The organism is Flavobacterium sp. W21_SRS_FM3, assembly GCF_052113625.1.
Classification (GTDB): domain Bacteria; phylum Bacteroidota; class Bacteroidia; order Flavobacteriales; family Flavobacteriaceae; genus Flavobacterium.
In genome coordinates, this window is record NZ_JBGQOD010000002.1 from 519044 (window position 1) to 575382 (window position 56339).

Annotated in this window: 63 protein-coding genes, 2 tRNA genes and 1 riboswitch (2 of these 66 running past the window's edge); of the genes, 33 read left to right on the plus strand and 32 right to left on the minus strand. The window is 33.7% G+C overall.

From position 1 onward, the window contains the following. Together ACEN2K_RS05750 and ACEN2K_RS05755 are read right to left on the minus strand one after the other, a co-directional pair. A protein-coding gene (locus ACEN2K_RS05750; RefSeq protein ID WP_441758372.1) for a hypothetical protein crosses the window boundary here: on the minus strand, positions 1-455 show its 5' portion. 61 nt of this gene lie to the left of the window's left edge; the window shows 455 of its 516 coding nt (coding positions 1-455); the start codon lies at positions 453-455; its stop codon lies beyond the left edge, outside the window. An 89-nt stretch (positions 456-544) separates the two neighbouring features. Then, the gene (locus tag ACEN2K_RS05755) at positions 545-1150 is read right to left on the minus strand and encodes a Crp/Fnr family transcriptional regulator (RefSeq protein WP_441758373.1); all 606 of its coding nucleotides are present in this window, start codon (positions 1148-1150) and stop codon (positions 545-547) included. Between the two features lie 186 nt (positions 1151-1336). On the opposite strand from ACEN2K_RS05755, the gene ACEN2K_RS05760 reads away from it, so the two are divergent. Together ACEN2K_RS05760 and ACEN2K_RS05765 are read left to right on the plus strand one after the other, a co-directional pair. Continuing rightward, positions 1337-2191 (plus strand): transketolase, encoded by an 855-nt coding sequence (locus tag ACEN2K_RS05760; RefSeq protein ID WP_441758374.1) that lies wholly within the window; start codon positions 1337-1339, stop codon positions 2189-2191. A gap of 75 nt (positions 2192-2266) precedes the next feature. Beyond that, complete coding sequence (locus ACEN2K_RS05765; RefSeq protein WP_441758375.1) at positions 2267-3220, plus strand: transketolase family protein; 954 nt, start codon at positions 2267-2269, stop codon at positions 3218-3220. A 235-nt stretch (positions 3221-3455) separates the two neighbouring features. Here ACEN2K_RS05765 and ACEN2K_RS05770 read toward each other — a convergent pair whose 3' ends face one another. Beyond that, entirely contained in the window at positions 3456-4463 is a 1008-nt protein-coding gene (locus ACEN2K_RS05770; protein WP_441758376.1) for an FKBP-type peptidyl-prolyl cis-trans isomerase, read from the minus strand. Between the two features lie 78 nt (positions 4464-4541). On the opposite strand from ACEN2K_RS05770, the gene ACEN2K_RS05775 reads away from it, so the two are divergent. Continuing rightward, positions 4542-4934 (plus strand): RNA-binding S4 domain-containing protein, encoded by a 393-nt coding sequence (locus ACEN2K_RS05775; protein WP_441758377.1) that lies wholly within the window; start codon positions 4542-4544, stop codon positions 4932-4934. Positions 4935-4965: 31 nt separating this feature from the next. Then, positions 4966-5466, plus strand: coding sequence for a phosphoribosyltransferase family protein (locus ACEN2K_RS05780; RefSeq protein ID WP_441758378.1), 501 nt, complete (start codon positions 4966-4968; stop codon positions 5464-5466). Here the strand turns inward: ACEN2K_RS05780 and ACEN2K_RS05785 are convergent. Continuing rightward, on the minus strand, positions 5458-5976 hold the full coding sequence (locus ACEN2K_RS05785; protein ID WP_441758379.1) for a shikimate kinase: 519 nt from the start codon (positions 5974-5976) through the stop codon (positions 5458-5460). The genes ACEN2K_RS05780 and ACEN2K_RS05785 overlap by 9 nt on opposite strands. A 128-nt stretch (positions 5977-6104) precedes the next feature. Between ACEN2K_RS05785 and ACEN2K_RS05790 the strand changes: the two genes are divergently transcribed. Together ACEN2K_RS05790 and ACEN2K_RS05795 are read left to right on the plus strand one after the other, a co-directional pair. Continuing rightward, a tRNA-Lys gene (locus ACEN2K_RS05790) sits at positions 6105-6177 on the plus strand. 42 nt (positions 6178-6219) lie between these two features. Continuing rightward, a tRNA-Leu gene (locus tag ACEN2K_RS05795) sits at positions 6220-6302 on the plus strand. Positions 6303-6496: 194 nt separating this feature from the next. Here the strand turns inward: ACEN2K_RS05795 and ACEN2K_RS05800 are convergent. From ACEN2K_RS05800 to ACEN2K_RS05850, 11 genes are all read right to left on the minus strand, one after another. Beyond that, the gene (locus ACEN2K_RS05800) at positions 6497-7084 is read right to left on the minus strand and encodes a hypothetical protein (RefSeq protein WP_441758380.1); all 588 of its coding nucleotides are present in this window, start codon (positions 7082-7084) and stop codon (positions 6497-6499) included. A 170-nt stretch (positions 7085-7254) separates the two neighbouring features. Next, positions 7255-7593: a hypothetical protein gene (locus ACEN2K_RS05805; RefSeq protein ID WP_441758381.1), complete on the minus strand. Its 339-nt coding sequence runs from the start codon at positions 7591-7593 to the stop codon at positions 7255-7257. A gap of 343 nt (positions 7594-7936) precedes the next feature. Next, positions 7937-10339 (minus strand): hypothetical protein, encoded by a 2403-nt coding sequence (locus tag ACEN2K_RS05810; protein ID WP_441758382.1) that lies wholly within the window; start codon positions 10337-10339, stop codon positions 7937-7939. A gap of 3 nt (positions 10340-10342) precedes the next feature. Further along, positions 10343-10639, minus strand: coding sequence for a hypothetical protein (locus tag ACEN2K_RS05815; protein WP_441758383.1), 297 nt, complete (start codon positions 10637-10639; stop codon positions 10343-10345). 4 nt (positions 10640-10643) lie between these two features. Beyond that, positions 10644-10907 (minus strand): helix-turn-helix domain-containing protein, encoded by a 264-nt coding sequence (locus ACEN2K_RS05820; RefSeq protein WP_441758384.1) that lies wholly within the window; start codon positions 10905-10907, stop codon positions 10644-10646. A gap of 110 nt (positions 10908-11017) precedes the next feature. After that, positions 11018-12490, minus strand: coding sequence for a hypothetical protein (locus ACEN2K_RS05825; RefSeq protein WP_441758385.1), 1473 nt, complete (start codon positions 12488-12490; stop codon positions 11018-11020). A gap of 16 nt (positions 12491-12506) precedes the next feature. Continuing rightward, positions 12507-13817 (minus strand): phage integrase SAM-like domain-containing protein, encoded by a 1311-nt coding sequence (locus tag ACEN2K_RS05830; RefSeq protein WP_441758386.1) that lies wholly within the window; start codon positions 13815-13817, stop codon positions 12507-12509. 341 nt (positions 13818-14158) lie between these two features. Then, a complete protein-coding gene (locus tag ACEN2K_RS05835) occupies positions 14159-14692 on the minus strand; it encodes a DUF4252 domain-containing protein (protein WP_441758387.1) in 534 nt (177 codons plus the stop codon). Position 14693: 1 nt separating this feature from the next. Continuing rightward, on the minus strand, positions 14694-15224 hold the full coding sequence (locus tag ACEN2K_RS05840) for a DUF4252 domain-containing protein (protein ID WP_441758388.1): 531 nt from the start codon (positions 15222-15224) through the stop codon (positions 14694-14696). 13 nt (positions 15225-15237) lie between these two features. After that, complete coding sequence (locus tag ACEN2K_RS05845; protein ID WP_441758389.1) at positions 15238-15681, minus strand: hypothetical protein; 444 nt, start codon at positions 15679-15681, stop codon at positions 15238-15240. Further along, positions 15668-16177 (minus strand): RNA polymerase sigma factor, encoded by a 510-nt coding sequence (locus ACEN2K_RS05850; RefSeq protein WP_441758390.1) that lies wholly within the window; start codon positions 16175-16177, stop codon positions 15668-15670. Before ACEN2K_RS05850 ends, ACEN2K_RS05845 begins: the two co-directional genes overlap by 14 nt. A 127-nt stretch (positions 16178-16304) precedes the next feature. On the opposite strand from ACEN2K_RS05850, the gene ACEN2K_RS05855 reads away from it, so the two are divergent. Continuing rightward, entirely contained in the window at positions 16305-17753 is a 1449-nt protein-coding gene (locus tag ACEN2K_RS05855; RefSeq protein WP_441758391.1) for a S41 family peptidase, read from the plus strand. A gap of 73 nt (positions 17754-17826) precedes the next feature. Here ACEN2K_RS05855 and ACEN2K_RS05860 read toward each other — a convergent pair whose 3' ends face one another. Then, positions 17827-18900 carry a YncE family protein gene (locus ACEN2K_RS05860; RefSeq protein ID WP_441758392.1) on the minus strand — a complete coding sequence of 358 codons (1074 nt, stop codon included), beginning with the start codon at positions 18898-18900 and terminating at the stop codon, positions 17827-17829. A 4-nt stretch (positions 18901-18904) separates the two neighbouring features. Beyond that, the gene (locus ACEN2K_RS05865) at positions 18905-20731 is read right to left on the minus strand and encodes a TonB-dependent receptor plug domain-containing protein (protein ID WP_441758393.1); all 1827 of its coding nucleotides are present in this window, start codon (positions 20729-20731) and stop codon (positions 18905-18907) included. A gap of 31 nt (positions 20732-20762) precedes the next feature. After that, positions 20763-20972, minus strand: a riboswitch (cobalamin riboswitch). Positions 20973-21055: 83 nt separating this feature from the next. Between ACEN2K_RS05865 and ACEN2K_RS05870 the strand changes: the two genes are divergently transcribed. The 3 genes from ACEN2K_RS05870 (at position 21056) to ACEN2K_RS05880 (ending at position 24083) form a co-directional block, all read left to right on the plus strand. After that, the gene (locus ACEN2K_RS05870; protein ID WP_441758394.1) at positions 21056-22198 is read left to right on the plus strand and encodes an ABC transporter substrate-binding protein; all 1143 of its coding nucleotides are present in this window, start codon (positions 21056-21058) and stop codon (positions 22196-22198) included. Position 22199: 1 nt separating this feature from the next. Continuing rightward, positions 22200-23231, plus strand: a complete 1032-nt coding sequence (locus tag ACEN2K_RS05875) for an iron chelate uptake ABC transporter family permease subunit (protein WP_441758395.1) — start codon at positions 22200-22202, stop codon at positions 23229-23231. Between the two features lie 66 nt (positions 23232-23297). Then, on the plus strand, positions 23298-24083 hold the full coding sequence (locus ACEN2K_RS05880) for an ABC transporter ATP-binding protein (protein ID WP_441758396.1): 786 nt from the start codon (positions 23298-23300) through the stop codon (positions 24081-24083). Positions 24084-24216: 133 nt separating this feature from the next. Here ACEN2K_RS05880 and ACEN2K_RS05885 read toward each other — a convergent pair whose 3' ends face one another. Both ACEN2K_RS05885 and ACEN2K_RS05890 read right to left on the minus strand, forming a co-directional pair. Next, on the minus strand, positions 24217-24669 hold the full coding sequence (locus tag ACEN2K_RS05885) for a tRNA (cytidine(34)-2'-O)-methyltransferase (protein ID WP_441758397.1): 453 nt from the start codon (positions 24667-24669) through the stop codon (positions 24217-24219). Positions 24670-24693: 24 nt separating this feature from the next. Further along, positions 24694-25269, minus strand: a complete 576-nt coding sequence (locus ACEN2K_RS05890) for a pseudouridine synthase (protein WP_441758398.1) — start codon at positions 25267-25269, stop codon at positions 24694-24696. A 238-nt stretch (positions 25270-25507) separates the two neighbouring features. Between ACEN2K_RS05890 and ACEN2K_RS05895 the strand changes: the two genes are divergently transcribed. From ACEN2K_RS05895 to ACEN2K_RS05915, 5 genes are all read left to right on the plus strand, one after another. Next, positions 25508-25867 (plus strand): hypothetical protein, encoded by a 360-nt coding sequence (locus ACEN2K_RS05895; protein WP_441758399.1) that lies wholly within the window; start codon positions 25508-25510, stop codon positions 25865-25867. Between the two features lie 125 nt (positions 25868-25992). Further along, positions 25993-27357 carry a DNA recombination protein RmuC gene (rmuC, locus tag ACEN2K_RS05900; RefSeq protein WP_441758400.1) on the plus strand — a complete coding sequence of 455 codons (1365 nt, stop codon included), beginning with the start codon at positions 25993-25995 and terminating at the stop codon, positions 27355-27357. A gap of 11 nt (positions 27358-27368) precedes the next feature. After that, positions 27369-27734, plus strand: a complete 366-nt coding sequence (locus ACEN2K_RS05905) for a 6-phosphogluconate dehydrogenase (protein ID WP_441758401.1) — start codon at positions 27369-27371, stop codon at positions 27732-27734. Between the two features lie 4 nt (positions 27735-27738). Then, on the plus strand, positions 27739-28287 hold the full coding sequence (locus ACEN2K_RS05910; protein ID WP_441758402.1) for an acyl-CoA thioesterase: 549 nt from the start codon (positions 27739-27741) through the stop codon (positions 28285-28287). Between the two features lie 138 nt (positions 28288-28425). Further along, positions 28426-28965, plus strand: coding sequence for a YceI family protein (locus ACEN2K_RS05915; protein ID WP_441758403.1), 540 nt, complete (start codon positions 28426-28428; stop codon positions 28963-28965). Between the two features lie 7 nt (positions 28966-28972). Here ACEN2K_RS05915 and ACEN2K_RS05920 read toward each other — a convergent pair whose 3' ends face one another. Then, complete coding sequence (locus ACEN2K_RS05920; RefSeq protein WP_441758404.1) at positions 28973-29881, minus strand: TIGR01777 family oxidoreductase; 909 nt, start codon at positions 29879-29881, stop codon at positions 28973-28975. 108 nt (positions 29882-29989) lie between these two features. Here ACEN2K_RS05920 and ACEN2K_RS05925 point away from each other — a divergent pair, with 108 nt between their 5' ends. From ACEN2K_RS05925 to ACEN2K_RS05950, 6 genes are read left to right on the plus strand one after another with little or no spacing between them, the layout of a single operon-like run. Beyond that, a complete protein-coding gene (locus ACEN2K_RS05925; protein ID WP_441758405.1) occupies positions 29990-30649 on the plus strand; it encodes a TetR family transcriptional regulator C-terminal domain-containing protein in 660 nt (219 codons plus the stop codon). After that, a complete protein-coding gene (locus ACEN2K_RS05930; RefSeq protein ID WP_441758406.1) occupies positions 30649-31953 on the plus strand; it encodes an ABC1 kinase family protein in 1305 nt (434 codons plus the stop codon). The genes ACEN2K_RS05925 and ACEN2K_RS05930 overlap by 1 nt, the downstream gene beginning before the upstream one ends. After that, positions 31950-32228, plus strand: a complete 279-nt coding sequence (locus ACEN2K_RS05935) for a TIGR03643 family protein (RefSeq protein ID WP_441758407.1) — start codon at positions 31950-31952, stop codon at positions 32226-32228. The genes ACEN2K_RS05930 and ACEN2K_RS05935 overlap by 4 nt, the downstream gene beginning before the upstream one ends. A 19-nt stretch (positions 32229-32247) precedes the next feature. After that, the gene (locus ACEN2K_RS05940; protein ID WP_441758408.1) at positions 32248-32931 is read left to right on the plus strand and encodes an SDR family NAD(P)-dependent oxidoreductase; all 684 of its coding nucleotides are present in this window, start codon (positions 32248-32250) and stop codon (positions 32929-32931) included. Positions 32932-32961: 30 nt separating this feature from the next. After that, positions 32962-33573, plus strand: coding sequence for a GTP cyclohydrolase I FolE (folE, locus tag ACEN2K_RS05945; protein ID WP_441758409.1), 612 nt, complete (start codon positions 32962-32964; stop codon positions 33571-33573). A gap of 18 nt (positions 33574-33591) precedes the next feature. Continuing rightward, positions 33592-35010: an SDR family oxidoreductase gene (locus ACEN2K_RS05950; RefSeq protein ID WP_441758410.1), complete on the plus strand. Its 1419-nt coding sequence runs from the start codon at positions 33592-33594 to the stop codon at positions 35008-35010. A 131-nt stretch (positions 35011-35141) separates the two neighbouring features. Here the strand turns inward: ACEN2K_RS05950 and ACEN2K_RS05955 are convergent, their stop codons facing one another. The 7 genes from ACEN2K_RS05955 to ACEN2K_RS05985 form a co-directional block, all read right to left on the minus strand. Continuing rightward, positions 35142-36437, minus strand: a complete 1296-nt coding sequence (locus tag ACEN2K_RS05955; RefSeq protein WP_441758411.1) for a cryptochrome/photolyase family protein — start codon at positions 36435-36437, stop codon at positions 35142-35144. Then, positions 36437-36898, minus strand: coding sequence for an SRPBCC family protein (locus tag ACEN2K_RS05960; RefSeq protein ID WP_441758412.1), 462 nt, complete (start codon positions 36896-36898; stop codon positions 36437-36439). The genes ACEN2K_RS05955 and ACEN2K_RS05960 overlap by 1 nt, the downstream gene beginning before the upstream one ends. A gap of 157 nt (positions 36899-37055) precedes the next feature. Beyond that, positions 37056-37496 (minus strand): sterol desaturase family protein, encoded by a 441-nt coding sequence (locus ACEN2K_RS05965; RefSeq protein WP_441758413.1) that lies wholly within the window; start codon positions 37494-37496, stop codon positions 37056-37058. A gap of 50 nt (positions 37497-37546) precedes the next feature. Beyond that, positions 37547-38386 carry a phytoene/squalene synthase family protein gene (locus ACEN2K_RS05970; RefSeq protein WP_441758414.1) on the minus strand — a complete coding sequence of 280 codons (840 nt, stop codon included), beginning with the start codon at positions 38384-38386 and terminating at the stop codon, positions 37547-37549. Positions 38387-38388: 2 nt separating this feature from the next. After that, positions 38389-39858, minus strand: coding sequence for a phytoene desaturase family protein (locus ACEN2K_RS05975; RefSeq protein WP_441758415.1), 1470 nt, complete (start codon positions 39856-39858; stop codon positions 38389-38391). Between the two features lie 37 nt (positions 39859-39895). After that, a complete protein-coding gene (locus tag ACEN2K_RS05980) occupies positions 39896-40795 on the minus strand; it encodes a MerR family transcriptional regulator (RefSeq protein WP_441758416.1) in 900 nt (299 codons plus the stop codon). A 71-nt stretch (positions 40796-40866) separates the two neighbouring features. Then, positions 40867-41826: an ion channel gene (locus ACEN2K_RS05985; RefSeq protein ID WP_441758417.1), complete on the minus strand. Its 960-nt coding sequence runs from the start codon at positions 41824-41826 to the stop codon at positions 40867-40869. A gap of 259 nt (positions 41827-42085) precedes the next feature. Here ACEN2K_RS05985 and ACEN2K_RS05990 point away from each other — a divergent pair, with 259 nt between their 5' ends. From ACEN2K_RS05990 to ACEN2K_RS06040, 11 genes are all read left to right on the plus strand, one after another. Then, the gene (locus ACEN2K_RS05990; RefSeq protein WP_441758418.1) at positions 42086-42709 is read left to right on the plus strand and encodes a phosphoribosyltransferase; all 624 of its coding nucleotides are present in this window, start codon (positions 42086-42088) and stop codon (positions 42707-42709) included. A 58-nt stretch (positions 42710-42767) separates the two neighbouring features. After that, complete coding sequence (locus ACEN2K_RS05995; protein ID WP_441758419.1) at positions 42768-43409, plus strand: dienelactone hydrolase family protein; 642 nt, start codon at positions 42768-42770, stop codon at positions 43407-43409. Between the two features lie 191 nt (positions 43410-43600). Next, positions 43601-44179: a nitroreductase family protein gene (locus tag ACEN2K_RS06000; RefSeq protein ID WP_441758420.1), complete on the plus strand. Its 579-nt coding sequence runs from the start codon at positions 43601-43603 to the stop codon at positions 44177-44179. 19 nt (positions 44180-44198) lie between these two features. Then, on the plus strand, positions 44199-45092 hold the full coding sequence (locus tag ACEN2K_RS06005) for a dienelactone hydrolase family protein (protein WP_441758421.1): 894 nt from the start codon (positions 44199-44201) through the stop codon (positions 45090-45092). 185 nt (positions 45093-45277) lie between these two features. Continuing rightward, entirely contained in the window at positions 45278-46144 is an 867-nt protein-coding gene (locus ACEN2K_RS06010) for a DUF808 domain-containing protein (protein ID WP_441758422.1), read from the plus strand. A gap of 221 nt (positions 46145-46365) precedes the next feature. Continuing rightward, positions 46366-47706, plus strand: a complete 1341-nt coding sequence (locus tag ACEN2K_RS06015) for a GAF domain-containing sensor histidine kinase (protein ID WP_441758423.1) — start codon at positions 46366-46368, stop codon at positions 47704-47706. A gap of 149 nt (positions 47707-47855) precedes the next feature. Then, the gene (locus tag ACEN2K_RS06020; protein ID WP_441758424.1) at positions 47856-48308 is read left to right on the plus strand and encodes a DUF305 domain-containing protein; all 453 of its coding nucleotides are present in this window, start codon (positions 47856-47858) and stop codon (positions 48306-48308) included. A 27-nt stretch (positions 48309-48335) separates the two neighbouring features. Beyond that, entirely contained in the window at positions 48336-48776 is a 441-nt protein-coding gene (locus tag ACEN2K_RS06025) for a GNAT family N-acetyltransferase (protein ID WP_441758425.1), read from the plus strand. Between the two features lie 11 nt (positions 48777-48787). Beyond that, entirely contained in the window at positions 48788-49261 is a 474-nt protein-coding gene (locus ACEN2K_RS06030; RefSeq protein ID WP_441758426.1) for an SRPBCC family protein, read from the plus strand. 24 nt (positions 49262-49285) lie between these two features. Then, on the plus strand, positions 49286-49810 hold the full coding sequence (locus tag ACEN2K_RS06035; RefSeq protein WP_441758427.1) for a GNAT family N-acetyltransferase: 525 nt from the start codon (positions 49286-49288) through the stop codon (positions 49808-49810). Positions 49811-50149: 339 nt separating this feature from the next. Next, on the plus strand, positions 50150-50623 hold the full coding sequence (locus ACEN2K_RS06040) for a cupin domain-containing protein (RefSeq protein WP_441758428.1): 474 nt from the start codon (positions 50150-50152) through the stop codon (positions 50621-50623). A gap of 139 nt (positions 50624-50762) precedes the next feature. Here ACEN2K_RS06040 and carB read toward each other — a convergent pair whose 3' ends face one another. Together carB and rpmH are read right to left on the minus strand one after the other, a co-directional pair. Continuing rightward, positions 50763-53615 carry a carbamoyl-phosphate synthase large subunit gene (gene carB / locus ACEN2K_RS06045; RefSeq protein ID WP_441758429.1) on the minus strand — a complete coding sequence of 951 codons (2853 nt, stop codon included), beginning with the start codon at positions 53613-53615 and terminating at the stop codon, positions 50763-50765. A gap of 198 nt (positions 53616-53813) precedes the next feature. Beyond that, positions 53814-53975, minus strand: coding sequence for a 50S ribosomal protein L34 (gene rpmH, locus ACEN2K_RS06050; RefSeq protein WP_026706823.1), 162 nt, complete (start codon positions 53973-53975; stop codon positions 53814-53816). Between the two features lie 164 nt (positions 53976-54139). Here rpmH and ACEN2K_RS06055 point away from each other — a divergent pair, with 164 nt between their 5' ends. Then, positions 54140-54655 (plus strand): DUF2892 domain-containing protein, encoded by a 516-nt coding sequence (locus ACEN2K_RS06055; protein ID WP_441758430.1) that lies wholly within the window; start codon positions 54140-54142, stop codon positions 54653-54655. Between the two features lie 127 nt (positions 54656-54782). On the opposite strand, the gene ACEN2K_RS06060 is transcribed toward ACEN2K_RS06055, so the two are convergent. The 3 genes in view from ACEN2K_RS06060 to ACEN2K_RS06070 are tightly spaced (at most 22 nt apart) and all read right to left on the minus strand, a layout consistent with a single transcriptional unit that may run on beyond the window. After that, the gene (locus ACEN2K_RS06060; protein WP_441758431.1) at positions 54783-55148 is read right to left on the minus strand and encodes a sulfite exporter TauE/SafE family protein; all 366 of its coding nucleotides are present in this window, start codon (positions 55146-55148) and stop codon (positions 54783-54785) included. A 17-nt stretch (positions 55149-55165) separates the two neighbouring features. After that, a complete protein-coding gene (locus ACEN2K_RS06065; RefSeq protein WP_441758432.1) occupies positions 55166-56062 on the minus strand; it encodes a lytic transglycosylase domain-containing protein in 897 nt (298 codons plus the stop codon). Positions 56063-56084: 22 nt separating this feature from the next. Next, positions 56085-56339, minus strand: the 3' end of a protein-coding gene (locus ACEN2K_RS06070) for an alpha/beta hydrolase (RefSeq protein WP_441758433.1). 426 nt of this gene lie beyond the right edge of the window; the window shows 255 of its 681 coding nt (coding positions 427-681); its start codon lies beyond the right edge, outside the window; it ends in the stop codon at positions 56085-56087.

Below are 56339 nucleotides of genomic sequence, written 5' to 3' on the forward strand. Positions count from 1 at the left end.
TCCAAAGATTTAGAATTGTGACCTTCTAGTAAAAATTCCTTTTCAGGACTGTCTTCGGTGTTGAGATTGATAATTTCAACGATAGTTGAATGGGGAAAAACCAAGTCAAAACTAAGTTGATGATTTATTGACTTCGTAAATTCATCATCATTTTCCATAATGATGATCGTTTTTGCTGTAGCTACTTCTTTAATTTTCTGTACAATACTAGCATCATTGATACAAAATCCCGAAAGTATAATAATATCTGCTTCCCAACTCGCATTCACAGCACAGTCCATTTTTTCGACATAACTGTAACGGTTTTCAGCCAAAATACTATTATAAATATCAGATAAGGCTTTTTGATTTTTATCAAATAACAATAATTGGTAACGCTGTGACAATTCTTTAAGAACAGTAAAGTTTCTTTTTTCAGAAGCTCCTATAACGGCAATGGTTTTTACATTTTGCATTTTACTTGTTTTACTGTCGCAAAATTACAGCAACTAACCTCTTGCATTCATTGAGGTACAACAAGAAATGGCATTGATCTAAATCAATTTTATTTTCTTAGCGAAAGTTGTTTTCGCACTCTACTTAAGGTTTCTGGGGTAAGACCTAGGTAGGAAGCAATCATGTGTTGTGGTACTCGAGCTACTACTTCTGGGTATGCGATAGAAAGTTTAACATACTTTTCCTCCGCAGAATCATTCAAGGCGGCATTAATTCTTGTTTGCAAAGCAATATATGCATTTTGCAACAACAGTCTTTGGTAGCGTTCAAATTTTGGAAGCGTATCCATTAATTCCTCACGGGCAGAAGATGTTAATAACAGTAATTCAGAATCCTCTAATGCTTCAATAGTATAAGTAGAGGTTTGACCGAGCAGAAAACTAGATAAATCAGTGATCCACCAGCCCTCAAATGCAAATTGAACACTGTGTTCATTTCCTTTTTCATCTATAGTATAGGAACGCAAAATCCCTTTTTCAATAAAGGCATTGTAAGTACAAATATCGCCTTCGAGTAATAAGGTTTGTTTCTTGCGAATTTTTTTAGGAATAAAGAAGGTCTTACACAACTCAAATTCTGCTGCGGTAAGCGTAACTTTCTCACCGATACTTCTGGCTAATTGATCATACATCTTCGCAAGGTAATAATTACTCAAATCAATTAAAAAAAAGCATTTGAAAAAAAAGAGAAAAGTATACCCTTCCCTTCTTCCACTAGCACTTACTGAAGCTTATTTACACTCAGTTTAGTACATTAGAATGCGCCATAACAAAATCAAAAATCATTTGTCTTACGCCAAAATAAAAATTACATTTGCAACAGTTTAACTTTTACACACAAAATGAAGCCTAACACACAACAATTAAACGATTTAACTATCCAAGTAAGAAGAGATATTCTTCGAATGGTACATGCCGTAAATTCAGGACATCCTGGAGGATCATTAGGCTGTACTGAATTTTTAGTAACCTTGTACCAAAACCTAATGGAACGCAAAGAAGGTTTTGATATGGACGGTATAGGAGAAGATCTTTTCTTTTTATCAAACGGTCATATTTCTCCAGTATTCTATAGCGTTTTAGCAAGAAGTGGTTATTTTCCAGTTGCTGAATTAGCGACTTTCCGTTTAATCAATTCAAGATTACAAGGACATCCAACTACTCATGATGGTTTACCTGGAGTGCGCATTGCCTCTGGTTCGTTAGGACAAGGATTATCTGTTGGTATTGGTGCGGCACAAGCAAAAAAATTAAACAATGACAATCATTTAATTTACACACTTCACGGTGATGGTGAATTACAAGAAGGACAAAACTGGGAAGCAATTATGTATGCATCTGCTAAGAAAGTAGACAATCTTATTGCCACTATTGATCTTAATGGTAAGCAAATTGACGGTACTACTGATGAAGTATTAGCAATGGGAAGCATCCGTGCTAAATTTGAAGCTTTTGATTGGGATGTTTTAGAAATCAAAGAAGGTAACAGCATTGAAGCTATTATAGCAGGAATGAATGATGCTAAGTCTAGAACTGGAAAAGGAAAACCAGTTTGTGTATTATTACATACAGAGATGGGTAATGGTGTGGACTACATGATGCATACGCATGCTTGGCATGGTAAAGCACCTAATGACGCACAACTTGAAAATGCTTTAGGACAAAATTATAATGTTGGAGGGAACTCAGACTACTAGAATTAAGATTGTTATTAAAATTTCTAATCATAGAATTTTTTAATCTTTCAATTTTTTAATCTTTCAATAAAGAAAATGAAAAAATATACAAATACAGGAAGTAAAGATACTCGTTCAGGTTTTGGAGCGGGAATGACTGAACTAGGTCAAAAGAACGAAAATGTTGTTGCCCTTTGTGCTGATTTAATTGGTTCGCTAAAATTTGATGATTTCAAAAAAAATCATCCAGAGCGTTTTTTCCAAATTGGAATTGCAGAAGCAAATATGATCGGAATTGCAGCAGGTTTAACTATTGGAGGTAAAATTCCTTTCACGGGAACATTTGCAAACTTTTCTACAGGGAGAGTATACGACCAAATTCGTCAATCAGTTGCTTATTCCGAAAAAAATGTAAAAATCTGTGCATCACATGCAGGATTAACATTAGGAGAAGACGGTGCAACCCACCAAATTCTTGAAGACATAGGATTAATGAAAATGCTACCTGGAATGACTGTAATCAATACGTGTGATTACAATCAAACAAAAGCAGCTACATTAGCACTTGCTGATCATCATGGACCTGCTTACTTACGTTTTGGACGTCCAGTGGTGCCTAACTTTATGCCTGCTGACGAACCGTTCGTTATTGGTAAAGCAATTATGTTAAATGAAGGTACTGATGTAACTATTGTTGCTACAGGACATTTAGTATGGGAAGCACTTATCGCTGCTGAAGCATTAGAAGCAAAAGGAATCTCTGCGGAAGTAATCAACATTCATACGATCAAACCATTAGACGAAGAAGCAATTCTAAAATCATTGGCTAAAACGAAATGTGTTGTTACTGCTGAAGAGCACAACATCCTAGGCGGACTTGGAGAAAGTGTTTCTAGAGTATTAGCGCTAAACAATCCAGCTCCACAAGAGTTTGTTGCTGTTAATGATAGTTTTGGTGAATCTGGAACTCCTGCACAATTAATGGAAAAATACCAATTAAACAACGAAGCAATTGTTGCAGCTGTAGAAAAAGTTATCAAAAGAAAATAATATATTGTAAATACAAATTAAGCTCTAAAAGCTTATTGTATTAAATCTTGAAAGGCCGTTGATTATAGATAATATCTATAATCAACGGCTTTTTTTTTAGCAGTCAAATAAGCATTCCAACACTACAATTATAGTAGCACTTATATCATTGGAATAAACCTAATAGATTATGCTATTGGCAAAAAAAATCCCATTCGCGTTAACGAATGGGATGATATAATGAAATTTCTATTTACTAATGACAGTTTTTATCTAAATGCTTTTTTAATCGTGCTGGATCAGTAATATTACCGCTACAGTTAGGAATATCACCAAAGGCATAATAAGTTCCATCTGTTTTGGTTATTTCTAGTTTTGTTGTGTAGTTATCACCATCATCATCTACATCAAGGAAATTAGGAACGCCATCACCATCCGTGTCATCAGGATTTGAAGCTGGAGTAGTAGGATATAAAACTGTATTGGTAAAATTATACATATAACCGTCACCATTTAGATCCTCTAAGTATGATGGTATTCCATCACCATCTTGATCCAAACGTTGCACTTCATACAATTTAAAGCTAAAAACAAGTGGTGCATAACTTGGAATGGTACCACTTCCAGTATTAAAATAAGCTAAACCAGAAGGTATAAACATCACTCCCGCGCCAAAATCTTTATAAGAGACAGTGCCATCATTATTACTACTATAAGTACCTGATTTGAACTGTGGAAAAATTTCTCCCCAACCTAGAATGGTAGAATACAAACTTAATACTTGTTGTGGATACTTCACCTCTTCAAATGGAGTTGCTGTCAAAGTAGTTACTTTATCTGCGTCAATTACTTGTTCTAAATACTCCCCTTTATAAGATGCTAACACGCCATCAACATTTGTAGGCGAAGTCCCTGTTCCTTCTCTAAGAACTAAGTAGTATAACTTATACATAACATCATGAAACTTCACATCTCTACTTAACAGTTTAGGAAATGTAGTACTGTTTTTGTAAGACATGATTGAAGGCTGCTGACCACCTGTTGGAATCTTAGTAAAAACTACGTCCTGATCATCTGGCGCACCCGGGTTATTAGTAACGGTGATATAATAATTATTTAAATATTCTTCAATATCAGTAATATCAGTGGTAAACTGTTCACTATATTCTCTTGGAGGGGTAATTTCTGTAGTATCATTCTTTGAACATGAAAATAAAGACAGTGTTGTAATTGATAAAATAAAATAATACTTAAATTTGTTCATTATAGCTGATTTTTAAGTGCGCAAGATACAATATTGATTTATTTTTGTAAACTATTTAACTCTGATTTTAGAATTTTTATGAGAATCGATAAATTTTTATGGTGTGTCCGATATTACAAGACAAGAAATATGGTTACGGAGGCATGTAAAAAAAATCATGTAACTGTAAACGGCCAAGTTGCTAAGCCTTCAAAAGAAGTATTTCCTACGGATAAGATCACCTTTAGAAAAGACCAGATTACCCAAATTATAACCGTTCTTGATATTCCTGAAAGCCGCGTTGGTGCTAAGTTGGTGGATATTTATCGACGCAATGACACTCCTCCGGAAGTATATCAGCACTTAGAACTTCTGAAACTTTCTAAAGACCATTATCGAAAAACAGGAACAGGAAGACCTACAAAAAAGGACCGAAGAGACATTGATGAATTTGGAAACGAAATCGTCTCTGATGAAGATGACTTAGACTAAGCGGAAACATTAAATTTGTAACAAAACAATAATGAGTAAAAATATCATTTTAACGAATCAAGAGATTGAGCACAAAATCACCCGAATTGCCTATCAAATTTACGAAACCTTTGTAGATGAGCAGGAAGTTGTTCTTGCCGGTATTGCGACAAACGGTTTTGTTTTTGCACAAAAAATCGCTGAGCAACTGCAAAAGATTGCACCTTTAAAAATATTGCTTTGCGAGGTCGTAATAGACAAGCAACATCCGCAACAAAGTATTACCACCTCCTTATCAAAGGAAGAATATACTAATAAAGGATTAATACTTATCGATGATGTACTGAATTCTGGAACAACACTTATCTATGCGGTAAGACATTTTCTAGATGTTCCATTAAAAAAATTCAAAACGGCAGTACTGGTAGATCGAAACCACAAAAAGTATCCTGTTAAAGCCGATTTTAAAGGAATATCACTTTCAACCTCTCTTTTAGAACATGTTCAAGTGGTCTTTGAAGATAATGGTACTAGCTATGCTTATTTAAGCTAAAAAAGCCACGATCTCCGCTACGGTTTCTTCTACTGATTTATTATCTACAGAAACTACATACTGCGCTTGATTGTAAAAATAACTTCTTTCAAAAAGATGCATTGCAATGAACTCCTTCATCTCCTCATTATTTTTATTGGCGATAAGGGGTCTTTTGCTTTTATTGACAACCAACCTATTAAATAAAGTATCTATTGATGCTTTAAGATATATAGACGCTACGTCGTCTCTTTTTAAAAGCTCATGATTATTAGCATAGCAAGGTGTTCCCCCGCCTAACCCAATAATCATTGATTCATTAGCATGTATTAATTCGACCAAACCTTCATGCTCCATCTTTCTAAATTTGATTTCACCTAGCTGCTCAAAAATCGCGTTTACAGACAAATTGGCTTTTTCTTCAATATATTTATCTAAATCAACGAAAGGAATTCCAATTGCCGCAGCCATATTTTTGGCGATTGTCGACTTACCGCAACCCATGTAGCCTAATAATATAATTTTCTTCATATAATAAATCCTTATAAATTAAGGGGTTAAGATTAATCTTAAAAAAAAGACAAATTTAAAGTAAAAATCTTTGGAAAACATCAAATAAAGTCCTTATATTTGCACCCGCATTCAAGCAAAGAAATTATGACTCGATAGCTCAGTTGGTAGAGCACATCACTTTTAATGATGGGGTCCTGGGTTCGAGCCCCAGTCGGGTCACAAAAGGTCGAGTAATTTATTACTTGACCTTTTTTATTTTAGGGCCACGTGGAGAAACGGTAGACTTGCCATCTTGAGGGGGTGGTGCTCGCAAGGGCGTGTGGGTTCAAATCCCACCGTGGTCACTATTTAAGCCTGTTTATAGGCTTTAGCAAAGGTTATGTGCAACCAACGTGCAACATTGTTGTAATAGTTGAGGTTCACATAACCTTTTTTACTTCTAATAATTTGAAAATACTTGATTATTCAACTTTAAAAAGGAACACATTTAAAGTCTATTTTAATCTACTTTAGAATACTACCAAAAACTACTTTAGTATTACATCATCAATAAACTTTCAATTGTTCCCATCGGGAAACTATCAGCAATCAATATTTTATTATTCAATCTCTTGAAACGTTTTGTTTCATTACCATTGTAATGTGTTTTAAAATACTTTTTATACCGCTCCTCAAAAACCTCATCAGAAATGTGACAAGCTTCGAGTATTTTAAACAAACCTCTATTCTTCTTACTTTCTAATTGCTTAGAATACATTAAGCTTTTAAAAGCTTCCCTATGCAAGAAATAACCTCCATGTAAATATAATTTCCTGCAATGCTTTTTTGTAGTAGGACAAACAAAATAAAAAACTTCTCCTTTTCCTAAGTTAGAAGGCTTGCTAATAATCTGAACTTTATAATTTCTTGGCTCTCCATTTGATTTGTAATTTAAGACAATGAAAGTATCAAAGTCATTCTTTATAACAGATATACTAATGTTTGAATGTTCTTGCCCATTCCTAGTCCAACTTATAGTACCCGATTTAGTACCTAAATAATTTAAGTAATTCCATTCTTTTAACTTCTTAATCGATAAATACAAACAATCTTCTACTGTTGTTGGATAATTAGCATAACGTCCCATAGAGAATAACCTAAATTATTAAAGAATAATGAAGTATAAATATAGTGAATTTTAAGCTATAAAACCCTATATTTGTTACAGTTAACCGCTTGCCTGTGGTTGGATAAATTGAGTAAAAAAAGGCGAACCATAACGGAACGCCTTTTTTTTATTTTAAATTAAACCAACTATCATTGTTGCATCTGTAAATTAATCATCTCATTAATTTGTTTAATCCTGTAATCTTGTACAGATACAGAATCTTCTTTATTTAACTCAGAAAGCTTCAACTCAAATTTTTTCATCAATGGATTAATTTTATCATTTACTTTTGAAGTTGACAACTCTTTTTTAACCCCCTTTTTCATCCATCCATCAATCTCATTTAACAATTTGATAGCTTCTTTCTTTTTAATTAAACTTGAATCGATTTTAATTTCAGCTTTTACATTTTCAATGTGTTGATTTTCTGATTTCTTACAAGAAATTAAACCACAAGTTACTAACAGAACAAGCAATACTTTTTTCATTTTTCTAATTTTAATAGTCAATATATTCACTTTAGTCTTCCCAGCCACATAAACTGTAACCTTTACTTTTTGCATCAGCTAAACTTACTTTGGAAATAGTATGCGAACATCTACTTAAGCCTTTGCAATTTTCAGTATAGTGATACTTTGACGCAGTCTTACTTACACAGATATAAACACTATCCCCACCAACGGAAGTAAAGCTAAAAAAAGCACTCACACTTATAACCCCCAAAACGATCGTTAATTTTCTCATTTTTTTACTCATTTTAAATTATACTATTCAAAACTAGCGATTTATATTAAGATTAAATTACGGTTTCCCTCATTCCTATCACTAATTTTAAAAATCTAGCTCAGGAAACTTAAACTTTCCTTTCGTTTTCACCTGCTTACTTATGACTTCCTTTTTAAAATCAATTTGATGATACTCGCAATACTCTATAAAAAAAACCTCACCTCGGTTATAAGCTTCTTCTATTGAAATATGATTAAAAATACTTTTACTCATATCTGTATCAAAAACATTACTTAAATCTGAAATTGGCTTTAGCTCACGTATTAAAATTGTTTTGTATTTTTTATCAAATTCTTTTATTGCATCTTTCATACTTTCAAATTCTAAATAACTAACTGATTTTATCAACTCAAGTTTTAACCTCTCAATTACCTCATCATCTCGCTTAATTTCTAAATCCGTTTTTTGCCCCGAAATATCACACAAGATTAAAAACAGTTGTTTTGCAATAGTTCGATTATTAATTAATTCATTAAACTTCATTAATGATTTTTCATAAACCCTAATTTGCCTAGTGACAAAAGCATTTTGTTGTTGCTGTTTTAACGATAACGATTTAATAAGTATGCTCTTTATAGGAGTATTATAAAGAGGCTCATTCTTAACCGTACATTGTTTATTTCTAGCCTTACCAGTACACAAGAAATTAAATTTTTGCACTATTTTGTAAATCAATAAATGATTGCCTCTTTGCCCTTTAAACTTAATTTCATCTAAATAACTATAATCATCAATTGTGATACGTTCCTGTAAATAACAAAACAGCTCTCTAAAATTACATTGCATCGTTACAACCTTTAAAGCTTCGCTTCTAGCTTTCGCAAAATCGCCTCTCTTTTTACAAACTATATTTTCACTTAGTTTATAATCACGTTGCTTTCCTGCAATCAATAGCGAACTATATTTGAACCTTGAAACTCTCAAAAACATTGCTTTAACATTAAACACATATTGACTGTTTGCCCTGATATGTAATAAAATAGTATAAAGCAAATCGCTTGTTAAAGGCTTCTCATTTAAAAACTGTAACGTACTTAACGTTTTCTCCACTCTAGAGAGAAACTCTTGATAATCTACTCTATAATCGTTCAAATTAAAGCCTGAACTATAATAAGAAAACTTTTCTTTGTAAAAGATAAAACCGTTTGCCTCTCCTTTTATTTGAGGCCTGTCTGTTGGCTCTGTTCTATCAATTATACTCAACCCTTTAGGAATACTACTAATGTATTCATATTTTAACCGTGTATCTGAAAGGCTAAATGTTTCTCTATAAACAGGCTTATTTAATTCCTTATAACCAAAGTCGCAGTTTGGCTCAACTCTCAAAATAGCAGGCTTTACTTTATCATCAATAAACAAAATAGCATCGTGAAGCCTCGCACCTCTTTGTAAATTATTAACCTTAATCAATACATCAATAGCAAAACTTTCGTACTCAGCCATTGAAGAAAAAAACTTAATCTCTGTATTATGTGTCAATGTTATTATGTGATTGCATTGTTCATTTGTATAGCCACACTCTAAAAAAAACTTTATAGTTTCTTCCTTACTTTTATACTTTCCACTATTACAAACTTTATTAAACAGCACTTTCGCTTCACTTCTTGCAATTCCTTTTGCATCCATTAAATTTTGATAAACTCTATCTTTTAAAGTTGCATCTGTTTCAATATCTAAGAAAGTAGGAAACGCACTTTTTATATCACATTCGATCAATTTAAAGGGCGTTAGACATCTTAATTGTCTTGAGCTTTTTGGTAATGGATTGTACTCTCTATTATCAATAATACAGCACTTAAAATGCGTTAAAGACAAATTCAATTCCTTACAAACTAAAAACAAAATCAAATAATACCACTGATTAACTAAGGCAAAACCATTTATACATTCTTTATTTTTAGCTTTATCAACATCATTATACTTTTTAAGCAAATAATCTCTATCGTAATTATAATTTTCAACTGATAATTTTCTTCCCGTTTTTATGTAATTATTTATGTAGTCAATGTGTTGATGATGCCCGAAGTATTCAGAATTAAAAAACCATGCACATTGAATAATAAGCCAGCAATGTTTAAATAAATAAGCATCCTGTAATTTATAGTACTTAACATCAATTTCATGAATAGCAGTATATTGTGTTAAATTGCTCGCATCTAGAAAACCTTTTACCATATCAATCGTATAGTAATTGTCTTTTATTTTATCCTTGAATATTTCAGAATAAAAATAAGCCATTGCCAAAAGTGTAATTTCAGAAAACGGAATACCGCCCCCGCTTCTATTGTCGCCTTTCATATTATTTAAAGCATCAATAAAAACGGTTTGAGTATCGCTTGAAATACGGTTTTGTATATCGTACTTTAAGTTAGAACAATTAAAAAAGTCTAGCTTAATCCATTTTGAAATATAGGTTTTTGGCACGGCTTGAGTTGTAGCCGTGCACATCACTTAAACCTTATACTTTTTAAACAACTCTAAACTTGTTGTTAAGTATGTAGCTCTAAACTTTGTCTTTTGACAAATCCCTGTAAAAACCTCAAATAGTAATCCTTTTTTTTGAAATTGCCTTTTAAATCTAGTAAGGTTTTTTTGTGGAATACCTGTTTTAGCCGTTACCATTGAATTTGTTGCAACGTGCTTTTTTAGATAGTTGAAATAATGTCTTTTTTGACTAGCAAAACTCTTCCCTACGGCATTGTTTAATTTATTTAAACCGTTTGCCTGTTGTTGGTTTCTATTATTCATAGAGTTATGAATTAATAGGTTTTACTGCTTCTAGCACTTCCTGACGTTTATACAGAACTCTGTTTCCAATTCCGTAGCTTTTGAGCTTACCGCTCTTTGTGTGCTTCCACAAACTAGTTTTGTTCAATGATAAAAGTTCGCAAGCTTCATTGCGTGTGATAAACTCTTTTACATTTTGTAATTGTTCCACCATTTGAGGTTGTAAAAGTGGAACGAGTGCTTCGGCTAATTCCTGAAGAGTAATGCCGTTTAAAAAAATTTGATTCATTGTGAATTCGTTAAAGTTGAATTACAATGATATCGTAGGATTCACGGTACTTAAAATAGCTATAAACAGTACTTTTATAGTATAAAAAAGGTACTTATAGTATTTTGAATTTATACTACACTTGATTTTATAAAAGAGCTTTCAAGTTTGTATAAAATTGGCTTTTCAACCTCATCATATTTAGCAGATTTTTCAAACTTTTTTATTTCAATGCCAATTTTATCTTTTATAATTCGCTTGTAATTATCTTGCTTTAAATTAAAAATAAACATTGTTTTATCTGCATTGTTTTTCAAAAAATGAAGTATATTAACAAACTTCACTTTTTTAATCTCATTTGGACGGTAATTTTGAATTAAAAAATCAAACAATTTATCTGCTTCTTCATTTGATGGAGAACCTAAATAATCATTTTCATTAGAATTTATATTTATATCTTCTTCCCCATTTAGTTCTTCGATTATATTTTTTTTCTTTTTTGCTTTTTTTAAAAAGTTTATAATTAATCTAAATGAATTTTTTAAATTATATCTAATCAAATGGAATTGTGCCCAAGTAACATCTTTGAATAAATTAATGATATCCATTATAAAAAAATAATTTTCTTCAATTTCAACATGTCCATTATCTTTTTCGTCATAAATTGTAAAAAACGAATCAATTAAATTACTTTCTAAGTAAATATTATTAAAGTCAAAATCATCAATGTTAAGTACAGGAAATTTATGCTTTTCATCCATCATATCGTCTGGAATACAGCCAATAGAATCAATAAGTTTAATACAAACCTTATAATTTTCAATTTCATTAAAAACAAAATGACTAAAATCGTAATCAACGTGAAGTTTTAAATGGTTTGAATACATATCATCAAAACATAATTTATATTCAGCTAAACTTGTAATAACTTTTTGATGAAAAGGATTGATTAATTTAATTTTGCTCTTTTTGATATCATGATAAAATAATTTTTGTGCAGTGTCTAAAATATCATTTGTAAAAGACTTAGGAATTATTTTAGATTTAAGTCTATCTATTTCTATATCACATATTTTATCAAATGAATTATCTGCTTCCCATCCTTTAAATTCAATCACTTCATGCAAGAATCTTGATTTTAAATCTATTAAATAATTGATTTTTTCTTCAATAGTGTCATAATCTTTTATTCGATTTTTGAACTGATACAAAGTGTATTCACTTAAAATAAATTGCAACTTATTTTCATCTGAATCAATAAAAGGGTTCAATATTTCTTTTAAAAACTCAAAAGATTTAAGTTGAATCTCATTAGGGGTATTATTTTTATAAACTTGATTTATTATTAACAATAAATTAGCTAAAGCAACACCTTGATAATTAATAACATGCAATTCTGTAAAATGATTTTTAATTAACAAATAGTCATTATCATTATTAAAATAGAATTCTGCTTCTGCATAGATTAAATTAAATAATTCTAAAGGCTTAGCGTCTACAAATTTAGGATTACAAAGCTTATTTAGATTTTCAAAAATATCAATATTAATAGAATTGTATAAAAATGCATCAATATCTGTTTGAGGAGTTTTAATAATGTTCATTTAAACAAAGTTAAGTTTACTTGTTGCTTGTATTTCTCATCACTTCCATTACTGGGGATGTTGTTTGTCTAGGTACTAACTTACTGAAATATTCTAACATTTGATAAGCATTATCATAAGTAGTTTTGCCAATATAATTTAAAAATACTCTCTCTGTTCCATGGGCGGTTATACTCATTAAAACAGGGGTTGGAATACGGCCGTAAAAATTAGTTGCAAACGAACGTCTACAAACATGACTACTTATAACTTTCCACTTTGGGAACACATCCGTTTTGTGAGGCTCACCTGCTTTCTCCTTAATACGAGCTTTAGTAGGTTTGTTAATTTTAGCAATTTGGCAAACATCTTTAATATACTCATTAAATCGAGTAAGAGATATTTTATAGGGCATACCGCTTTCAATAATTTCGAGTGCTTCAGGCAATAAAGGAATAGCAACTAATTTACCCGTTTTTTGTTGTTTTAATTCGATTAACTTAATGCCGTTATTAACTTCAATTATATTTTTATCCGTAATATTTAATAGGTCGCTTGCTCTTTGTCCTATGGAGCACCCTAACAACAACCACTTACGGGCATTAATAAGTGATTCACGTAAAAGAGTAGCTTTTTTAATTGCTTCCTGCTCCTGCTCGTTTAATGTTATAATATCCTCGGGTTGTCTAGTTTCAGATAGTCCCTTAAAATTCTTAACCTGTGAAGAAATAACAAAATCATTCTTTGAAGCATCACGGCAAACAGTTCTAAAATTAGCAATGTTCTTCCCTACATAGTTTGCAGAATACCCTTTATTAAACATCCACATTTTGAACTTTTCTAAAAACAGTAAATTAACATCCTTAATCAAGATAGTTTTACCTTTAAATACTTCACTTTCATACTTCTTAATAGTGTTTTTGAATAATTTTAAATTCTGAACACGTCCAGCACTTAAACCAAGTTCCATTTTTGCATTTTGCTTATAAGGTGCTTCATCAATATATTTCTGTATGTAGTTTGTCAATATGTCTAAATCAACAACGGGAGTTTTATTGTTATACAAATCAATTTGAAGTTGTAACCAATCATTTGTAAACTCAGTTCCTAAACTCACACCATTATTGTAGGCTTCATTTATAAAGATTGCTAATTTATCAAGCTTACTTTTGAATTCCTTTGGCACTTGGTCTGTTTGCTTAGGTTGTCCTTTTTCTTTATCCCAAAATTTAGAATCAATTATAAGTCCCGTTTTTCTCATTAAACGTATTTCTCGACTAATCGAGTATCTAACAAAAATATTTGAGTTTGGAATAGTTGAGCGGAGTAGGAATTTAAGAGTTGCCATAATTGAAAAATTGAATAATCAAATCTAATCAATTTACCAATCACGTGCAACATACGTGCAACCAAAAGTAAATTATTACGGAATCAAACGGAACAATTTAAACTCAATAACCTGTAACTCCTATGTATAAAGGCTTATTTAATTTGTGTCTTTCCGTATTGATTCGAGGGTTTTGTCCCCACCGTGGTCACGAATAAAATAAAGCTTCAAAATAATCAAGGATACTTGAGTTATTTTGAAGCTTTATTTTTTAATACTGCTGGAATTTCCGCAGTAGGGTTATTTAGTATAAAAAAAACGCCTTGAAGGGTCTTCAAGGCGTCTTTTTGATAATAGTGTTATTATTTCATTAACTGTTGCAAAGGCTTCAATTGATCTAAATCTACATTTGATTTTTGAAGTACTTGTAGCATCGTCATTATTCCTGTAGGATTCATATCTTTTCCCAGTACACGAATCACGGCAAATCCAGCTTCTTTTTTGTTAGCATATAATACAAACTCTTCTATATGCTCATCAGAGCCCACATAGCTCACAGAAGCGCCTTCCTTTCCATTTCCAAAACGCATTAACTGTTGGTACTTTTTATCCTTTAAAATAGCGTCCACCTTCGCTTTTTCTATTTCGAATTGCGCTTTATTTTTATCATTTAGCTTAAATGCCAATACATTCATTTTATCAAAAGATTCTAATGCAGTATTTTGCTGTAATGATAACGTAGATTTATCTACATTCAAGATACTTGGTGATACATCTACCGCAATAAAATTACTGTTCTCATTATTTGCTACAAAATATTTTTGTAGTGAAGGCTCAGAATTACAGCTCACAATAAGTAAGCATAGAAACAAACAAATACTGTAGATTACTTTCATTTTACTTTTTACCTTTAGTTGCTTTCTTTAAATCATCTCCACCAGGAATCCTCATTTTATCTGTCAAAACTGAGATTTCATTCAAATCAAAATTTCCTGTAAGAGACATCAAGACAGTCTCATTAGTTTTACTACCTCCTTCAATAAACATCAGCAGTTCTTTAATCTGAGAATCAGTCGCACCAGACTTAACTAAGATCTTAATGTTTTTTCCATTATCATTAACACGCATCAATTCTTCCAGTCCTGCGGTTCTAATGTACTTTTCTGCTGTAGATTTCATATCAGCTGTCATTCTTGTACTGCTAGTTGTAAATACCTTTAAATTGTCTAACTTTTTAATCAGATTCATATATTGTTGCGTTTCCTTATCAGAAGCATCTACTTTTACTTTACTCATCAGGTCAAACATTTTCCTGTTAACTACAATTGACGTGACATCATCCTGACCATCAAATTTATCAAATGCAGCCTGTGCAAAAAACGGACTTGATACTAATACTACTACTAATGTGATTATAAACTTTTTCATTTTACTTTATTTATTATTGTTTGAAAATTAAATTTTTTGATTCTTCGTATTCATTAATATAGTTTACACTTTCTATGCCAACATTTACATGACCGGATAACATGGCCAAAGCTTTTTGTGTTTCCTTTAGAGCTACCTCTGGGTTGTCATAAGTCCCCAGATCTCGCTTTTGTAATGGTTCAGCCATAAACAAGTAAGAGCCAATCCCTAACAAAACAACAGCCGATGCTGCAATGGATAACCACACCACTTTTGATTTTTTAGTTTCCAGTGGTAAAACTTGCGTAAACTTTTGTTCTTTTGCTTGAGAAAAATAAATAAACATGGGTTGGTACTGCTTCAAATGCGGCGCAACATCCGAAGAATTAAAGTAAACTTTTAACTCTTTTTCTTCAGCAACACTAGTTTCTCCCTGAAGGTATTTCTCTAATATGCTATCTATATTATTCAATTCCATAATTATGCACTTTTATCATTGCTTCTCTTAATGTTTTTCTCGCTCTTGATAGGGCAACTCTAATTGCCGTTTCGTTCATCTCCATGACTTTTGCGATAGCGGCAAATTCATAGCCTTCTATATCTCGCATTTGTATTACTATTCGTTGTTGCTCTGGGAGCTGCTGCATTAATTTTTCTACCCAATGCAAACTGTCTCTATCCTCTGATTTATCGGCTAACCCTCGTGCTCCATCACTATAATTATCATGAGTCAGTTTTTGATTATCGGAACGTTTCGATTTTAATTGGTCCAAACAATAATTTTTAGTCATTGTCATGGCAAAAGCCTCTACATTATTGTATTTTTCCAAGCTTCCCTCCTTACACCATAATTTCACATAAACCTCTTGTGTAGCATCTTCAGCTTCTTCCGTACTCACTAACAACCGTTTAGCCAGTCTAAAGATCTTATCTTTAAAAGGAGTGGTTAGCTGTAAAAACTCTATTTGGTTCATAAATTAAGAAATTACTTGTTTGGCTTATACTATCAAGACGAGCCACTTAAAATTTTGTTACAAAAAATTAAAGAAATAAAACTAAAGATACTATTTTTACGTTTATACTCTATACCAAATCTATAATATGAAAACAGCCTACAAATTCGCATTCTTATTCTTTATTGCCGCTTTAGCTTTTACGAGTTGTCAAGATCAAGATGATATAGCAGCTCCTACTGATGTAGCAATCCAGGATTTTATCTGGAAAGGATTAAACCAATATTACTTATGGCAACCAGATGTGCCTAATTTATCAGATGATCGCTTTGCAACTCAAGAAGATTTAAATACTTTTTTGAGAGGCTATCCCGTACCCGAAGAACTTTTTGATGCCTTAAGAGTAGATAAATCAATTGACCGTTTCAGCTGGATTGTCAATGACTACTTAGAACTAGAAGGAACACTACAAGGAATTACTAAAAATAGTGGTGTAGAGTTTGGATTGGTATATAAGCCAGGAAGTAGTTCTGAGATTTTTGGGTACGTACGTTACATCGTTCCAGGTTCAGATGCTGCAACCAAAGACATCAAACGTGGTGCTATTTTTTATGGTATAAATGGAACCCAAATGACGGTAAGCAATTACCAATCTTTATTAGCTAACGATACATTTACATTAAACCTAGCTGATTATAATGCTGGTGCGATAACTGCTAATGGTAAATCAGTATCCTTGACAAAAACAGTAGTAGCAGAAAATCCTATTTTAATCAATAAGGTTATCACTAGCGGTTCTCATAAAATTGGATACCTACTTTACAATGGTTTCTATGCTGATTATGACACTCAATTAAACGATGCTTTTGCTACGCTTAAAAGCCAAGGTGTAACTGACTTAGTTCTTGACTTAAGATACAATGGTGGTGGATCAGTTCAAACCGCAACCCGCTTAGCGAGTATGATTACAGGCCAATACACTGGAAAAGTTTTTGCGAAACAACAGTGGAATCCTAAAATCAACAGTTATTTTGAATCTAATAATCCTGATGCGCTGAGAAATAACTTTACAGATAAAATTGGAACAACACCAATAAACAGTTTGAATCTTAGTAAAGTTTATATTTTAACAACTAAAAGCACAGCATCAGCAAGTGAGCTTGTTATTAATGGACTAAAGCCATATATGGAAGTGGTTCACATAGGTGATGTCACTACAGGTAAAAATGTAGGTTCAGTTACTTTATATGATTCACCCACCTTTGGTAAAGAAAATAGAAATCCAAATCATCGTTATGCTATGCAGCCTATCGTTTTAAAAATTGTCAATGCTAGTAATTTTGGTGATTATTTCAACGGTTTGACTCCAACTTACCAGTTAAAAGAAGATTATGGTAATTTAGACGTTTTAGGAAATACTACAGAACCTTTATTAAGTACGGCAATTGGTAAAATAACTGGAACAGGAAGAATGGTTAAGGAAAGTCCAAAACAAGACTTCAAATATTTCAAGGATGCTAAATCAATTGATGGAATACAAAATCCAATGTATATCGAAAAAGCACCGGAAGGTTTGCTAAAAGCATTACAGAATTAAGAAATAGTAGTTAAAAATAATAAAGGCTTTCATCACTGAAAGCCTTATTTATTGTCTTATAATAAGAGAGCTATTATTCATTAAAATAAAATCCAGCAGGAATCACTCCTACCCTATATTCTTTATTTAACGTCCCAGCATTCGAATAAACATAAACTTTCCCGTTAGAATTATAATCTCCAGCATCACCAACAAAAATGGAATTATCACGCACAGCAAAACTATATACACCATAAACGCCTTGAGCAGTAGTGGTAAAAAGCGGCGCTGTAGGCACAGTCGTTGCATTCACATTTGTCTTAAATATAGCTGAGTCAATCGTAAAATACACATCATTATTTTCAATATCTAAATTAGAAGGATGTGTGGCTGCAGCAAAATTAATAGTACTGGCAACAGTATTATTGGCTACATTAATTTTTACTAATCTACCTGCTGTTTCTGTACCAGCATAACTAGGTTTTCCTCCGCACATAACATATAGACTACCATTGTTCACTTCTAAAGAGTTGGGAACATCTCCTACTTCAATCGTTGTGGATACAGTATTGCTGTCAACATTAAGTACAGAAATTGTCTTACCATAACCATAGCCCCCTTGATGAGCGACATATAGTTTATTACTGAATTCTAAAATTCGCTCCGGCCCTTCAGCAACTGGAATTTTACTACTCACGGTATAGGTTGACAAATTTATTACGGCAACATAATCATCAGTAATGCTTCCGCCATTTCCCCAGTTTGTTACATATCCTTTCCCGTTTGCAAATGCAATGAATCTAGGATTGTTCAAACCACTGTCTATCGTTGCTATATGAGCCATTGTATAACGATTTACCACTTCAATTTTATTAGAGTAGTTCAAAACCACAAAAGCTAAATCATTGTAAAGCCCAATATCTTGTCCGGTATCACCCAATGTTTTTGTTGGGTTTACCAATGAGAATATGTTGTTTTGAAAACCAACAAAGTCATTGGAAAGATAAGATACTGATGCATCTCCATGACCAAAACCCCCTTGATTTAAAATCAACACTCCATTATCATAAGCTCCCAGAGGAGCTTCTATTTTATCATCATCTTTACTACAAGATGCAAAGAAAAATTGGCTCACTAAGGCCAAGAGTAACACTTTTTTGAAATTCATTTTATTATAGTTTAAAAATTAAATTAACAGCATAATTTCTTCCAGGCAAAGGTCTGGTGGCGACACTTTGATACTTCTCATTTAGAAGATTGAGCACCTGAAAACCAATGTTTATTTTTTCATTTCGCCCCAAATGGTAATTTGCACCCATATTAACCACTTGATATTCTTTTAATTCATAAAAATTATCAGAAGATGTATATACAGCACCATTAAAAAGGTACTGAGAAAAAACAGTGACTTTATCGAAAGAATAGGACAAAGAAGCGTTGAATTTATGGTAGGGAACATAAATCAATTGCAGTTTTGTTTCCTGATTTTCAGAAACAGTATACGCATAGTTCGCATTAAGGAGCAGGTGGTTCTTCCCTATTTTCTTATCAAAACTAAGAGCAGTTTCCACTCCATAAGTAGTTACTTTTTTTGTATTCTCTGGTTGCCAAAGCCCAGCTGCATTTGGTCGCCAACTAATCAAATTATCAATTTTGTTATAGAAAGTAGTAGCCGAGAAACGAATGTTTTTCAGAGTTAGATACTGCCCTAACTCATATTGATAAGCGTTTTCTGGTTGTAAATTGGGATTTCCACCTTGCTGCCAATACAAATCATTAAAAGATGGAATCCTAAAATTACGAGAAGCATTTACCTTGACAGCGTAATGATCGCTAAATGTATACTTGGTTCCAAAAGAGTACAATAAAGGACTGTCATAATTATTAGTAATTTCTTTTCGAAGGCTTAACTCGTAATCTAATTTTTCTGCAACTTGGTGTTTCATTAATAAAACACCCGAACCAATTTGACGTTTTTTAGTAAACAAATCAGATCCTTCTCCCTTGGTTTGTGTAAAATCGAAAATAGTGTTCAGCAGTATTTTACTATTTATTTTATAGGCCAAATCATGTTTTATGATCACTGTTTCTGCCTTTCCATGGGTAAAAAAAGATTGGTCCTTATCTTCATAATACTGGTATTGCTCCGTTAATAAAGCCAGCTTCACTTTGGAAGAAAAAGCATGGTGTATTGCATCCCACTCTAGTAAATTTCGAGTATTAAAATCTAAATATTTGCTTCTGGAAGCTGCTGTTAGTGTTCCCGAAAAGTGACGTTCTCCATCATAAAGCTGACTGTAAACTTTTAACGTATGGGCACTATTAAAACGATAACCAATATTTAGATTATAGCTAGAATTTTTAAATTGTCCATTTTCATTTCTTTTATCAGTGTCCAAATAAGCATAATCATTCTCAGAGCTATTTCTTGTAAGACTTAGCTGTGTACTCCATTTATCATTAGCAGCAACTAAGCGATAATGCGCTCCTAGAGTAGAAAAACTGCCATAACTAAGCTGTACCTCATTTGTAAACGTTTTATTAAAATCAAAATCATTATTCAAATGGATGCTTCCACCAATAGCACTACTACCGTAAATGGCACTACCACCACCCGCACGAACTACAATAGAATTAAAATCTCGAGTGGTTATTGTATTAAAATCGGTTTGTCCTAGCAGTTGGGAGTTAATATTGATTCCGTTCCAGATTACTGCAGTTTGTTGCGCTGTCGTACCTCTAAAGGAAGGAGAAGAAACCATACCTAGACCGTTTTCTTTAAAATATATAACACTATTGTAATTCAGTAAAGACGATAGGGAAGATTGGTTTTTAGCAATTACAGAATCATTCAGTTTTTGAACAGATTGTGTATTTGAAAACTGCTTTAATTGCGCATCAGAAATTTTCACTTCATTTAGAGCAATAGTATCATGCTGTGCCGATAGGTATTGGCACACAAATAAAAAAGAAAAGACAAACAGTTTATTTATAGTCATAATTTCTGAACCTTTTTTCCCGAAAGTTCGATATTCGTTAAGAAAAAAGGCAGGTCTCCTGGCTTGCGTCTTGTTGTTTACCTTCCCGAAAAACTAAAAATTTCAGTTCACTCAGTGGTTTTGTAGATAACAACAAGCTTGATAGCTTACAGTTGCGGGAACAGCTTAGGTTTTGAACCTAATTCCCTTTTAATGTGATTTGAAAACAAATAAAATCACAACCTCAATTCGGATGCAAATATAGCTTTATCCTCCGAATAAAAAATAAAATTTGATTTTTAAAACAGATTAAATATACCTTTGTACCATTCGAAAATTAATTTTATGAAATTTTACGGCTCTCAAATAACGGTTTTCTTATTGCTTTTTTTCTTTATCAGCTGCAAACAAAATGACGGTTCATCTACGGTAAATAATGAGGTCGTAAAAAACGAAATACAGTATGCAAAAGGGTTTGAGCTATATAAATATTCAGGATATTCTATACTTAAAGTCACACAACCTTGGCCCAACGCCACAGCCGCTTTTACCTATGTTTTAAAAGAACAAAACAGCATAATTCCAGACAGTTTACAGCAATTTTCAATTGTAAACATTCCTCTAAAATCGATTGTAGTTACCTCAACAACCCACATTCCTTCTTTAGAAATTCTTGGGGTAGAAAACAGCTTGATTGGTTTCCCAAATACCGATTATATTTCATCTGAAAAAACAAGGAAAAATATAGATGCAGGAAAAATTCGCGAAGTCGGAAAAAATGAAAATTTAAATACGGAGGTCCTCCTCGATATGGCTCCTGACGCAATTGTAGGTTTTGGTTTAAATAGTAGCAATCCATCTCTAGATATTTTACAAAAAAGCGGACTCAAGGTATTATTTAATGGTGACTGGACAGAGCAATCTCCTTTAGGAAAAGCAGAATGGATTAAGTTTTTTGGTGCCTTATATGCTCTGGATGACAAAGCCAACAGTACCTTTCAAGAAATTGAAAGTGAATACAAAAAGACGCTCGCTTTAGTACAAAACACAGCAACTTCTCCCTCAGTATTGTGTGGAGCTATGTACCAAGATCAGTGGTATGTTCCGCAAGGACAAAGTTGGGCATCTTTATTTTTAAAAGATGCTAAAGCCAATTATTTATGGGCTGACACTAAAGGAACTGGAGGCTTATCCCTACCTTTTGAAGTTGTTTTAGAAAAAGCACAACATGCCGATTTTTGGATTGCTCCAGGGGATTATTCCTCATTACAGCAATTAAGTGATAGTAATCCTCATTATGCACAGTTTGATGCTTTTAAAAACAAAAAAGTATATTCGTATTCTTTAAAAAAAGGAAGCAAAGGCGGCATTTTGTTTTTTGAATGGTCTCCCACCCGTCCGGACTGGGTTTTAAAAGATTTAATTAAAATTCTGCATCCCGAATTAGTACCTAATCATTCGCTTTATTTTTACCAACAACTACAATAATTTGAATTTAAAAAATAAAAATAGCATCCTTTTTATAAGTTTAACCTTTGCTTTAGTGGCTTTGTTTATCATCAACATCAGTTTAGGCTCAGTGTCTATTCCGTTAAAAGATGTCTTTAAAAGTTTGAGTGGCACGCTCGCGAGTAAGGAAACTTGGCAGTATATTATTGTAAACTACAGACTTCCTAAAGCAATTACAGCGGTACTAGTAGGCATGGGATTAGCCACAAGCGGCTTGCTGATGCAAACATTATTTAGAAATCCACTTGCTGGTCCTTATGTTCTTGGACTAAGCTCTGGAGCCTCACTAGGTGTGGCTATGGTCATCCTTGGCGCCTCATTATTACCCGCTTCGCTAGCTGCTTTCTTACTATCGTCATACGGCATCGTACTAGCTTCCAGTCTCGGTAGTTTTTTGGTTCTATTAGCCGTTTTAGTGGTATCCTATCGTTTAAGAGATACTATGGCCATTCTTATAGTCGGTTTAATGTTTGGAAGCTTAACTAGTGCTATCGTCAATACCTTGACTTATTTTAGCACTGCAGAGGAATTACAAAAATTTACATTTTGGTCCTTGGGGAGTTTAGGTAATTTATCCTGGACGGCTATCATTATTTTAGCCGTGTGTGTTTTCATCGGCTTACTGCTAAGTTTATTCAGTATAAAATCATTAGATGCTTTACTTTTAGGTGAAAATTATGCTCGCAGTATGGGGCTAAACTATAAAAGATCGCGACTCATCATCATTTTTGCAACCAGTATTTTAGCCGGTAGCATCACTGCCTTTGCTGGTCCTATAGCCTTTATAGGTCTAGCAGTACCTCATATTGCCAAGCTCGTTTTTCAAACCAGTAATCACACAGTTTTATTTTGGAGTACTCTGCTTTTTGGTGCTATCATTATGCTTGTTTGCGATAGTATAGCGCAGGTTCCAGCTAGTGATTTCAACCTTCCTATAAATGCAGTTACGTCCATTTTTGGTGCCCCTATTGTCATCTGGTTATTAGTTCGAAAAAAGAAAATGATGGGATAATTCAACTTTTTTTTAAAGCAACAACTATCTTTACCTATCCAAGGACTGTTTATTAAAAAATAAATAATGAGTACAAATAAGACCATCCTAAGCACATCAAATTTAAGCATTGGTTACAAATCCAAGAGCAGTACAACAGTTATTGCACAAGATCTTAACTTGGATTTAAAACAAGGTAAACTTACTGCTTTGATTGGTGCAAACGGAATAGGAAAATCTACTTTACTCAAAACACTTACTGGTATCCAAGCACCACTTTCTGGCAGCGTATCCATTCACGGTCACAACATTCATAAAATGGCTTCGGCTGATTTAGCAAGAAATTTAAGCGTCGTTTTAACAGAGAAATTACCTCCTAGCAACTTATCCGTTTTTGAATTGATAGCACTTGGAAGACAGCCTTATACCAATTGGATGGGGACATTAAGTCCATTAGATATCGAAAAGGTAAACGAAGCAATGGAGTTGAGCCAAATCACCCATTTGGCTACTAAAAAGCATTATGAAATCAGTGATGGACAACTACAAAAAGTACTGGTAGCGCGTGCATTAGCACAGGATTGTCCGTTGATTATCCTTGATGAACCTACCACGCATCTCGACTTATTGCATAAAGTGGCCCTTTTTAAACTCTTGAAAAAACTGACGCAGGAAACCGATAAATGCATCTTATTTTCGACTCATGATATCGACATGGCCATACAGCTTAGTGATGACATGATCATAATGACTCCTGAAGAGATCAGTCAGGATTTGCCTTGCAACTTCATTGAAAAAGGAAGTTTCAACAGCTTGTTTCAAGATGAAAATATTTTATTTGATGCTCAAAAAGGCAAGTTTATCATTAGTTAGTCGCTCTTTTTTTAGGACCATTTTCCAGCTATATGCTTTATTCCCGATAAACTAAAACTACGGCAAAAAAGCCTTGTTTCAGTATATCGGGAGATGCCGCTACTATCTGGGCTAGAGCATAATTATACCGATACTATTTCAATCCTATCTGGCGTTTTGCTTCTCCAATCACAAAAGCAACTGAATTCGCAATATTAAAACTTCTTATATTAGTAGACATCGGAATTTTTAAATGGTTTTCAAACTGAGACAATACTTCCTCGCTCAATCCCTTACTTTCTTTACCAAAAACCAACCAATCTCCATCTTGATATTCAATATCCAAATATGATTTTTGAGCGTGAGAACTCATCAAAAACACCCTTGATTTATCTGGAATTTGTGCAGTCCACTCAGCTACATTTTGATATTCGGTTACATCAAGATGAACCCAATAATCCAAACCGGAACGTTTCAAGTTCTTGTCGTTAATGACAAAACCAAAAGGATGAATTAAATGCAAGCTGCTCTCCGTACCTACACACAATCGTCCTATATTACCGGTATTATTAGGAATCTCAGGCTCTACTAAAACTATATTTAACATTGTAGTTCGTTTAATTGGTTATTTTTATTCTTTTAATTGAAAATCAGCAACTTCAATTACTTCTCCCGCTTGCAGTGTAGAAAGATGTACATTACCTATGCGAACTCGTACCAATCGCAAAGTAGGAAAACCTACAGCGGCAGTCATTTTACGCACTTGACGAAATTTCCCCTCATTGACAGTAATTGAAGCCCAAGATGTGGGTCCGTGACGTTCATCCCTTATTTTTTTTCCTCTAAGTCCAAAGTTGGGCACCTCAGAGATTAATCGAGCATCACATTTTTTAGTGGTGTATTTTGTTCCGTTGAAACCTATTTCTACTCCTTCTTTCATTTGATCAATTGCTTCTTGAGTAATTATACCATCGACCTGCACAAAATATTCTTTATCGACTTTTTTTGAACGCACCATTTCGCTCATTTTACCGTCTGTAGTCAATAATAGTAAACCTTCTGAATCTTCGTCTAATCTCCCAATTGCCATCGTCCCTTGCGGAAAATCATACAGCTCGCCCAGCAATTTCTTTTTTCGCTTTAGCTCATATATAAACTGACTTAGATAGCCGTAGGGTTTGTGAAGTATAAAATGAGAATGCGTCATAAGCTGCTTTCGACTATAAATTTAAAAATGCAAAGATAACGGAGTTTTAGTAGCATCAAATAAGTTTATTATGGGTTCTTCACTTTCTAAATAACTGCTACTTCATAAAAGAATTTCGCAATACTTTATAAGCAGTAGAAAATTCTTATAGCTACAGTAAGTGTTGTAATGTAAGATTAAAAAGTCATAACAGTTCAAACCTAACATTTAAGTAAGTTTACTTTAAAAATAAATTATCATGGAAAATACTAATAAAGACAATCAGAACAAGAACGAAGGTTTTAGCGGAAAGTATGTTGGTAAAGACAATGAATCTCAAAATCCCATACTGAATAAAGAACTTGAAATTGATCAAGATGGAAATGAAAAAGTGGTTGAAAGAGCTCGCAATGTAGATGGCTCTGCAGCCGCTATTCCTGATGAGGAACGCACATGGAATGAAAATGAAAGCTTAAGCCGTGGTGTGGCGACTGAAGAAGAAGCTATGAAAACAGTGGAAAATGAAGACCGCAACTCTGATATTACTGCCAAACGTTACCCAAACTCCCATATCGAGAATCACAAAAATAGAGGAAACATGAAATTAGATGAAGAATAACATTCTTTTCATTTTGTAATAGCCAATAAGAACAATAGTTTTTATTGGCTATTTCTATTTTCTAATTAATAAATTTAGTCAAAGGGGGATTATTGCTTACTTTTACTTTAAATAAAAGTCTATTTATGTCCAACCTGCTTTCGTTCTTACTCCTTTTTATTATTGCCTTGGCAATCGGGATTTTCATTGGTAAATTAATTTTCTCTGCACGATTTCAGTCTGAAAAAATTAGTCTTGAAGAAAAATTAATTGCTTTAAGATCACAATACGAGCAGCTGAAAGAGCAGTTTTCAAGTGATAAATCAGTTTTCGACAAAAAGCTGGAATTAGCTGCCATAGAAAAAGAGACTATTCGAAATGAAAAAGATAGTTTAGCCATTCAATTATCCAAGAAAGAGGTAGATTTTGAAAACCTTTGGGAACGAAATAAAGAACAAAGAGATGAAGTTGAAAAGCTCCAACTAAAATTCACTAAAGAGTTTGAGAATCTGGCTAATAAAATATTGGAAGAAAAATCAAAGAAATTCACAGAGCAAAATAGAGAAAACATGAAAAATATCTTGTCACCGCTGCAAGATAAGATTCAGTTGTTCGAAAAAAAGGTAGAAGACACGCACAAAGAAAGTATTGATTATCATGCGGCACTGCGTCAACAAATTTTGGGCTTGCAGGAAATGAATATTCAAATGAGTAAGGAAACGATCAATTTGACCAAAGCGTTAAAAGGAGATAGTAAAATGCAAGGAAATTGGGGCGAACTGGTTTTAGAACGTGTTTTAGAAAAATCAGGCTTAGAAAAAGGGCGTGAATATGAAGTGCAACAAGCTTTTACTAATGAAGAAGGTAATCGCGTTTTTCCTGATGTTGTCATCAATTTACCAGACGGGAAAAAGATGATAGTTGATTCAAAAGTTTCATTGACAGCTTATGAAAAATTCATTAATGAAGAAGAGGAAACGTTAAGAAACGGCTATCTTAAGGAGCATGTGATTTCGATAAAAAGGCATGTTGAACAATTGGGAAATAAAAATTATCATGATTTGTACCAGATAGAAAGTCCAGATTTTGTATTATTATTTATTCCTATCGAGCCTGCCTTTGCAATGGCTTTAAACGAAGACACTTCATTATACAATAAAGCTTTCGAGCGAAATATTGTCATAGTTACCCCTGCAACACTGCTGGCAACTTTACGTACAATAGACAGTATGTGGACAAATCAGAAACAGCAGGAAAATGCTTTTGAAATTGCAAGGCAAGCGGGAGCCATGTATGATAAATTTGAAGGCTTTGTTGCTGATTTGCTTCGAATAGGTAAAAAGATAGACGAGAGTAAAATGGAGTACAGCAGTGCTATGAATAAATTAGTTGAAGGTAAAGGCAACCTTATTACAAGTGTCGAAAAATTAAAAAAAATGGGAGCTAAAGCTAAAAAAGCGCTTCCGGAAAACATTCTGCTGAGAGCAGAAAAAGACGAAAACCAACTTTAAACTAAAACCATATGAAAAAAATTATCGGAATCATTATAGCAGTCATCATACTGTCAACCATTAGTTATTTTACCTTTATTTATTATGCTACATATAGTGAAGGCGTTCGATCAGGTCACCTAATTAAATTCAGTCATAAAGGAGTTGCTTTTAAAACTTGGGAAGGCGAGCTGAGTCAAGGACTTTCTGGATCTCAAATTTTCTCTTTCTCCGTTTTAGACAAAGATAAAGATGTGATTGAAGATCTTAAAAATATGGAAGGTCAGTATGTAAAATTAAATTATATTGAAAGATACAAAACCTTTCCATGGTGGGGAGATACTAAATATTACATAATTGAAGTTCGCCAAGAAGACTCTCCTTTTAAATTAAAATAAATATATGAATACTACTTTTAAAACGGTTGCAAGCTCTAAAATAACTATCTCTGAGCTGATGCTGCCTTCTCATACTAATTTTAGCGGAAAGATTCATGGGGGATATATTTTATCGATGTTAGATCAAATCGCCTTTGCATGCGCTTCTAAATTTTCAAGTAACTACTGTGTTACAGCTTCTGTAGACACCGTTAACTTTTTAAGACCTATTGAGGTAGGTGAATTAGTGACTATGAAAGCAAGTGTGAATTATGTGGGGAAAACTTCAATGATTGTAGGCATTCGTGTAGAAGCCGAAAACATACAAACAGGGGTTATCAAACATTGTAATTCCTCCTATTTTACTATGGTTGCCAAAGATAAAGAGGGCGCTAAAGCAAAGGTTCCCGGATTAATCCTTTCAAATCTTGAAGAGGTACGACGTTTCTCCAATTGCTTGAAACAGATATCTTTAAAAAAGGAACAAGATAGACATGAAGAAGTATTCAATTACAGTTCAATAGAAACATTAGCTAGCCTTGAAAAATACAATGTACGAGTACAATTAGGTTAAGAAATAGCTTTTTATAAAATTTAAAAACGAGATGATAAGACTACTTATCATCTCGTTTTTTCATGCTTTTAAAATAGAAAATGAGCTAGGAATTCAGCTGTATTTTTTGTAACTTTAAGAGGCAGATTTATAAAAAACATGAAAAAAACTTTACTCCTACTTTTACTCTTTCTTAGTGCAATTGCTAATGCGCAAGAAAAATTAATGACCCAAAATGGCAATATTGCTTTTGAGGCATCAGTTCCTTTTTTTGAGGCAGTGGAAGCTAAAAATAACAAGGTGGCTTCAGTTTTAAATACTGCTGAAGCTACCATCGTCTTAGTCGCTTATATTAAAGATTTTGAATTTGAGAGAAGTTTAATGAAAGAACATTTTAATGACAATTATTTAGAGAGTAAAAGGTATCCAAAAGCAACGTTTAAAGGAATTATCGAAAAATTTGATTTAAAAAATATAGCGGTCAATCCAAAAAAACATTACATAAAAGGCAAAATCTATATTCATGGAAAATCAAAATTTATTCGTGTCCCTGCACTTATTTCACAATCCACTAGTGGCATCACTGTGAGTACTAGTTTCAACTTAAATACCGATGATTTTAAAATTGAAATTCCCTACATTGTAAGAAATAAAGTTTCTAAAACGGTTCGTGTTACGGTTAATTGCATTCTCAAATAAATCAAGTTTATATCGATTTTCGCAATGCTTCTTCCAGATTTTCAGTAGTAAACGTAAACCCTGTACTTTTAATTTTATCTGACGAAACTCTTCTACCTGTCAATATAATCTTTGCCATCTCCCCCATCCCCAATTTAATTAAGAATGCTGGAACATTCGGCAGCCAGATTTTGTATCCTAAGACAGCAGCAAAAGTTTTTGAAAAGCTTGCATTAGTAGTATCATCAGCTATTGCTAGATTGTAAGGACCGCGCATAGTGGTATTAACGAGAGCTTCATAATAAGCCGCGCACAAATCATCGATATAGATCCAAGGCATATATTGTTTTCCTGAACCTAAAGCCGCTCCTAAGCGGTATTTAAATATAGGTTTTAATTTATTTAAAAAACCGTCATTTTTACCCAAAACTAATCCTGTCCTGATTTTTACGGTTCGAATACCTAAAGTTCCAATGGTATCTGCAGCAGCTTCCCATATTTGGCAAGTACGTCCTAAAAAATCGTTGGCCGCTTGCATGTTCTCTGAACAAATTTCTTCACCATTTATAGCCCCATAAATTCCAACTGCAGAAGCGGAGACAAAGGCTTCTAGCTTTTTATTATGTTTTACTAAAACCGAATGTATTAACCGTATAGACTCTTCTCTACTAGTTACAATAGCTTTCTTTCTTTTATCAGTCCAGCGCTCCCCAGCAATGTTTGCTCCCGCAAGATGGACAATATAATCTGCGTTAAGCACAGCTTCCTCATCTATAGTTTGTTTTTGAACATCCCAAGCATAATAAAAAATATCCTCCGAATTGCTACGTTTACTTCTACTTAATATAGCAACACTAAAACCCTTTTTGATTAATAGGTCTGTCAAGTTTCTTCCAACAAAACCAGTCCCTCCCGTTATTAAAACATTCTTTCTCATCTGTTTAAAATTTAATCTACACAAATATACAATTAATTTTGTTTAACTTTAACAGAATATTGTTAAACAATTTATTATCTTTATACTCTCATTTAAAAACAAGAAACAATGGCAACTAAAAAAACTACAATTTCAAAAGATAAAATAGTTTCACTCTATATGGATTATACTTTAGATCATAGTGACAAGCCAAAATCAGTTTACGCCTTCGCAAAAGAAAATAATTTTACCGAAGCGGAGTTTTACAATTTCTTTGGTACCTTAGAAAGTATTGAAAAAGAAATATTCAAAATGTTTTTAGATAAAACTGTTGAACTATTACATAAGGATCCTAATTATCCTGAATACGATATGAAGAGTAAAATGCTAAGTTTTTACTTTACTTTTTTTGAACTTTTAACAGCTAATAGAAGTTATGTAAGCTTAAGTCTACAAACACATAAAAGCCATCTTAAAAACCTCGCTCAACTTTCCAGTTTGCGCACAGCTTTCTTAGATTTTGTATCCCAAATTATTCCTGATGAAGTGCGTATCAAACAGGAAAAGTTTCAAAAAATGCAAGAAAAAGCGTTACAAGAAAGCTCCTGGATTCAGCTTTTAATGACCATGAAATTTTGGATGGAAGATGATTCTCCAGCTTTTGAAAAAACCGATATCTATATAGAGAAATCAGTTAAACTGAGTTTTGAATTAATGAACCTGGCTCCCATTGAAAGCTTAATTGATTTTGGAAAATTTATGTTAAAAGAAAAAATACAAAACAAATAATGAAAACAATAGACTATATACCGACCTCTAAAATTGAAAGAGCAACAAAATTAGTGCAAACAGGGGCTAAAGTTGGCGTTAATTATTTGAAATACTATGGTGAGAAAATGGTCAATAGTGATCTAAGCCGTGATAAATTGAATGAAGACAATGCCGAAGACATTTATGATGGATTAAAAAGCTTAAAAGGAAGTGCATTGAAAGTGGCCCAAATGCTCAGCATGGATAAGAATTTTTTACCACAAGCCTATGTAGAGAAGTTCTCTTTATCACAATTTTCCGTCCCACCCTTATCAGCGCCATTAGTACTTAAAACATTCAAATCAAATCTAGGCAAAACTCCGTATGAAATTTTTGATGAATTCAATGCTACTTCTGTTAATGCAGCGAGTATTGGTCAAGTGCATCTCGCGGTTAAAGATGGTAAAAAATTAGCTGTAAAAATTCAATACCCTGGAGTGGCTAATAGTATATCATCTGACTTGGCTTTAGTGAAACCCATTGCCATCAGAATGTTTAATTTGCAAGGTAAAGACTCTGACAAGTATTTTAAGGAGGTAGAAGACAAATTAATAGAAGAGACCAATTACTTATTAGAATTAGAGCAGAGTCAAGCGGTTGTCTCCGCTTGTAGCAAAATTGAAAACCTGCAATTTCCTAATTACTATCCTCAGTATTCTTCAGAGAAAATTATTACTATGGACTGGATGACAGGGGTTCATTTGTCTGAATTTAAAAACTCCAGCCCTGAAATTGCTAACAAGTTAGGGCAAGCATTATGGGATTTTTATATGTACCAAATTCACATTCTCAAAAAAGTCCATGCTGATCCACATCCTGGGAATTTCCTAGTAAATGAGGAAAATGAATTAGTAGCCCTTGATTTCGGTTGCATGAAGACCATACCAGATGATTTTTATGTGCCTTATTTTGAACTCATCAACAAAGATGTTATTGACGATACACAATTGTTTAGTGCTAAATTGTTTGAACTAGAAATTCTTAGAAAAGACGACACTAAAGAGGAAGTAGCTTATTTCACTGAAATGTTTTATGACCTATTATCCTTATTTACAAAACCTTTTCAGTCTGCAACATTTGATTTTGCTGATGAAAGTTTCTTTGAAAGCATTGCCCAATTAGGAGAGCGTTTTGCCAATGATACCAATCTTAAAAAGATGAATGGAAATCGTGGTTCAAAGCACTTCATTTATATGAACAGAACATTCTTTGGGCTTTATAATCTAATGTTTGATTTGAAAGCCACTATTGTGGTAAATCAATTTGAAAAATACCGTTCATGAAAATAGCACTTAGTGATCTTGACAAAGACCGAATTATAGAAATGGCTTGGGAAGACCGCACCACATTTGAAGCCATTCAGATGCAGTTTGGTTTAAAAGAACAAGAAGTAATTGATTTGATGCGCATCGAAATGAAACCATCTAGTTTTAGAATGTGGCGTGAACGCGTTCAAGGTCGAAAAACAAAACACGAAAAACTACGTGATTTTGAAAAAGGACGATTTAAATCTAGTAGGCAACGGCAAATAAACAACAATAAGATCTCTAAGAGATAAATATATATCCCCATAATTTATGAAAAACATACTCATCATTGGCGGAAGCAAAGGAATAGGAAATGCTATTTTAATGCAACAATTACAAAACAATAAAGTGTTCAACATCAGTCGCAATGCGCCTGAAACAAGACATGCTAACTTAACCCATTTCGGCATAGATGTGCTTAGCGATAACTTACCAGAAATTGACTGCATTGATTCTATAATCTATTGTCCTGGCTCGATAAACTTAAAACCCATAGGGAGTTTAAGCATCGATGATTTTAGAAATGATTTTGAAATTAACGTTATTGGTGCAGTTAAAGTAATTCAGAAATATTTACCTACCCTTAAAAAAGGAAGCAATCCTTCAATACTATTATTCAGTACCGTTGCAGCTAAACTAGGAATGCCTTTTCATGCTAGTATTGCGACTGCAAAAGCCGGTGTGGAAGGTTTAGTTAAATCATTAGGAGCTGAACTCGCATCTACTGTGCGCATCAACGCGATTGCTCCTACTATAACAAATACCTCCTTAGCAGCGGGGATTTTGCGTAATGATCGTATGAAAGAAAACATGGTAGAACGCCACCCAATGAAAGGCTATTTACAACCCGAAGAAGTTGCTGAAATGGCTAATTTCTTAATCTCAGATAAAGCCAAATCACTTTCAGGTCAAATCTTCAAAATGGATTATGGCATCGTTTCTTTTAAAATATAATCCCCAAACTCAAATAAATTAACCAAGCTCATGATTAAAGAAATGAAAAATTACGAGAAAAAAGAACACTACAATACGGATACCACCACTGTATTAGCCGAAAATTACAAAACAATCATTCATGGTTTAGGAGAAGACATCACTAGAGAAGGACTAGAAAAAACTCCTGAAAGAGCAGCAAAAGCGATGCAGTTTTTAACGCACGGATATGCTTTAGACCCATTAGAAATATTAAAGTCGGCTTTGTTTACTGAAGATCATAACCAGATGATTGTAGTAAAAAATATTGAAGTCTACTCGATGTGTGAACACCATATGTTGCCCTTTTTCGGAAAAGCGCATATCGCTTATATTCCTAACGGGAAAATTGTAGGATTAAGTAAAATACCCCGAATAGTAGATGCTTACGCTCGAAGAATGCAAGTTCAAGAACGCCTAACTGACCAAATTAAAAATTGCATACAAGAAGCGCTGGAGCCACTTGGTGTGGCTGTAGTAATTGAAGCACAGCACATGTGCATGCAAATGCGTGGTATCGAAAAACAAAATTCGTTTACCACAACCTCATCATTTACAGGAGCATTTGAAAAAAATAAAACTAGAAAAGAATTTATTAGTCTAATTTCAAATAAACTAAGTTAAATTTAAACCCAAATCACTATGAAAATTCTCTTAACTGGTGCCACTGGCTATATTGGAAAACGCCTTTTACCTATTTTAATAGCGCAAGGTCATGATATTGTCTGTTGTGTACGAGATAAGAATCGTTTTTATATTCCGTTAGAGTTTAAAGAAAATATAACTGTGGTTGAAGTCGACTTCCTTAAAAAAGAAACTTTAGAAACCATTCCTTACGATATTGATGCCGCTTATTATCTGATTCATTCCATGGCAGGATCTGCTGATAATTATGATGAACTAGAAGCACTGTCAGCATTAAATTTTGTGTCTAAAATTAATCAGACACAAGCCCAACAAGTGGTGTACCTCAGCGGAATCGTCAATGATGATTCACTTTCAAAACACCTTTCTTCACGTAAAAAAGTAGAGGAAATATTAAATACAGGAACCTATGCCATGACTACGTTAAGAGCAGGTATTATTGTAGGTTCAGGCAGTGCCTCCTTTGAAATCATTAGAGACTTAGTTGTGAAACTTCCCGTTATGATAACGCCAAAATGGCTCAATACAAGATGCCAACCTATTGCGATTAATGATGTACTGGAATTTCTATCAAAATCATTATTAAATCCCGTTACCTACAATCAAAGTTTTGACATTGGCGGGCCTGATATTTTAACCTATAAGGAAATGCTCCTGGCTTTCGCCAAAGCCAAAAATTTAAAACGCTGGATATTTACAGTGCCAGTAATGACTCCTAAACTTTCGTCATACTGGCTTTATTTTGTTACCTCTACATCCTATAAATTAGCAAGTGCTTTAGTAAGCAGCATGAAAGTCGAAGTGGTGTGTAGAGATACTAAAATAAATGAGTTACTCCATGTCAAACCCATGTCGTATGAACTGGCATTATCCCGAGCATTATTAAAAGTTGAAGCTAATAATGTGCTTTCTAGCTGGAAAGATTCCCTTGTAAGTGGTAGGTTTAAAACCAATCTATCTAGCTACATCAAGGTCCCAAAAAAAGATTGTTTTATTGATCGAAGAAAAAGACAGATCATTGATCGAGAGTACACTATAAACAAAATCTGGTCTATAGGTGGAGAAACTGGATGGTATTATGGCGACTGGTTGTGGGATCTTCGCGGTTTTATTGATAAACTTTATGGTGGCGTGGGATCAAGAAGAGGCCGAACAAATAGAAACGACATTCACGCGGGTGATTCCCTTGATTTTTGGCGTGTTTTGTATGCAAACAGACAAGAAGGCAAATTGACCCTTTTTGCTGAGATGAAATTGCCAGGTGAAGCTTGGCTAGAATTTAAAATTATTGGGAATACTTTGTATCAGTCAGCTACCTTTAGACCGGGCGGCATTTGGGGTAAATTATATTGGTATTCTGTACTCCCCTTTCACGGTTTTATTTTTAACGGCATGCTAAATAAATTGATTAAATAGATTTTAGGAGCTGGTCCAGCTATCCGTTTTATCTTTTCTTTTTTAAAGAAAAAAAGAAAAGGATACCACTACTATCTGGGCTAGAGCAATCCAATACAAATGATGAATTATGACACAAAAATGTATTACAATTATTTTAAAATCCCCGCTTTATAAGTCGTAATCGCTCTGTCTCTTGCCATCGCGTGCTCTACCATTGGCTGGCCATAACCCAAGTCAAATTCTGGAATCCATTTTCGAATATAAATCCCTTTGTCATCAAACTTTTTCAACTGAATTTCTGGATTAAAAACCCTGAAATAAGGCGCGGCATCACAGCCCGTTCCCGCAGCCCATTGCCAGTTACCAACATTAGCTGCTAAGTCATAATCCAACAATTTTTCGGCAAAATAAGCTTCTCCCCACTGCCATTGAATCAACAAATGCTTTATTAAGAAACTAGCAACCACCATTCGCACCCGATTGTGCATATAGCCTGTTGCATTCAGTTCCCGCATTCCAGCATCTACCATAGGATAACCCGTAGTCCCTGTATACCATCTTTTAAAGTCGGCTTCATTATTGCGCCATTGTATGCCGTCATAAGCCGATTTGAAGTTGCTGTCCATTACTTTAGGAAAACTATACAGAATTTGCATAAAGAACTCACGCCAAATTAACTCACTCAAGAAAACAGCGTTCTTCTTAGCAGCCCAAGTAACTAATTTCCGAATGCTTACGGTTCCAAAACGCAGGTGAACTGACAAATAAGAAGTGGTATCTAATGCCGGAAAATCACGAGTTTCATGATAAGTAGCAATCTGGGATAAATTGTAGGGTTTCACTTTTATAGCATTTGCTATAAAACCAATCTCTTGTAAACTTGGAAAATTAAAACTAGATTTATAAAAATTTGAAAACTGGGTTGCATTACTGTACTCTGGAAAGGGTTTTAGCGCATTGTATTTCTCTAACCATTTGTTTTTATAAGGTGTGTAAACAGTATATGGCAAGCCATCCGCTTTTGTGATTTCGAGTTCCTCGAAAATTACCTGATCTTTAAATCCCTTAACTTCTATTTGCTGCTCTTGTAGCAAATTGGTGATTAAACGATCCCGCTGTATAGCATAAGGTTCATAATCTTTATTATAAAAAACGCCTTGTATAGCGTATTGAGCCATTAAAGACTGCCAGACAGCGCGAGTTGAACCTTTTTTAACTAAAAGAGCACTGCCCACTTTATTCAAAGTAGCATTTATACTGGATAATGATTCGTGAATAAAACCGACGCGAGCATCATTTTTAGGCAGACTTTCTAATATAGCATCATCAAAAATAAACAAAGGTATAACGGGATAAGCCGACTCTAAAGTATGAAACAACGCTACATTATCCTCTAAACGCAAATCCCTGCGGTACCAAAAAACAACCACTTCTGGCCTACTCATTATTTAGTATTAAATAATTGATTGACCATTTTTTCTCTATGTTCAAATATAGCTTTCAACTTATTCTTAACCACCAGTGTATTCATAATGCGACCAATAAAACCTAAAGGCAATGCATAATGAACTAAATCAGTCATTTTGACTCCATTTTCGGTTGGTTCAAAAAAGTGTTTGTGATGCCACAAAGCATACGGACCAAAACGTTGCTCGTCTATAAAATAACTATTTTCTTCGACAAAAGTAATTTCGGTAACCCATGGCAGTTTAATTCCCAAAAGTGGCGAAACTTTGTATTGGATAATTTGTCCTGCATACATGTTTTTGCCATCAAAATCTGTGATTTGAAACCCCATAGTATCGGGCGTTATTTTTTGCAGATTTTTAGGACTTGAGAAAAAAGCCCAACATTCTTCTAAACTAGCATTTACATATTGTACCGATTCTTTTTTATAAAGTTTCATGGGGAGTGTTCTTTAAAAATTCTATATTGTTTTATTAATGCTATCGCGTGAGGGATTGCAGGCGGTATCCTCGCAGCGTAGCGCAGAGATATAGCCGTAAAGCCCGACCCGTCCCGATAGCTATCGGGATTATGCGGGGCACGCCCAATAAATAGTATTACATTTTGTAATATTTGAAAGGTACAAACAGCATTCCAAAACATTCTCCATGCTCTTTACCTAAATGCTTGTGGTGTACTTTATGTGCTTTTCTAAGCCCTATTAAATACTTGTTTTTTGTGTGTTTGAACCATTTAAATCGTTGATGAATAAGTACATCGTGAATCATAAAATAGCAAAAACCGTAAGCAGTAATTCCTAAGCCGATGAAAAAGAGGTAATTGATCCCCCCTTCGACACCGTAGTAGAACAGCACAATACTGGGGATAGCAAAAATCACAAAGAAAATATCATTACGTTCAAAAACATTGGCATATTTTGGCTGGTGGTGATCTTCATGAAAATACCACATTAGACCGTGCATAACGTACTTATGGGTTAACCAAGTAACACATTCCATGAACAAGAAAACGCTAATGAAAATTAGAAAAGATATCATTGTTGTAGGTTTAAAGTATTTTTATAATCAGTTTATAAGTTGTCTAAATATTAGACTAATCGCAATTTATAGGTAACAAATGACTGTGCTAACAAGCCTGCTTTAGTATAATTTGACACCCGAATTCTCGCATTTCCTATTTCATGATAAGGCGTATTTTCGAGCTTTTTTAAAAGTTTTTTATAGTAAACGTAGGCGGTATAAACCCCAAATTTAGCTTCTATAGGCAACTTTATAATACCTTGATAGGCGACTTTGAAATCTTCTTGAATCTCAGTAATTATAGCCGCTTTAGCTTTTTCATCAAAAGAATTCAAATCAACGCCTGGAAAATAATTTCTATTGAGTACTAAATTATCATCTTTTAGATCTCTAAGGAAATTTACTTTTTGAAATGCAGAACCTAATCGCATGGCTTCGGCTTTTAATTGCTCGTATTTTACTGCGTTGCCTTTAACAAAAACCTTCAAGCACATCAAACCTACTACATCAGCAGAACCGTAAATATAATCATCATACTCGGCTTTACTATTGTAATCAGATTTGATTAAATCCAATTTCATACTTTTCAAAAAAGCCTGAATCAGATCATCAGTAATATTATATTCTTTCACGGTGTGTTGAAAAGAATTCAAAATAGGATTTAGGCTAATTCCTGCTTTAAATGCTTTGTAATATTCTTTCTCAAAATCATTGATTAAATCCTCTTTCTCATAACCGTGAAAAGAGTCTACAATTTCGTCAGCAAAGCGCACAAAACCATAGATGCTGTAGATGGCATCTCTAATTACAGGCGATAGCATATAAACGGCTAGCGAAAAAGAAGTACTATAATTCTTAGTAACTAGTTTACTACACTTAAAAGATACGTCGTCAAATAATTGCTTCATAATTATTGTTCTATTAATTGCTTATTAATCAAATCTGACACTAATTTACCAGAGATTAAAGCTGGCGGAACTCCTGGTCCTGGAACAGTTAACTGACCTGTAAGATATAAATTATTTACTTTTTTACTTTTTAATTTAGGTCTTAAAAAAGCAGTTTGCATAAGTGTATTGGCCATGCCATAAGCATTCCCTTTATACGAATTGTACTCTGCAACAAAATCATTTTTGCAAAAAGAACGCTTAAATATAATATTATTTTTTATGCTTTGTTTTGTCAGTCTTTCAAAACGTTCTATTATTTTATCAAAATATTCTTCTCTTAAAGCCTCAGTATCATTTATACCTGGCGCTAGTGGCACTAAGAAAAAACCTGATTCCATGCCATCTGGAGCGGCAGTTTTATCGGTTAACGAAGGAAAATTAGCATAAAACAACGGTTCCTTTGGCCATTGAGGCACATCATAAATATCTTTTGCATGTTGTTGAAAATCAACATCAAAAAATAAAGCATGATGCGATATATTTTGGATTTTTTTATTAAAACCAACATAGAACAATAGTGACGATGGAGCAAAAACGCGACTTTCCCAATATTTCTCAGAATACGCTCTATGCTGTTCATCTAACAATGTTTCCGTATGATGGTAATCAGCACCACTTAATACAATATCAGAATCAATTCTTCTTCCATTTACAATTACAGCCTCTGCCGTTTTATCCTTTACAATGATTTGATCAATACCGGCATTAATGTGAAATTTAACACCAAGTTCAGTAGCCAGCTTTTCCATCGCCTTAACAACATCAAACATTCCCGTTTTAGGATGCCAGGTCCCTAGACCAAAGTCGGCATAATTCATAAAACTATAAAAAGAGGGCGTATCTGAAGGTTTAGCACCTAAAAACAATACTGGAAATTCTAAAATTTGAATCAATTGTTCATTTTTAAATTTCTTGCGAATGTCCTTACTGATAGTACTAAAAAACTGACCCACTTTCTTTGCGGTTTCAATTGTAACTAATTCTAAAGGAGAAACTCCTGGACGATACACTAACTCTTTAATAGCAATATTATAATTGCTCTGTGCTTCCATCATAAAATCGTGCAATACTTTACCGCTGCCTTTTTCGATTTTTTCAAAAGTCGCTTCAATTTCGGCAAGATTATCTGCTATAGCAATAAATTCATCTACACCATAATATACGCGATAGGCCGGAGAAAGTTTTACTAACTCATAATAATCAGTAGTTTTTTTACCAAAATCTGCAAAAAAACGTTCAAAGACGTCTGGCATCCAATACCAACTTGGTCCCATATCAAAGGTAAAGCCATTGCTTTTTAATTGCCTGGCACGACCGCCAATAGCATCATTTTTTTCAAAGACATCAACCTCATGACCACTTTTTGCTAAATAGCAAGAGGCAGCCAAAGCTGAGAATCCAGAACCTATTATTGTAATTTTCTTTTTCATTTGTTTAGCAAATATACAAAATGTTTAAACAAAACAACTAAAGCTCTTCAACTAATTCTGTAATTGAATTGAAAATGCTGCAATTCGCTTTGAGTTTAGCCTTATTTATAAACTCCACCATTCGACCAATAAACCATAACTCAGTTTCGTCATCAAGCAACTGCTCAGACATTTGAGAGATATATTCATCAATCACATTTCGATCTGGTTGTACTGTTAGATAAGATACAAACACAATAGATTTGAAATGCTTTTTTAAATCTACTAGATTTTCAATGGGCATGCTTTCCCCTAAGTAAATCGCTTTGTAACCTTGAGACAGTATCTCGTAATTAATATACATCAATCCCAGTTCGTGAATTTCATTCATAGGTAAGGACAATACAAAGACTTTATCGGTCCTTACGGGTTTTTTCGCTTGCAATTTTTCGATATTAACTACCAATTTTTGTTTGATTAGATAACTAACAAAGTGTTCATGAGCAGGCGAAATCGTGTCTGTTTGCCACAATAGGCCCAACTCATTCATTAAAGGAACAAATACCTGGTGAAACACTTCTTTGAATGACTTCTCGGCGATTAACCAATCGTAAGTGTTGAAAAATAATTCCTGATCAAAATTCATCATTGCCATCTTAAAAGCACTGATGGCATGATTCTTAGCATTTTTTGTAGAAACGATATCCCTTACGAGTTGCGGTATTTCATCTTCAGAATAAGCTGCAATTTTAGAGATTTTATAGCCATATTCATGTAGTAACGTAATATTCAGCAGCTTTTGCAAACTCGCTAAATCGTACAGCCTGATATTAGTATCTGTTCGCATGGGTTCCAGCACATTGTATCTTTTTTCCCAGATACGAATGGTATGCGCTTTAATTCCTGAAAGGTTTTCAAGATCTTTTATGCTAAAAACATTTTTTATATTGTTTATCATTTTTAAAAATTTGATAAACAAATATAGTTTAAAAAAATGGTCCTACATTTAAATGTAACGGAAAATTATTTTTAAAGATCAATTTTACTGTAGGCATTGAGTTTATCTAAATCTAAAATAGTCTTAGAATTATCGTTACTTCTCGAATACATAGGCTCAAATTTAGCTCCATAAATCACCTCATCAAAAGTATAAGAAGTACTAATTGCTACAGTATTACTAAACATATCATCAAATGTCTTAATGTACACTAAAATCTCTCCATGTGATTTGATAAAGTCTTCTTTAGAGAAATTATAAAGCGGGCTGTCTTCATTTATTGGATGTACCAAAGTCCAACTCAACGTGAGTGCATTTATTTTCTTTAACTCTAAATCGAGTGTGTAAAATTTATTAACTGTTTTTCCCTGCTCCTCTACATTCATCCCCAGCGTAACTTTTGCTTCAGCATCAGTAAAATTAGTGTTTTTAAAAGGAGTCATTCTTATCATCAGTCCTGTTATCTCACCATATGGGGCAATCACCGCATTATGAGAAAATTTCAAAAAAGCGGTAGGTTTACTAAATCTACCAAAGAATAATCCGGTTGCAATAGCAAAGCTTAACAAACCCATCAAAGCCTCAGCTGCTGAAAGCGCACTGGTCAAGAAACCCGTGGGACTAATATGACCATACCCTACCGTTGTGAACGTTTGTGCACTAAAAAAATAGGCTTTCCCAAACTGTTCCCACGGATTATCTGTAGGCGCAATTCCGTCTAAATGTTCGATCCCAATCCCAAAATAAATTAGGGCAAAAATAAAATTGATTCCAACATAAAAAGACAAAATTATGAATAGGAATTTCCAGGCCTTCATATCAATCATGGTGTGGTACCAACTTATTCTGGATAAAGCATGCATCCCTCGCTTCTCAATGTTAGCCGATCCATTTTTATTAATAAAGCGACCGCCGTAGCTGTTTGCATTGGTACCAAAACCAGTATTAATATCCGCTTTTGACTTTAAATTTGTTCGTTCTAAAATTGCCATTTATACTGTTTATAGGAAGTAAAAATAAGTAAAAACATTGATTAATTAATGTAGCTCTCTTTAAAGGGCTGAAGCATGGTGTGGCTTTTTTATAGTAGTTTCTTTTACAGCCACGCTAATAGCCGTTTCTTTTTTTATGATCAAACTATTTTAGCTTCTCACTCTCAATATTTTGAACAATAAAAAGCCAAATTTAATTAGCAAACTAATTGAAAATCAGTACCTTTATATAAAACTATTTAATTAAACTCCAAAGAAAATGCAAACCAAATTCCTAAAGGACAGAATCGAAGCTGGGCAGATGTTATCTGATAAATTAAAAAAATATCAGAATACAGACACCATAGTTCTGGCTATCCCTAGAGGTGGGGTTCCCATAGGTTATATTATTGCAAAAAACTTAGGATTATCATTAGATATTGTTCTTTCAAAAAAAATTGGACATCCTAGTAATAAAGAGTTCGCCATAGGTGCTGTATCACTTGACTCTTTTATTATTGACGAACACTCCAATGTCTCTAGCAGTTATATCGAAAGTGAAATTAAAAGATTGCGAACCTTATTAACTGAGAAATACCAGCTTTACAGAAAGAATAAAATACCCCTTTCACTAGAAGGTAAAGAAGTAATTTTAGTAGACGACGGTATTGCTACTGGAAATACTTTACTGGTAACAATCGCTATGTTACGAAAAAAGAACGTCAAAAAAATTATTGTGGCTATTGCTGTATTACCTACTTCGGCTATAGAAAAATTTACTACCAAAGCAGATGAACTAGTGTACCTCATTGCATCGCAAAACTTTACATCTGTAGGTGCTTTCTATGAAGAGTTCAATCAGGTTAGCGATAATGAGGTCATATCGATGCTTAATTTTCCCTAATAAAAACGCCCCCAAATCATAATATAAAGAAATTGTTCCATCAATAAAACTGCCTATTATGAAAATGACAGAAATAGATATCCCCTTATCAAACGTAACTTTAAAAGGTAATTTAGTCGTTGATGATGATACGATAGGAATTGTGATTTTTTCCCATGGCAGCGGCAGTAGTCGCTTTAGCCCTAGAAATAATTATGTAGCCAATCTATTTCAAAAACACCATATAGGCACACTATTATTTGATTTACTTACGGAACAAGAAGATGAAATTTACGAAAATAGATTTAATATTGATTTATTAGTGAGCCGGCTGATAGAAGTCACAGAATGGTTATCGAAAAATAATCTAACAAAAAAGTACCCATTAGCTTATTTTGGCGCGAGTACAGGTGCTGCCTCTGCATTGCGAGCAGCTGCCTATTTTGGTGATCAGATAAAAGCAGTGGTTTCTAGAGGCGGAAGACCAGATTTGGCCTTAAGTAGTTTACATCTTGTGAAGTCTCCCACATTGCTTATCGTAGGTCAGCTTGATTTTCCTGTAGTACTGATGAATAAGGAAGCCTACGATGAACTGCAAACAACTAAAGAAATGAAAATCATTCCCGGAGCCACACATCTATTTGAAGAGTCAGGAAAACTAACTGAGGTTGCCGAAATTGCAGTGGAATGGTATATCAAATATTTTAGTGCTCCAATTTAACAACAGTTAGCATTCTCTAACCCTATAATTTCTCTCTAAACTACTTCAATAATTATATTTATATTTGAGAAAAGAAACAAATTAAGATGCCTGCTAAAAAAATAATTGAAGACCACCCCTACATCCAGTACAATAAACCATTTTTATCTGAAGAAGAGACACTTTTTCGTTCTCAGTCGTTCTTTAACGTTATGGATAAGAGACGATCGGTGAGAGAATTTTCAGATAAAGCTGTTGCCCGCGAAGTAATAGAGAATATCATTAAATCAGCTTCGACAGCACCTTCAGGAGCACATAAACAGCCTTGGACTTTTTGTGTGGTGGAAAATCCAGAACTCAAAAGACAAATTCGCACTGCCGCAGAAGAGGAAGAACGACAAAGTTATAATTCACGCATGTCAGGCGATTGGCTTGAAGACTTGAAACCTCTGGGGACTGATTGGCGCAAACCCTTTTTAGAAATAGCTCCTTATTTGATTATTGTCTTTAGACGCATTTATGAAGTTGATCAAGAGGGTAAAAAGAAAAATAATTATTACGTACAAGAGAGCGTAGGTCTAGCCACTGGTTTTTTACTGGCAGCAATACATGATGCAGGCTTAGTTTCATTGACACACACACCCAGTCCTATGAACTTTCTAACAAAAGTGCTGAACCGCCCTAACAATGAAAAACCCTTTTTATTAATTCCAGTGGGTTATCCAGCCGAGGAATGTTGGGTTCCTGATTTAAAACGAAAAGAACTAGAAGATGTTTGTGTTTTTTATTAATTGAATAAAAGCTGTAAGAATGAAAGAAATAACAAAAGAAGATATAAGTCAAGAACTATTTGATTTATACGACGACTACGCTCACAATAAAATACAGAGAAGACAATTTATCGAGAAACTCTCTTTATTTGCTGTAGGAAGCCTTACAGTCCCGTCTCTACTGAGTTTTATGAGTCCAAATTATCAAGACAATTTACTTGTTCAAGCAGAGGACCCCAGATTAAACTCGGGCTTTATAACTTATAATTCTCCCAAAGGAGGAGGAGCAATTAAAGGACTATTATCAAAGCCTATTAATACTAAAAAGAAGTTAGCCGGAATTATTGTAGTCCACGAAAATAGAGGATTAAATCCCTATATCGAAGATGTAGGTCGAAGAGCCGCATTAGATGGTTTTATAACGCTAGCCCCCGATGCATTATCTCCTTTGGGTGGTTATCCCGGAAATGATGATGATGGAAGAGAATTACAAAAAAAACGCAATAGAGAGGAAATGCTCGAAGACTTTATTGCTGCTTATGAATATCTTAAAAATCATAAGGATTGCAATGGCCATATTGGTGTTGTTGGGTTTTGCTTTGGTGGCTGGATTGCCAATATGATGGCTGTTAAAATTCCTACATTGGGAGCTGCAGTACCTTATTATGGAGGACAACCCACTGCTGAAGAAGCATCGCTAATAAAAACACCTTTACTATTAAATTATGCAGGACTGGACACTCGTGTTAATGAAGGTTGGCCCGCTTATGAAGCAATATTAAAAAAGAATAACGTTGAAAATACGGCCTATTTTTATGCAAATGTGAACCACGGCTTTCACAACAACACCACTCCGCGTTATGATGAAGCCGCCGCTACTTTATCTTGGAACCGAACAATGAGCTTTTTCAAAGAAAAATTAAATAAAAAGTAAAGTAGCCTTTTTTCTGAATGAAAAAATAATTTCCTAACAATCAATCACTTAAATGCCTGCTGATTTTCACACAAGCTTACTCCCTAGAAACACGAAGCAAAATTCCAATAACGAGAAAAAAATTTTGGCTATATTTGAAATAAAGAACAGCTTGTCGCAGTTCAAAAATTATAAAAAATTAAAAGATGGCCTCAGGAATTTTTGCATTATTAGATGATATCGCAGCTCTTATGGATGATGTTGCAGTAATGAGTAAAGTTGCTACTAAAAAAACAGCAGGAATATTAGGTGATGATTTAGCGGTTAATGCCGAAAAAGCTTCTGGTTTTGTTTCTTCAAGAGAAATTCCAGTTTTGTGGGCAATTACTAAAGGTTCTTTATTAAACAAATTAATCATACTTCCCTTCGCCTTTTTGCTAAGTGCTTTTGTTCCCTGGGCAATTACAATTATCCTATTATTAGGAGGTGTGTATTTAGCTTATGAAGGAGCCGAAAAAATATATGAATATCTCGTTCCACATTCTCATTCAGAAAAAGTATTAGAAAAAACTTCTTTAAGCAAAGAAGAAATTCTAGATTTAGAAAAAGGAAAAATAAAATCGGCTATTGTAACCGACTTTATTTTATCTGTAGAAATTGTAATCATCGCACTAGGTACCGTTTTAGGAAGCGCGCTTGTAAGCCAAATAATTGTAGTAACTTTCATTGCCTTTATAGCAACGGTAGGGGTTTACGGGATTGTGGCACTAATTGTTAGAATGGACGATTTAGGTATTGCACTTTTAAATCATAAAAACAAGCTGTCTCAAACTTTTGGAAAAATATTAATAAAAGCATTGCCTCTTGTAATCAAAGGCTTAGCCATCATTGGAACTATAGCCCTTATTTTAGTTTCGGGAGGGATATTTGTTCATAATATAGAATTCTTGCACCACTTTATGGATACATTTCCTTCAATTGTAGGAGAGTTTATTATTGGAATCATAGTAGGACTACTTGCGTTTGGACTCGTAGCTATCTTTAAGTTATTATGGAAAAAAATAAAAAATTAGGTTAAACTTTATTACAGTATGGTATTGCAACAATTTTAATACTACTTTCTTTTACTTCATAAAAAAATGGTGTCCTTTTCCAAACCAAGGCATCGCTGTATTTTTGTAAATTTTACGAAGGCAAAAAGTCCTCTCTTTCTAACTTTCTAAAAGTTATTCCTAAAGAAACCTTCTTGTTAAAATATATATTTTTTTTTATTTTTATACCAAATTAGATTGTAATGGCGGAATTAGAAGAGCATTTTAAACAAGACCTTTCCAACATCGGAATGATTAATATTATTCCCAATTTACTTGATGTTATCTGTCAAACGACAGGAATGGGTTTTGCTGCAGTTGCTAGAGTTACAGAAAAAAGATGGATAACGTGTAGCGTTCATGACGCTATTAATTTTGGTATAACAGCTGGGGATGAATTAGCGATCAAGACTACTCTATGCAACGAGGTAAGAGAATTAAGCCATGCCATTGTAATTGATCATGTAGCTAACGACCCAAAATACAGTAAACACCATTGTCCCGCTATGTATGGTTTTCAAAGCTATATATCTGTTCCTATAATGCGTCGTGACGGAAGCTTTTTTGGAACACTTTGCGCCATTGACCCCAATCCAAATTCGCTAAACAATTTTAAAGTGAAAGAAATGTTTAGCATGTTTGCCGAATTGATTTCCTTTCATTTAGATGCTTTAGAAAAAGTAACTATTAGTGAATCTACACTTTTAGAAGAGCGGGAACAACATAAAAAAATTGAAAATAACCAAAAAAACATTAATCATTCTTTAGAGAATAAGATTAAAGAAAATAATGATGAGCTAAGTGAAAAGAATATTTCTTTAGAAAAACTGAGCAAAGAATTAGATGCATTTGCTTATATATCAAGTCATGACCTTCAGGAACCATTGAGAAAAATCCAGATGCTGACTAGTATTATTGAAAAAGATGAATACAATAACCTGAGTGAAAAAGGAAGACATAATTTTAGTCGTATACGCAACTCAGCAGAAAGAATGCAAAATTTAATTAATGATTTGCTGACCTATTCCAGAACTAAAATTGATATTTCCCGATTAGAATCAGTAAGTCTTTCTAAAATTATCAACGACATACAAATTGATTTAAAAGATGATATTAATAAAAGTGGCGCCGTTATTCAAACAGAGGCTTTATGCAATCTGAAAGTCATTGAATTTCAATTCAAACAATTATTTTTCAATCTCATTAGTAATTCTTTAAAATTTATAAACTCTGATACGCCCCCGATTATAAAAATTAAAGCACAAACTGCAGCAAGTTCTTATTTTAATGAAGACAAGCTTGGAGAAGCAACACAGTATTGCCATATCTCGTATACGGATAACGGTATAGGGTTTGAACAAAAATACAGTGAAAAAATATTTGAGCTTTTTCAATCATTACACGATAAAGAAAAATTTACAGGAACTGGGATTGGTTTAACTATCGTTAAAAAAATCGTGGCTAATCACCATGGTCATATTACCGTGCAAGCAGCGGTAAATAAAGGAACTTCTTTTTCAATATACATTCCTATAGAGGATTAAAACAGTAATAAAATATCTTTATTTTAGGTTGTTCACAATGACAATCACAATATATATTTTTTTACACCACTGTTAAATGCAGTGCTATTTTATGCTGAACACTGTAAGAGTTACAGACCGTTATTATCATTAATCTAAATTTTAAAAAAATGAAAAAAAGCAATTATTCAAAATTTGCTGCAATGCTTATTATCTCGTTTATAATCATGTATGCCGTAATGTTTTTAAATATTTACGAAGTTGATCACTTCTATTTGAGTTTAACAAGAACATATATGACGTTGTTGATGGTTTCACCCATGGCTATCCTAATGCTCGTCATGATGCCAATGATGTATAAAAATAAACGTAAAAATAGTATCATCATGATTTCTAGTATAACGGTTTTTATAGTATCGTTGTTTTTCTTAAGAAATCAAGTACCTATAGGAGATGAACAGTATATGAAAGCGATGATTCCTCACCATTCATCAGCAATATTAGTAAGTGAAAATGCTGATTTGAAAGATCCGGAAGTAAAGAAACTATCCGAAGATATTATAAAAGCACAGAAAGAAGAAATTGCAAAAATGAAAGCGATGTTAGATCGTCTTGAAAAATAATCTTCTCTACCAATAACAAAATAAAAAATGATTTCAATAGCATTAATTGATACGAGCAGCAGCTATTATCCCGCAGAGCAGGAATTACGAAATTCGGTGTTGTTACGTCCAATAGGAATTGCCGACCATGCATGGGAAATGCATGATGAAAAAGCATGGCACTTTGTAGCACTAGAGAACAGTACCGTTATTGGTTGCGTGGTTCTTGTACCATTAGATGCTGAGAAAACTAAAACGCAATTAATGCAAATGGCTGTACAAACTGATCAACAAGGAAAAGGAGTTGGAAAATTGCTAGTCAAAGAACTACTCTCGTTTTCGCGAGTAAACGGAATAAAAGAAGTAGCTTGCCACGCTAGAGACACAGCGGTTCCTTTCTATTTGAACTTGGGTTTTGAAATTTATGATGATGCCTTTGTAGAAGTAGGCATTCAGCATTATCATATGAGAATTATACTTGACAAATAAAAAACAACTTTATGCATACTGAAAAGAATGCTTTCGCTGAAGCAGCGATGCTCATTAGAAAACCCGTAGCAACAGTATTTGAGGCCTTTATCAATCCAGAGCTAACAACTAAATTTTGGTTTACCAAAGCATCAGGAACATTAGAGGAAGGAAAAACGGTCGATTGGACTTGGGAAATGTACGGCAACCATACGGTAACTATTAAAGTTCTTTCTTTAATACCAAACCAAAGTATTTTGATTCAATGGGGGGATGATGAAAAAGCTATTGCTGAATGGGAATTTGAAGAATTAGGCGACTCTAAAACTTTTGTTACCATCACATATAACGGCATAGCAGGAAGTATGGATGAACAAAATGCTCAAATTAGAGATACTACTGAAGGATTTACTTTAGTTTTAGCCGGATTAAAAGCCTTTTTAGAACACAATGTCCTTTTAAACCTTGTTGCTGATCGTTTTCCTGTAGAAATGACAGCAGAATAAAATCACGTAATAATTACAGTAAATTTGAACCCAACCACATATACTATCAGAAATGCCCATCCAAATGATTTTAAAGCGATTGGACAATTATTAGTGACCGTCTATTCTCAACTGCCAGGATTTCCTAGTATTCAAGAGCAACCGAATTATTACAAAATGCTAGAAAACATTGGCGATCTTGCACAAAATCCACAAACCGAACTTTTAGTGGCGCTGTCAGCAAATGGTGAGATAGCAGGAGCTGTGGTCTATATTAATGACATGGCACAATATGGTTCCGGAGGAACAGCGACTCAAGAAAAAAATGCTGCTGGTTTTCGTTTATTAGCCGTAAATCCAAAGTGGAGAGGCGGGGGAATTGGCACAGTGCTAACGCATAGCTGCATTGAAAAAGCAAAAGCGAATAACAATAAGCAACTCATTATTCATTCTACCAATGCGATGAAAATAGCATGGAAGATGTATGAAAAACTAGGGTTTAAAAGATCCGAAGATTTAGATTTTATGCAAGGGGAATTGGAAGTTTTTGGATTTCGTCTTGCACTATAGTACATTTTAGATAATAAAATACTAATTGAAAGTCAAGTCTAACTTTGTCTATTTTATAGATTAAAAATTGATTAAGTAGGAAGCTACTATTTAAAAGTCCCCAATTCGGGACTTTTTTTTATTGCTGTATGGAATTACTTTGTAATAAAATAATTAATCATTTACACCCAATTTTAAATTTGAGTATATTTGAGAATAGTTAATCTTTGGCTTTTTAACTAGTTCCTACACAATTATTGGGGTATAGGTTTTATAAAGACCGCATCATATCTATTATAAATTTAATAAAAACCTGTTCGGATTACATAATTTCATTATAATAACATTAAACAAACACTCATGAAATATTTAGTTTTATTTATCATCAGTCTCTCACCATTATTTTCAAATGCACAGCAAACAGTAAAAAATGTAAAATCTTACCTCGAAGAAGGCATTAAAGCACCTAACAATCATCATACTGGCGATGCTTGGCTTAATTTTTTAGTTGAAGCTGACGCTGACTTTAATCAAAACATTACTCAAGCAAACTTTAGTCCAAACTCCATATTAGATTGGCACAAACACTCAACTGCGCAAATAATTATTGTAGTTGATGGAAAAGGATATTATCAAGAAAAAGGTCAAAAACCAATTGTAATAAAAAAAGGGGATGTGATTAAATGTCAAAAGGACACGGAACACTGGCATACTTCTTCAAAAAATAGTGCTGTGTCCTATATAGCAATATATGGACCTCAACCTACAATTTGGACCGAAAAGATATCTCCAGAATACTATGCTGAAATAGCTAAACAGTTAGGCGATTTATAAGTTACATAATAATAGCTATAAGTAAATATTTGTTAGCGCCTAATTATAAAATTCCAGTATGATTTGCAAATTGATGACTGCTACTACTAAAAATTAAAAAAGCCCCGATTGGGGCTTTTTCAATATCAGTATTCAAATATTATTTACTTAAATACATTTTTCTTCTAGAGTACAACTCGTAGAATTGATCGTCTTTTAAGTCATCAATAAACAAAATGCTTTCTCCAGTTGATTTCATCTCTGGTCCTAAAGCTTTGTTTACATTATGGAACTTACTAAAAGAGAAAACAGGTTGCTTAATGGCATATCCTTTCAACTGCGGGTTAAAAGTAAAGTCGGTTACTTTATTATGACCTAACATAACTTTAGTAGCGTAGTTTACATAAGGTTCTCCATACGCTTTTGCAATAAACGGTACCGTACGTGAAGCTCTTGGATTTGCTTCAATGATGAATACTGTATCATCTTTGATTGCAAACTGGATGTTGATTAAACCAACTGTTTTCAATGCCAAGGCTATTTTCTTAGTATGGTCTTTTATTTGTTGCATTACAAATTCTCCTAAGTTAAAAGGCGGTAATGTAGCATTACTATCTCCAGAGTGCACTCCGCATGGCTCAATGTGCTCCATAATTCCTATGATATACACATTTTCTCCATCACAAATAGCATCTGCCTCTGCTTCAATCGCACCATCAAGATAGTGGTCTAAAAGCAATTTATTACCCGGAATTGTCTTTAAAAGATTCACGACATGCTCTTCTAACTCTTGCTTGTTAATTACAATTTTCATTCCTTGACCACCTAATACATAAGAAGGTCTAATTAATAAAGGGAAATCCAGTGTATCAGCTAATTCTGAAGCCTCATCTGCCGTTTCTGCAATTCCAAATTTTGGAAAAGGAATGTTCAATTCTGTTAACAATTCAGAAAAACGTCCTCTATCTTCAGCTAAATCTAAGGCATCAAAGCTTGTCCCTATAATTTTCACACCATATTTAGACAATTTCTCTGCTAGTTTCAGTGCGGTTTGCCCACCTAGTTGTACAATTACACCTTCTGGCTTTTCATGTTTAATAATGTCATAAATATGTTCCCAGAAAACAGGTTCAAAATACAATTTGTCAGCAGTATCAAAGTCGGTTGACACCGTTTCAGGATTACAGTTAATCATGATAGTTTCATAACCACATTCTTTAGCTGCAAGTACTCCGTGTACACAAGAGTAATCAAACTCAATTCCTTGTCCAATTCTATTTGGGCCTGACCCAAGTACAATTATTTTATTTTTATCTGTAACAATACTTTCATTCTCAACATAACGAGTTCCATCAGCTTTCTCAATTTCAGCCTCAAAAGTTGAATAGTAATAAGGAGTTTTAGCTTTGAACTCTGCCGCACAAGTATCTACCAGTTTAAACACACGGTTGATATTCATATCCGTACGCAACGTATGCACTTGACTTTCTAAACAGCCTACCATGTGTGCAATTTGTCTATCAGCAAAGCCTTTTTGTTTTGCTTCGAGCAAAAGCTCTTTAGGTAAGTTGTCTATTTTATAGTTGGAAATTTCTTTTTCTAATGTATATAATTCTTCATACTGTTTTAAGAACCACATGTCAATTTTAGTGATTTCATGGATACGGCTTAATGGAATTCCCATCGCAATCGCATCATAAATTACAAAAACACGATCCCAACTTGCAAAAGTTAGTTTCTCAATAATTTGTTCGTAGTTTTTATAACCTTTTCCATCCGCTCCTAAACCATTTCTTTTGATTTCTAGAGACTGTGTCGCTTTATGAAGTGCTTCTTGGAAAGAACGTCCAATTCCCATTACCTCACCTACTGATTTCATTTGAAGTCCTAGGGTTCTATCAGCACCTTCAAATTTATCAAAGTTCCAACGCGGTATTTTTACAATTACATAATCTAATGTTGGTTCAAAAAGAGCCGAAGTAGATTTAGTAATTTGGTTTTGTAATTCATCTAAATTGTATCCTAAAGCTAATTTAGAAGCAATTTTGGCAATTGGATACCCAGTTGCTTTTGAAGCCAATGCAGAAGAACGAGACACACGAGGATTGATTTCGATCGCTACAATATCTTCTTTTTCATCTGGAGAAACTGCAAATTGTACGTTACAACCTCCAGCAAAGTTTCCGATGCTTCTCATCATCAAAATAGCATAATCACGCATCTTTTGAAAAGTTTTATCAGATAGTGTCATTGCTGGCGCTACTGTAATCGAATCTCCAGTATGAATTCCCATTGGGTCCATATTTTCGATAGAACAAATGATAACTACATTGTCGTTCTTATCTCTTAATAGTTCTAATTCGTATTCTTTCCATCCCATTAAAGCCTTATCTATCAGAACCTCATGAATTGGAGACGCTTCTAATCCTCTGGTTAAAAGTTCGTCAAAATCTTCTTTTTCATAGACGATAGCCGCTCCAGTTCCTCCAAGGGTAAAGGAAGGGCGAATTACTAATGGGAAACCATACTCTTGAGCAATTTCTTTTCCTCTAAGGTAAGAAGTACAAATTTCTGCTGGTGCAGCTGGCACTCCTATTTTCTTTAAAAGTTGTTTGAACTGCTCTCTGTCTTCAGTAATATTTATGGCATTAACATCAACCCCAATCAATTTTACTCCAAAATCTTCCCAAATACCTTTTTCTTCAGCCTCTAGACATAAGTTTAGCGCTGTTTGTCCTCCCATTGTTGGTAAAACAGCATCAATTTGTGGATGTGCTTTAAGGATTTCAATAATTGATTTAGTCGTTAAAGGTTTTAAGTAAATATGATCGGCCATAGAAGGGTCGGTCATAATTGTTGCAGGGTTTGAATTTATCAAAATAACTTCAATTCCTTCTTCACGAATAGAACGTGCCGATTGTGAACCTGCATAATCAAATTCGCAAGCTTGACCAATAACAATAGGTCCTGAGCCTATTATTAATACTGATTTTATGGATGTGTCTTTTGGCATTTTTTTGTAATTATTGTGTAGTTTGTTGTTGTAATTTTAATCTCGATTATTAAACTGACCTTCCTTGTTGTAAAAGGCAGTGGTATTTATTTGTTATAAAAATCAAGTTTTGCTCTTAAAAAAAAAATAATTTAACGACAAGGTATAAAAAAAGGCGATACTAAAAAAAGTAACGCCTTATTTATGTTTATACAAACATTATTTTTTGTGTCTTGGGTCACAAGAAACAGTCAGTTTATGTCTTCCTTTAGCTCTTCTTCTAGCAAGAACTTTTCTTCCATTCGCAGAAGCCATTCTGTCCATAAATCCGTGCTTATTTCTTCTTTTTCTTTTCGATGGTTGAAACGTTCTTTTGCTCATTGCTTTGTATCTTTAAATCTTATTTATATGTCTTCTTATTTTTGAATAACTGTTATCCTAAAACCGAGTGCAAATATACAAAGACTTTTTTTCCTCGCAAGTAGTTTTATAAAAATATTTTTAATTCCTTTTACTATCTTTGCAATCTTAAATTAATACATACTATGTTTCACAAGAATATCAAACTTATTATCGCGGGTCTTATCACTATTACTAGCATTTGGCAATTTACAGAAAACAATATAGGTAACGGAATTTTCCTATTATTATTGACTGCTATACCCATTTTCTTGTATTTCAAAAATGAATTCATCTTGCTTGCTTTCTTAAAGTTAAGAAAACAAGACTTTGAAGGAGCTAAAAAATGGTTGGCTTACATTAAAAACCCAGACACTGCCTTAGTAAAAAAGCAACAAGGATACTTTAATTACCTGCACGGAATCATGTTATCACAAACAAACATCAACCAAGCAGAGAAATATTTCAAGAAAGCGATCGAATTAGGATTGTCTATGGATATGGATCTAGCTGTAGCTAAATTAAACCTTGCAGGTGTTGCTATGTCAAGAAGAAGAAAACTAGAAGCAACTACGTTATTGAATGAAGCTAAAAGATTAGACAAACAAGGCATGCTGAAAGAGCAAATCGTAATGATGAAAGATCAGATGAAAAAAATATAAGTAAAAAGAGCAAAATGAATTTATTTTGCTCTTTTTTTTTATAACTGATAGTCTAAAACATACTGGCCCTTTATTAAGCCACAGCGTTTTCATTTATTGTTAATAGTGATGATAAATTTTCAGGGGGTCATTTCTCAAAAAAGAGAAATCCGCCAATAATCAGAAGAACAACTGCAAATATCTTCTTTAAAATTTTCTGGTCTACATGAATAGCTAAATTGCTCCCAAAGTAACCGCCCACTACAAAGACTAACGAAATAACAATGGCAAACCGCCAGTCGATATACCCCGCCTTATGATAATTTAATACCGCTAGTAAAGTTACTGGAGGCAATAAGGCTGCTAAACTGGTACCCTGAGCTTGTTGTTGTGTAAACCCCATTAATAGTAATAGAGGAACCATAATAATACCTCCACCTATTCCAATCAAACCACTTAAAACACCCGCAGTTAAACCAATTAGTACTAAGAAAACTATAGTTTGAAAAGTCATTTTCATATCATTTAAAATTAATATCCACTTAGAGGGATTTCTATAATGTATTTTTTATTGTCTGGATTCTCTAATTTTTTATCTCTAAGCCATGGATTATGTATTTTTAAAATTTTATAATTTATTCCTTGTGATTTTGCAAAACTAGCCCAATCAGTCACTGTACTATCCACTTCCATTTTCCTTGTTGGAATCAATTCATACAGCTCTTCCTTTTTTAATTCAAATCCAAACTTAGCAGGATTTTTCATAATTTCTTTCAATGCCAAAATTCTAAAAACATAGCGAGAAGTTTCCTCTGTCAATAACAAGTCATAGTAATTAGATTCTTTTTGAATGTCCAGCTGTTTATTAACGCCGCCCATACCACCATTATAAGATGCTGCAGCCAAAGTCCAAGAACCAAACTTAGCTTTGGCACTTAAAAAATAACTACATGCTGCTTGGGTAGCCTTTTCTAAATGATAACGTTCATCAACAAAATCATTGACTTCCATACCTCTTTCCTTAGCTGTTTCTGGCATAAATTGCCAAACTCCTCTTGCACCTGCACTAGATACAGCGTTAACTAAACCGCTTTCTATTACTGCTAAATATTTAAAATCATCTGGTACACCGTTTTTCTTAAGAATAGGCTCAATAACAGGAAACGCTCTATTGGCTCTTTTAATAGCCAAGATAGTGGAAGCATGCAAATTGATATTGACAATAAGCTCTCTATCCAAACGTTCTCTAACATCTGAAATTTTCAAAGGCACCTCTTCTCCTGCAAAATCCATCTTTAATGGGAAATAAGCCGTACTTTCTTCCTGCAACAACTCCTTTTTAGAATCACTACCATTAGTCGCAAAAATCATAAATCCACTTGCTATCATCACTGTTACAATTATGCATATCTTTTCAATACTTTTCATTTTTCTCTGTTTTTAGATATTATCATTGTTGTACTAGAACTTCTTTTCCTTTGATTATCTCGGGTAAATGTGCATTTAACCACTTGTATTTATTGAGGATCATAATATGCGTTCCTCCTGCTACCACAATACAATCTTTAATGTATTTTATAGGAAAAACGTCATCTAAACTCCCATGGATATGAATCACATTCTTATCAACCACTGTTCTATCCCACAAAATCACTTTTTCTATAGCCCACTCCAGATAACCAATGTCACGTACTGAAAGAAATTT

What these genes read in the sequence shown, in the direction of transcription:
- ACEN2K_RS05815 (WP_441758383.1), bottom strand. Translation starts at nt 10,639, where the DNA reads ATGAATAATAGAAACCAACAACAGGCAAACGGTTTAAATAAATTAAAC.
- ACEN2K_RS05885 (WP_441758397.1), bottom strand. Translation starts at nt 24,669, where the DNA reads ATGTTAAATATAGTTTTAGTAGAGCCTGAGATTCCTAATAATACCGGT.
- ACEN2K_RS05990 (WP_441758418.1), top strand. Translation starts at nt 42,086, where the DNA reads ATGCAAACCAAATTCCTAAAGGACAGAATCGAAGCTGGGCAGATGTTA.
- ACEN2K_RS05950 (WP_441758410.1), top strand. Translation starts at nt 33,592, where the DNA reads ATGAAAATTCTCTTAACTGGTGCCACTGGCTATATTGGAAAACGCCTT.
- ACEN2K_RS05820 (WP_441758384.1), bottom strand. Translation starts at nt 10,907, where the DNA reads ATGAATCAAATTTTTTTAAACGGCATTACTCTTCAGGAATTAGCCGAA.
- ACEN2K_RS05785 (WP_441758379.1), bottom strand. Translation starts at nt 5,976, where the DNA reads ATGAAGAAAATTATATTATTAGGCTACATGGGTTGCGGTAAGTCGACA.
- ACEN2K_RS05925 (WP_441758405.1), top strand. Translation starts at nt 29,990, where the DNA reads ATGGCAACTAAAAAAACTACAATTTCAAAAGATAAAATAGTTTCACTC.
- ACEN2K_RS05930 (WP_441758406.1), top strand. Translation starts at nt 30,649, where the DNA reads ATGAAAACAATAGACTATATACCGACCTCTAAAATTGAAAGAGCAACA.
- ACEN2K_RS05880 (WP_441758396.1), top strand. Translation starts at nt 23,298, where the DNA reads ATGAGTACAAATAAGACCATCCTAAGCACATCAAATTTAAGCATTGGT.
- ACEN2K_RS05845 (WP_441758389.1), bottom strand. Translation starts at nt 15,681, where the DNA reads ATGGAATTGAATAATATAGATAGCATATTAGAGAAATACCTTCAGGGA.
- ACEN2K_RS05780 (WP_441758378.1), top strand. Translation starts at nt 4,966, where the DNA reads ATGAGTAAAAATATCATTTTAACGAATCAAGAGATTGAGCACAAAATC.
- ACEN2K_RS05980 (WP_441758416.1), bottom strand. Translation starts at nt 40,795, where the DNA reads ATGATAAACAATATAAAAAATGTTTTTAGCATAAAAGATCTTGAAAAC.
- ACEN2K_RS05895 (WP_441758399.1), top strand. Translation starts at nt 25,508, where the DNA reads ATGGAAAATACTAATAAAGACAATCAGAACAAGAACGAAGGTTTTAGC.
- ACEN2K_RS05965 (WP_441758413.1), bottom strand. Translation starts at nt 37,496, where the DNA reads ATGATATCTTTTCTAATTTTCATTAGCGTTTTCTTGTTCATGGAATGT.
- ACEN2K_RS06020 (WP_441758424.1), top strand. Translation starts at nt 47,856, where the DNA reads ATGAAAAAAAGCAATTATTCAAAATTTGCTGCAATGCTTATTATCTCG.
- ACEN2K_RS05770 (WP_441758376.1), bottom strand. Translation starts at nt 4,463, where the DNA reads ATGAACAAATTTAAGTATTATTTTATTTTATCAATTACAACACTGTCT.
- ACEN2K_RS05830 (WP_441758386.1), bottom strand. Translation starts at nt 13,817, where the DNA reads ATGGCAACTCTTAAATTCCTACTCCGCTCAACTATTCCAAACTCAAAT.
- ACEN2K_RS05960 (WP_441758412.1), bottom strand. Translation starts at nt 36,898, where the DNA reads ATGAAACTTTATAAAAAAGAATCGGTACAATATGTAAATGCTAGTTTA.
- ACEN2K_RS05995 (WP_441758419.1), top strand. Translation starts at nt 42,768, where the DNA reads ATGAAAATGACAGAAATAGATATCCCCTTATCAAACGTAACTTTAAAA.
- ACEN2K_RS05910 (WP_441758402.1), top strand. Translation starts at nt 27,739, where the DNA reads ATGAATACTACTTTTAAAACGGTTGCAAGCTCTAAAATAACTATCTCT.
- ACEN2K_RS05825 (WP_441758385.1), bottom strand. Translation starts at nt 12,490, where the DNA reads ATGAACATTATTAAAACTCCTCAAACAGATATTGATGCATTTTTATAC.
- ACEN2K_RS05810 (WP_441758382.1), bottom strand. Translation starts at nt 10,339, where the DNA reads ATGTGCACGGCTACAACTCAAGCCGTGCCAAAAACCTATATTTCAAAA.
- ACEN2K_RS06010 (WP_441758422.1), top strand. Translation starts at nt 45,278, where the DNA reads ATGGCCTCAGGAATTTTTGCATTATTAGATGATATCGCAGCTCTTATG.
- folE (WP_441758409.1), top strand. Translation starts at nt 32,962, where the DNA reads ATGATTAAAGAAATGAAAAATTACGAGAAAAAAGAACACTACAATACG.
- ACEN2K_RS05985 (WP_441758417.1), bottom strand. Translation starts at nt 41,826, where the DNA reads ATGGCAATTTTAGAACGAACAAATTTAAAGTCAAAAGCGGATATTAAT.
- ACEN2K_RS06005 (WP_441758421.1), top strand. Translation starts at nt 44,199, where the DNA reads ATGAAAGAAATAACAAAAGAAGATATAAGTCAAGAACTATTTGATTTA.
- ACEN2K_RS05915 (WP_441758403.1), top strand. Translation starts at nt 28,426, where the DNA reads ATGAAAAAAACTTTACTCCTACTTTTACTCTTTCTTAGTGCAATTGCT.
- ACEN2K_RS06025 (WP_441758425.1), top strand. Translation starts at nt 48,336, where the DNA reads ATGATTTCAATAGCATTAATTGATACGAGCAGCAGCTATTATCCCGCA.
- ACEN2K_RS05850 (WP_441758390.1), bottom strand. Translation starts at nt 16,177, where the DNA reads ATGAACCAAATAGAGTTTTTACAGCTAACCACTCCTTTTAAAGATAAG.
- ACEN2K_RS05970 (WP_441758414.1), bottom strand. Translation starts at nt 38,386, where the DNA reads ATGAAGCAATTATTTGACGACGTATCTTTTAAGTGTAGTAAACTAGTT.
- ACEN2K_RS05760 (WP_441758374.1), top strand. Translation starts at nt 1,337, where the DNA reads ATGAAGCCTAACACACAACAATTAAACGATTTAACTATCCAAGTAAGA.
- ACEN2K_RS06055 (WP_441758430.1), top strand. Translation starts at nt 54,140, where the DNA reads ATGTTTCACAAGAATATCAAACTTATTATCGCGGGTCTTATCACTATT.
- ACEN2K_RS06030 (WP_441758426.1), top strand. Translation starts at nt 48,788, where the DNA reads ATGCATACTGAAAAGAATGCTTTCGCTGAAGCAGCGATGCTCATTAGA.
- ACEN2K_RS06000 (WP_441758420.1), top strand. Translation starts at nt 43,601, where the DNA reads ATGGATAAGAGACGATCGGTGAGAGAATTTTCAGATAAAGCTGTTGCC.
- ACEN2K_RS05920 (WP_441758404.1), bottom strand. Translation starts at nt 29,881, where the DNA reads ATGAGAAAGAATGTTTTAATAACGGGAGGGACTGGTTTTGTTGGAAGA.
- ACEN2K_RS05940 (WP_441758408.1), top strand. Translation starts at nt 32,248, where the DNA reads ATGAAAAACATACTCATCATTGGCGGAAGCAAAGGAATAGGAAATGCT.
- ACEN2K_RS06060 (WP_441758431.1), bottom strand. Translation starts at nt 55,148, where the DNA reads ATGACTTTTCAAACTATAGTTTTCTTAGTACTAATTGGTTTAACTGCG.
- ACEN2K_RS05860 (WP_441758392.1), bottom strand. Translation starts at nt 18,900, where the DNA reads ATGAATTTCAAAAAAGTGTTACTCTTGGCCTTAGTGAGCCAATTTTTC.
- ACEN2K_RS05775 (WP_441758377.1), top strand. Translation starts at nt 4,542, where the DNA reads ATGAGAATCGATAAATTTTTATGGTGTGTCCGATATTACAAGACAAGA.
- carB (WP_441758429.1), bottom strand. Translation starts at nt 53,615, where the DNA reads ATGCCAAAAGACACATCCATAAAATCAGTATTAATAATAGGCTCAGGA.
- rpmH (WP_026706823.1), bottom strand. Translation starts at nt 53,975, where the DNA reads ATGAGCAAAAGAACGTTTCAACCATCGAAAAGAAAAAGAAGAAATAAG.
- ACEN2K_RS05855 (WP_441758391.1), top strand. Translation starts at nt 16,305, where the DNA reads ATGAAAACAGCCTACAAATTCGCATTCTTATTCTTTATTGCCGCTTTA.
- ACEN2K_RS05765 (WP_441758375.1), top strand. Translation starts at nt 2,267, where the DNA reads ATGAAAAAATATACAAATACAGGAAGTAAAGATACTCGTTCAGGTTTT.
- ACEN2K_RS05840 (WP_441758388.1), bottom strand. Translation starts at nt 15,224, where the DNA reads ATGAAAAAGTTTATAATCACATTAGTAGTAGTATTAGTATCAAGTCCG.
- ACEN2K_RS05805 (WP_441758381.1), bottom strand. Translation starts at nt 7,593, where the DNA reads ATGAAAAAAGTATTGCTTGTTCTGTTAGTAACTTGTGGTTTAATTTCT.
- ACEN2K_RS06015 (WP_441758423.1), top strand. Translation starts at nt 46,366, where the DNA reads ATGGCGGAATTAGAAGAGCATTTTAAACAAGACCTTTCCAACATCGGA.
- ACEN2K_RS05800 (WP_441758380.1), bottom strand. Translation starts at nt 7,084, where the DNA reads ATGGGACGTTATGCTAATTATCCAACAACAGTAGAAGATTGTTTGTAT.
- ACEN2K_RS05935 (WP_441758407.1), top strand. Translation starts at nt 31,950, where the DNA reads ATGAAAATAGCACTTAGTGATCTTGACAAAGACCGAATTATAGAAATG.
- ACEN2K_RS05890 (WP_441758398.1), bottom strand. Translation starts at nt 25,269, where the DNA reads ATGACGCATTCTCATTTTATACTTCACAAACCCTACGGCTATCTAAGT.
- ACEN2K_RS05865 (WP_441758393.1), bottom strand. Translation starts at nt 20,731, where the DNA reads ATGACTATAAATAAACTGTTTGTCTTTTCTTTTTTATTTGTGTGCCAA.
- ACEN2K_RS05835 (WP_441758387.1), bottom strand. Translation starts at nt 14,692, where the DNA reads ATGAAAGTAATCTACAGTATTTGTTTGTTTCTATGCTTACTTATTGTG.
- rmuC (WP_441758400.1), top strand. Translation starts at nt 25,993, where the DNA reads ATGTCCAACCTGCTTTCGTTCTTACTCCTTTTTATTATTGCCTTGGCA.
- ACEN2K_RS06040 (WP_441758428.1), top strand. Translation starts at nt 50,150, where the DNA reads ATGAAATATTTAGTTTTATTTATCATCAGTCTCTCACCATTATTTTCA.
- ACEN2K_RS05905 (WP_441758401.1), top strand. Translation starts at nt 27,369, where the DNA reads ATGAAAAAAATTATCGGAATCATTATAGCAGTCATCATACTGTCAACC.
- ACEN2K_RS06065 (WP_441758432.1), bottom strand. Translation starts at nt 56,062, where the DNA reads ATGAAAAGTATTGAAAAGATATGCATAATTGTAACAGTGATGATAGCA.
- ACEN2K_RS05870 (WP_441758394.1), top strand. Translation starts at nt 21,056, where the DNA reads ATGAAATTTTACGGCTCTCAAATAACGGTTTTCTTATTGCTTTTTTTC.
- ACEN2K_RS05975 (WP_441758415.1), bottom strand. Translation starts at nt 39,858, where the DNA reads ATGAAAAAGAAAATTACAATAATAGGTTCTGGATTCTCAGCTTTGGCT.
- ACEN2K_RS05955 (WP_441758411.1), bottom strand. Translation starts at nt 36,437, where the DNA reads ATGAGTAGGCCAGAAGTGGTTGTTTTTTGGTACCGCAGGGATTTGCGT.